53 protein-coding genes and 1 tRNA gene (2 of these 54 running past the window's edge) are annotated in these 57,671 nt (G+C 32.5%); 34 read left to right on the top strand and 20 right to left on the bottom strand.

The genetic code is table 11. The annotated features are described in order from the left end of the window. The 6 genes from J3U20_RS04605 to J3U20_RS04580 form a co-directional block, all read left to right on the top strand. On the top strand, positions 1 to 2,233 hold the 3' portion of the coding sequence (locus J3U20_RS04605; RefSeq protein ID WP_160541827.1) for an efflux RND transporter permease subunit. 860 nt of this gene lie to the left of the window's left edge; only the last 2,233 of its 3,093 coding nucleotides appear in the window; the start codon falls outside the window, past its left edge; it ends in the stop codon at positions 2,231 to 2,233. A 12-nt stretch (positions 2,234 to 2,245) separates the two neighbouring features. Continuing rightward, positions 2,246 to 3,529, top strand: coding sequence for a TolC family protein (locus J3U20_RS04600; RefSeq protein WP_160541826.1), 1,284 nt, complete (start codon positions 2,246 to 2,248; stop codon positions 3,527 to 3,529). A 94-nt stretch (positions 3,530 to 3,623) separates the two neighbouring features. Then, positions 3,624 to 4,604 carry a tRNA dihydrouridine synthase DusB gene (gene dusB / locus J3U20_RS04595; RefSeq protein ID WP_160541825.1) on the top strand — a complete coding sequence of 327 codons (981 nt, stop codon included), beginning with the start codon at positions 3,624 to 3,626 and terminating at the stop codon, positions 4,602 to 4,604. Positions 4,605 to 4,784: 180 nt separating this feature from the next. Then, positions 4,785 to 5,870, top strand: coding sequence for a DNA-processing protein DprA (gene dprA, locus J3U20_RS04590; protein WP_160541824.1), 1,086 nt, complete (start codon positions 4,785 to 4,787; stop codon positions 5,868 to 5,870). A 332-nt stretch (positions 5,871 to 6,202) separates the two neighbouring features. Continuing rightward, positions 6,203 to 6,718 carry a YceI family protein gene (locus J3U20_RS04585; protein ID WP_160541823.1) on the top strand — a complete coding sequence of 172 codons (516 nt, stop codon included), beginning with the start codon at positions 6,203 to 6,205 and terminating at the stop codon, positions 6,716 to 6,718. A gap of 210 nt (positions 6,719 to 6,928) precedes the next feature. Further along, on the top strand, positions 6,929 to 7,927 hold the full coding sequence (locus J3U20_RS04580; RefSeq protein WP_160541822.1) for a homocysteine S-methyltransferase family protein: 999 nt from the start codon (positions 6,929 to 6,931) through the stop codon (positions 7,925 to 7,927). A gap of 130 nt (positions 7,928 to 8,057) precedes the next feature. On the opposite strand, the gene J3U20_RS04575 is transcribed toward J3U20_RS04580, so the two are convergent. Further along, entirely contained in the window at positions 8,058 to 8,474 is a 417-nt protein-coding gene (locus J3U20_RS04575) for an Hsp20/alpha crystallin family protein (RefSeq protein WP_160541821.1), read from the bottom strand. Positions 8,475 to 8,799: 325 nt separating this feature from the next. On the opposite strand from J3U20_RS04575, the gene J3U20_RS04570 reads away from it, so the two are divergent. Next, positions 8,800 to 9,453 carry a DedA family protein gene (locus tag J3U20_RS04570; protein WP_105296649.1) on the top strand — a complete coding sequence of 218 codons (654 nt, stop codon included), beginning with the start codon at positions 8,800 to 8,802 and terminating at the stop codon, positions 9,451 to 9,453. Positions 9,454 to 9,570: 117 nt separating this feature from the next. Further along, positions 9,571 to 10,968 carry a dicarboxylate/amino acid:cation symporter gene (locus tag J3U20_RS04565; protein ID WP_160541820.1) on the top strand — a complete coding sequence of 466 codons (1,398 nt, stop codon included), beginning with the start codon at positions 9,571 to 9,573 and terminating at the stop codon, positions 10,966 to 10,968. A gap of 340 nt (positions 10,969 to 11,308) precedes the next feature. Here J3U20_RS04565 and J3U20_RS04560 read toward each other — a convergent pair whose 3' ends face one another. From J3U20_RS04560 to J3U20_RS04525, 8 genes are all read right to left on the bottom strand, one after another. Continuing rightward, entirely contained in the window at positions 11,309 to 13,183 is a 1,875-nt protein-coding gene (locus J3U20_RS04560; RefSeq protein ID WP_160541819.1) for an acyl-CoA thioesterase, read from the bottom strand. A gap of 111 nt (positions 13,184 to 13,294) precedes the next feature. Then, a complete protein-coding gene (locus J3U20_RS04555) occupies positions 13,295 to 14,395 on the bottom strand; it encodes an ABC transporter permease (protein ID WP_160541818.1) in 1,101 nt (366 codons plus the stop codon). Further along, the gene (locus J3U20_RS04550; RefSeq protein ID WP_160541817.1) at positions 14,392 to 15,498 is read right to left on the bottom strand and encodes an ABC transporter permease; all 1,107 of its coding nucleotides are present in this window, start codon (positions 15,496 to 15,498) and stop codon (positions 14,392 to 14,394) included. Before J3U20_RS04550 ends, J3U20_RS04555 begins: the two co-directional genes overlap by 4 nt. Positions 15,499 to 15,534: 36 nt before the next feature. Then, a complete protein-coding gene (locus J3U20_RS04545; RefSeq protein ID WP_160541816.1) occupies positions 15,535 to 16,266 on the bottom strand; it encodes an ABC transporter ATP-binding protein in 732 nt (243 codons plus the stop codon). Then, the gene (locus J3U20_RS04540) at positions 16,235 to 17,146 is read right to left on the bottom strand and encodes an ABC transporter ATP-binding protein (protein WP_160541815.1); all 912 of its coding nucleotides are present in this window, start codon (positions 17,144 to 17,146) and stop codon (positions 16,235 to 16,237) included. Before J3U20_RS04540 ends, J3U20_RS04545 begins: the two co-directional genes overlap by 32 nt. Before the next feature lie 65 nt (positions 17,147 to 17,211). Continuing rightward, positions 17,212 to 18,108 carry an HlyD family secretion protein gene (locus J3U20_RS04535; protein ID WP_185150283.1) on the bottom strand — a complete coding sequence of 299 codons (897 nt, stop codon included), beginning with the start codon at positions 18,106 to 18,108 and terminating at the stop codon, positions 17,212 to 17,214. A gap of 4 nt (positions 18,109 to 18,112) precedes the next feature. After that, positions 18,113 to 19,378: a TolC family protein gene (locus J3U20_RS04530; protein ID WP_160541814.1), complete on the bottom strand. Its 1,266-nt coding sequence runs from the start codon at positions 19,376 to 19,378 to the stop codon at positions 18,113 to 18,115. 10 nt (positions 19,379 to 19,388) lie between these two features. Beyond that, positions 19,389 to 20,000, bottom strand: a complete 612-nt coding sequence (locus J3U20_RS04525; protein WP_160541813.1) for a TetR/AcrR family transcriptional regulator — start codon at positions 19,998 to 20,000, stop codon at positions 19,389 to 19,391. Positions 20,001 to 20,436: 436 nt separating this feature from the next. Here J3U20_RS04525 and pdhA point away from each other — a divergent pair, with 436 nt between their 5' ends. From pdhA to J3U20_RS04490, 7 genes are all read left to right on the top strand, one after another. Beyond that, positions 20,437 to 21,441, top strand: a complete 1,005-nt coding sequence (pdhA, locus tag J3U20_RS04520; RefSeq protein WP_160541812.1) for a pyruvate dehydrogenase (acetyl-transferring) E1 component subunit alpha — start codon at positions 20,437 to 20,439, stop codon at positions 21,439 to 21,441. A 22-nt stretch (positions 21,442 to 21,463) separates the two neighbouring features. Continuing rightward, entirely contained in the window at positions 21,464 to 23,089 is a 1,626-nt protein-coding gene (locus tag J3U20_RS04515; RefSeq protein ID WP_160541811.1) for a 2-oxo acid dehydrogenase subunit E2, read from the top strand. Between the two features lie 109 nt (positions 23,090 to 23,198). Continuing rightward, positions 23,199 to 23,624: a nucleoside-diphosphate kinase gene (locus tag J3U20_RS04510; protein WP_160541810.1), complete on the top strand. Its 426-nt coding sequence runs from the start codon at positions 23,199 to 23,201 to the stop codon at positions 23,622 to 23,624. Positions 23,625 to 23,733: 109 nt separating this feature from the next. Continuing rightward, on the top strand, positions 23,734 to 24,210 hold the full coding sequence (gene cdd / locus J3U20_RS04505; protein WP_160541809.1) for a cytidine deaminase: 477 nt from the start codon (positions 23,734 to 23,736) through the stop codon (positions 24,208 to 24,210). Positions 24,211 to 24,303: 93 nt separating this feature from the next. Continuing rightward, on the top strand, positions 24,304 to 25,257 hold the full coding sequence (gene metF, locus J3U20_RS04500) for a methylenetetrahydrofolate reductase [NAD(P)H] (protein ID WP_160541808.1): 954 nt from the start codon (positions 24,304 to 24,306) through the stop codon (positions 25,255 to 25,257). Next, positions 25,258 to 25,617, top strand: coding sequence for a dihydroneopterin aldolase (folB, locus tag J3U20_RS04495; RefSeq protein WP_160541807.1), 360 nt, complete (start codon positions 25,258 to 25,260; stop codon positions 25,615 to 25,617). Positions 25,618 to 25,666: 49 nt separating this feature from the next. Then, positions 25,667 to 25,737, top strand: a tRNA-Cys gene (locus J3U20_RS04490). A gap of 35 nt (positions 25,738 to 25,772) precedes the next feature. Here J3U20_RS04490 and J3U20_RS04485 read toward each other — a convergent pair. From J3U20_RS04485 to J3U20_RS04470, 4 genes are all read right to left on the bottom strand, one after another. Further along, a complete protein-coding gene (locus J3U20_RS04485; protein ID WP_160541806.1) occupies positions 25,773 to 27,473 on the bottom strand; it encodes an enoyl-CoA hydratase-related protein in 1,701 nt (566 codons plus the stop codon). 205 nt (positions 27,474 to 27,678) lie between these two features. Next, entirely contained in the window at positions 27,679 to 28,857 is a 1,179-nt protein-coding gene (locus J3U20_RS04480) for an acetyl-CoA C-acyltransferase (RefSeq protein ID WP_160541805.1), read from the bottom strand. A 158-nt stretch (positions 28,858 to 29,015) separates the two neighbouring features. Beyond that, positions 29,016 to 30,080, bottom strand: a complete 1,065-nt coding sequence (locus J3U20_RS04475; protein WP_160541804.1) for a 2Fe-2S iron-sulfur cluster-binding protein — start codon at positions 30,078 to 30,080, stop codon at positions 29,016 to 29,018. Between the two features lie 124 nt (positions 30,081 to 30,204). Next, complete coding sequence (locus tag J3U20_RS04470; RefSeq protein ID WP_160541803.1) at positions 30,205 to 30,615, bottom strand: hypothetical protein; 411 nt, start codon at positions 30,613 to 30,615, stop codon at positions 30,205 to 30,207. Positions 30,616 to 30,804: 189 nt separating this feature from the next. Here J3U20_RS04470 and J3U20_RS04465 point away from each other — a divergent pair, with 189 nt between their 5' ends. Then, the gene (locus tag J3U20_RS04465) at positions 30,805 to 32,019 is read left to right on the top strand and encodes an MFS transporter (protein ID WP_160541802.1); all 1,215 of its coding nucleotides are present in this window, start codon (positions 30,805 to 30,807) and stop codon (positions 32,017 to 32,019) included. A 53-nt stretch (positions 32,020 to 32,072) separates the two neighbouring features. Here J3U20_RS04465 and J3U20_RS04460 read toward each other — a convergent pair whose 3' ends face one another. Continuing rightward, positions 32,073 to 32,519, bottom strand: coding sequence for a type I restriction enzyme HsdR N-terminal domain-containing protein (locus tag J3U20_RS04460; protein WP_160541801.1), 447 nt, complete (start codon positions 32,517 to 32,519; stop codon positions 32,073 to 32,075). A gap of 10 nt (positions 32,520 to 32,529) precedes the next feature. Here J3U20_RS04460 and holA point away from each other — a divergent pair, with 10 nt between their 5' ends. From holA to hisIE, 10 genes are all read left to right on the top strand, one after another. After that, complete coding sequence (gene holA, locus J3U20_RS04455) at positions 32,530 to 33,540, top strand: DNA polymerase III subunit delta (RefSeq protein ID WP_160541800.1); 1,011 nt, start codon at positions 32,530 to 32,532, stop codon at positions 33,538 to 33,540. Between the two features lie 99 nt (positions 33,541 to 33,639). Next, the gene (locus tag J3U20_RS04450) at positions 33,640 to 33,930 is read left to right on the top strand and encodes a putative quinol monooxygenase (RefSeq protein ID WP_160541799.1); all 291 of its coding nucleotides are present in this window, start codon (positions 33,640 to 33,642) and stop codon (positions 33,928 to 33,930) included. Between the two features lie 289 nt (positions 33,931 to 34,219). Then, positions 34,220 to 35,077, top strand: a complete 858-nt coding sequence (gene hisG, locus J3U20_RS04445; protein ID WP_105296672.1) for an ATP phosphoribosyltransferase — start codon at positions 34,220 to 34,222, stop codon at positions 35,075 to 35,077. A 75-nt stretch (positions 35,078 to 35,152) separates the two neighbouring features. Next, the gene (hisD, locus tag J3U20_RS04440) at positions 35,153 to 36,433 is read left to right on the top strand and encodes a histidinol dehydrogenase (RefSeq protein WP_160541798.1); all 1,281 of its coding nucleotides are present in this window, start codon (positions 35,153 to 35,155) and stop codon (positions 36,431 to 36,433) included. Positions 36,434 to 36,505: 72 nt separating this feature from the next. Then, on the top strand, positions 36,506 to 37,543 hold the full coding sequence (gene hisC / locus J3U20_RS04435) for a histidinol-phosphate transaminase (RefSeq protein ID WP_160541797.1): 1,038 nt from the start codon (positions 36,506 to 36,508) through the stop codon (positions 37,541 to 37,543). After that, a complete protein-coding gene (hisB, locus tag J3U20_RS04430; protein WP_160541796.1) occupies positions 37,540 to 38,634 on the top strand; it encodes a bifunctional histidinol-phosphatase/imidazoleglycerol-phosphate dehydratase HisB in 1,095 nt (364 codons plus the stop codon). The genes hisC and hisB overlap by 4 nt, the downstream gene beginning before the upstream one ends. Positions 38,635 to 38,753: 119 nt before the next feature. After that, positions 38,754 to 39,332: an imidazole glycerol phosphate synthase subunit HisH gene (hisH, locus tag J3U20_RS04425; RefSeq protein WP_160541795.1), complete on the top strand. Its 579-nt coding sequence runs from the start codon at positions 38,754 to 38,756 to the stop codon at positions 39,330 to 39,332. Between the two features lie 96 nt (positions 39,333 to 39,428). Further along, entirely contained in the window at positions 39,429 to 40,151 is a 723-nt protein-coding gene (gene hisA, locus J3U20_RS04420) for a 1-(5-phosphoribosyl)-5-[(5-phosphoribosylamino)methylideneamino]imidazole-4-carboxamide isomerase (RefSeq protein ID WP_160541794.1), read from the top strand. Between the two features lie 91 nt (positions 40,152 to 40,242). Continuing rightward, positions 40,243 to 40,995 (top strand): imidazole glycerol phosphate synthase subunit HisF, encoded by a 753-nt coding sequence (gene hisF / locus J3U20_RS04415; RefSeq protein ID WP_160541793.1) that lies wholly within the window; start codon positions 40,243 to 40,245, stop codon positions 40,993 to 40,995. Beyond that, positions 40,992 to 41,579, top strand: a complete 588-nt coding sequence (hisIE, locus tag J3U20_RS04410) for a bifunctional phosphoribosyl-AMP cyclohydrolase/phosphoribosyl-ATP diphosphatase HisIE (RefSeq protein WP_160541792.1) — start codon at positions 40,992 to 40,994, stop codon at positions 41,577 to 41,579. The genes hisF and hisIE overlap by 4 nt, the downstream gene beginning before the upstream one ends. A gap of 56 nt (positions 41,580 to 41,635) precedes the next feature. Here the strand turns inward: hisIE and ligA are convergent, their stop codons facing one another. Further along, a complete protein-coding gene (gene ligA / locus J3U20_RS04405) occupies positions 41,636 to 43,669 on the bottom strand; it encodes an NAD-dependent DNA ligase LigA (RefSeq protein ID WP_160541791.1) in 2,034 nt (677 codons plus the stop codon). Between the two features lie 303 nt (positions 43,670 to 43,972). Between ligA and J3U20_RS04400 the strand changes: the two genes are divergently transcribed. After that, the gene (locus tag J3U20_RS04400) at positions 43,973 to 44,782 is read left to right on the top strand and encodes an enoyl-ACP reductase FabI (protein WP_105296681.1); all 810 of its coding nucleotides are present in this window, start codon (positions 43,973 to 43,975) and stop codon (positions 44,780 to 44,782) included. A 64-nt stretch (positions 44,783 to 44,846) separates the two neighbouring features. Here J3U20_RS04400 and J3U20_RS04395 read toward each other — a convergent pair whose 3' ends face one another. Further along, positions 44,847 to 45,413: a hypothetical protein gene (locus J3U20_RS04395; protein ID WP_160541790.1), complete on the bottom strand. Its 567-nt coding sequence runs from the start codon at positions 45,411 to 45,413 to the stop codon at positions 44,847 to 44,849. Between the two features lie 107 nt (positions 45,414 to 45,520). Between J3U20_RS04395 and J3U20_RS04390 the strand changes: the two genes are divergently transcribed. The 4 genes from J3U20_RS04390 (at position 45,521) to J3U20_RS04375 (ending at position 51,205) form a co-directional block, all read left to right on the top strand. After that, on the top strand, positions 45,521 to 47,428 hold the full coding sequence (locus J3U20_RS04390; protein WP_160541789.1) for an ATP-binding cassette domain-containing protein: 1,908 nt from the start codon (positions 45,521 to 45,523) through the stop codon (positions 47,426 to 47,428). Positions 47,429 to 47,654: 226 nt separating this feature from the next. Next, the gene (locus tag J3U20_RS04385) at positions 47,655 to 48,530 is read left to right on the top strand and encodes a sulfite exporter TauE/SafE family protein (protein WP_160541788.1); all 876 of its coding nucleotides are present in this window, start codon (positions 47,655 to 47,657) and stop codon (positions 48,528 to 48,530) included. A 12-nt stretch (positions 48,531 to 48,542) separates the two neighbouring features. Then, a complete protein-coding gene (locus tag J3U20_RS04380; protein WP_160541787.1) occupies positions 48,543 to 48,941 on the top strand; it encodes a DUF1634 domain-containing protein in 399 nt (132 codons plus the stop codon). A 47-nt stretch (positions 48,942 to 48,988) separates the two neighbouring features. Continuing rightward, positions 48,989 to 51,205 carry an FUSC family protein gene (locus J3U20_RS04375; RefSeq protein ID WP_160541786.1) on the top strand — a complete coding sequence of 739 codons (2,217 nt, stop codon included), beginning with the start codon at positions 48,989 to 48,991 and terminating at the stop codon, positions 51,203 to 51,205. On the opposite strand, the gene J3U20_RS04370 is transcribed toward J3U20_RS04375, so the two are convergent. The 4 genes from J3U20_RS04370 to pepE are packed head-to-tail and all read right to left on the bottom strand — an operon-like array spanning position 51,198 to position 54,158. Next, a complete protein-coding gene (locus tag J3U20_RS04370; RefSeq protein ID WP_160541785.1) occupies positions 51,198 to 51,653 on the bottom strand; it encodes a YqaA family protein in 456 nt (151 codons plus the stop codon). The genes J3U20_RS04375 and J3U20_RS04370 overlap by 8 nt on opposite strands. 10 nt (positions 51,654 to 51,663) lie before the next feature. Beyond that, positions 51,664 to 52,413 carry a lysophospholipid acyltransferase family protein gene (locus tag J3U20_RS04365; RefSeq protein ID WP_255448159.1) on the bottom strand — a complete coding sequence of 250 codons (750 nt, stop codon included), beginning with the start codon at positions 52,411 to 52,413 and terminating at the stop codon, positions 51,664 to 51,666. 2 nt (positions 52,414 to 52,415) lie between these two features. Continuing rightward, complete coding sequence (locus tag J3U20_RS04360) at positions 52,416 to 53,384, bottom strand: type I phosphomannose isomerase catalytic subunit (RefSeq protein ID WP_160541784.1); 969 nt, start codon at positions 53,382 to 53,384, stop codon at positions 52,416 to 52,418. A gap of 60 nt (positions 53,385 to 53,444) precedes the next feature. After that, entirely contained in the window at positions 53,445 to 54,158 is a 714-nt protein-coding gene (gene pepE / locus J3U20_RS04355) for a dipeptidase PepE (RefSeq protein WP_160541783.1), read from the bottom strand. A gap of 295 nt (positions 54,159 to 54,453) precedes the next feature. Here pepE and J3U20_RS04350 point away from each other — a divergent pair, with 295 nt between their 5' ends. The 3 genes from J3U20_RS04350 to aspS all read left to right on the top strand — a co-directional run. Further along, complete coding sequence (locus J3U20_RS04350) at positions 54,454 to 55,083, top strand: SMI1/KNR4 family protein (RefSeq protein ID WP_160541782.1); 630 nt, start codon at positions 54,454 to 54,456, stop codon at positions 55,081 to 55,083. Positions 55,084 to 55,338: 255 nt separating this feature from the next. Continuing rightward, positions 55,339 to 56,232, top strand: a complete 894-nt coding sequence (locus J3U20_RS04345; protein WP_160541781.1) for a CorA family divalent cation transporter — start codon at positions 55,339 to 55,341, stop codon at positions 56,230 to 56,232. 370 nt (positions 56,233 to 56,602) lie between these two features. Next, positions 56,603 to 57,671, top strand: partial view of an aspartate--tRNA ligase gene (gene aspS, locus J3U20_RS04340; protein WP_160541780.1) — the 5' portion only. 683 nt of this gene lie beyond the right edge of the window; the window shows 1,069 of its 1,752 coding nt (coding positions 1-1,069); its start codon is at positions 56,603 to 56,605; the stop codon falls past the right edge of the window.

The raw sequence follows: 57,671 nt of genomic DNA, 5'->3' as shown, positions 1-57,671 counted from the left end.
ACTTTTATTAAAAGGACAAAATCCATCTAAGGTTTTAGAAGGAGTTCATGAAGCGGTAAACGATTTGAATACTCAAATCTTACCGGAAGGCGTAAAAATACATCCGTTTTTAGACAGAACCGAATTGGTGAACACCACCTTGAATACTGTTTCGCACACCCTGTTTGAAGGGATGTCTCTGGTTATTGTTGTACTAATTGTTTTTTTAGGAAGTTGGAGAGGTGCTTTATTGGTTGCCGTAACCATTCCTCTTTCTCTTCTTATTGCTTTCATCTTGATGTACTTCACACATATTCCGGCAAATTTGCTTTCTTTGGGAGCTATAGATTTCGGAATCATTGTAGACGGTGCCATCGTTATGATGGAAACCATATTGCGGAAACGAGAAGAAAAACCTAATGAAGAATTGCAAGAAAAAACCATTGCACAAAGGGCTGCCGAGGTTGCAAAACCTATTTTATTTTCCACCATCATCATTATTACAGCCTATCTGCCTCTTTTTGCCTTCGAAAGAGTTGAAAAAAAATTATTTACTCCGATGGCATTTACAGTCAGCTATGCCTTATTCGGTGCCCTGCTCGTTGCCTTATTACTGATTCCCGGATTGGCCTATTTTATATACAAAAAACCTCAAAAACTCTATCATAATAAATGGCTGGAAAAGCTGACCGATCGCTATTTTATAAACATACAAAGGATTATGAAAGCTCCAAAAAAAATATTTCTTCCTTTAGGAATTTTACTGGGAGTTACTTTTCTACTGGCTTTTTATGTTGGAAAAGATTTTCTGCCTCCTTTGGATGAGGGATCCATATGGCTTCAAGTTCAGCTTCCGCCGGGTATTTCCGTTGAAAAGTCTAAAGAATTAAGCGATACGTTACGCGCACGTACGATGAAATATGATGAAGTAACTTATATTACGGTACAAGCCGGTAGAAATGACGACGGTACCGACCCATGGACGGCATCTCATTTTGAGGTTTCTATTGGATTAAAGCCTTACAAGGAATGGAAAAAAGGAAAAACCAAATACGACCTTATTGCTGAACTTGAAAAAGAATATTCAAAACTTCCCGGTTTTACCGTCGGGTTTTCTCAACCTATGATTGATGGGGTAATGGATAAAATTTCCGGAGCTCATAGTGAGCTGGTAGTAAAAATTTACGGAGATGATTTCGGGGAAACCCGTAGAATTGCCGAGGATGTTATGAAAACTTTAAAAACTGTTAAAGGAGCAGTAGATTTAGCTATCGATCAAGAACCGCCCTTACCTCAACTTCAAATAATTGCAAACAGGGACAAAATTGCCCAATATGGTTTAAATGTAGCGGATGTTGCAGAACTTATTGAAGTAGCCATTGGCGGGAAAGCCATTTCTCAAATTTTTATAGGAAATAAAGTTTACGATATTATCTGTCGTTACGATGAAAACAGCAGAAATACGCCTGATAAAATTTCAAATTTGATGCTTACCTCTGAAACAGGAGCCAAAATACCATTATCACAAGTTTGCGATATCAAGTTAAGTACCGGAGAAAGTACCATTACGAGAGAAATGAATAAAAGGCATTTAACGGTAAAACTTAATTTGCGAGATCGAGACCTAGGTAAATTCTTAGTAGAAGCACAACATAAAATAGAAAAAGAAGTAAAATATAATCACGAAAAATACCATATCAAATGGGGAGGACAATTTGAAAACCAAAACAGGGCTTATGCTCGTTTGGCTTTTATCATTCCTTTGTCTTTGGGAATTATGTTTATCTTATTATATAGTGCCTTCGGAAATTTCAGACAAGCCGGTTTGCTGATGAGCATTGTTCCTTTGGCTTTATTTGGCGGAATGTTAGCATTAAATGTAAGGGGCATGACTTTAAATGTTTCTTCAGCAGTCGGATTTATTGCTTTATCGGGAGTAGCTATACAAAATGGCGTAATTATGATTTCGCATATAAACTTTTTACGAAAACAAGGACAAACACTTCTCCGGGCGGTACTATTGGGTGCAAAAGATCGATTCAGACCGGTACTAATGACCGCAACAGTGGCTATTTTAGGTTTGCTCCCGGCTTCTTTAGCTACGGGTATTGGTTCGGATGTACAACGACCTTTAGCTACCGTAATTGTATATGGACTATTATTTTCAACTGTTATTACCCTGTTTGCCTTACCGGCTCTATATTATATTATTGAAAACAAATGGGGAAAAGATGAACAAACAGAAGAAATTTAAAACCTGAAATTTATGAAATCAATGTATAAGATTCTATCGATATTCATATGTCTCCTGTTTATACCGTTAATAGTACCGGCTCAAGTTGTTGATACTACCTTTGCTAAAAAACAACTGAACTATATTGATTTTATTCAGCAGGTTAAGAATAACAATTTGGAATACGCAGCACAAAAATATACGGTAAATCTCGCTGAAGCCGAGGTTGAAAATGCGAAAATTATTCCTGATATTGAATGGAACATAGAAGGAAACAGCAACCAAAAACATATGGGTAACAATTTGGAAACCGGCTTAGGATGGACTATCGAGCTGGGAGGAAAACGAAAAGCCCGTATCGACTTAGCTAAAAGTCAAGTTGATTTAAATCGTTATTTGTTACAAGATTATTTGCGAAATTTATATGCGGATGCTTCTTTGCAGTTTTTGGAATGTATTCAAAATAAAAACCTGTTGGATGTACAACTCAATTCTTATAAAACGTTATCCAATTTAGCCGCATCCGACAGCATTCGATATAAATTAGGAGATATTACTCTAACAGATTCTAAACAAAGTAAGTTGGAAGCTCAATTCATGCTCAATGAAGTCTTTAAGGCCGAGTCGGAATGGAAAAACTCTTTACTTGCCTTAAATTTAGTCATGGGTAAATCTCAAAAAGATACTTTATATACAGCTAACAGCAATTTTACCGACTTTAACAGAGATTTTGATTTGGCTGATTTGATAACAACCGCACAAAATAATCGTGCCGATTTACAAGCTGCTTTACAAAATAAAGAAGTTTCACAAAAAATGCTTAAGTTAGCGAAAGCCAATCGGGTAATGGATTTAGGAATTAGTGCCGGAATGCAATTTAACGGAAAAGCTACCAATGAAGAAGCGCCTTCTCCGTATCATACGGGGGTAACAGCCGGACTTTCCATACCTCTTCGTTTTTTAAACAACCGAAAAGGGGAAGTGCAAACAGCACATTATACCATTCAACAAGCAGATTTAGAATATAAGCAAGTGGAACTTCAAATTCAAACTGAAGTTACTCAGGCATATCAAAATTATGTAAATACCAAAAAACAAATGCAGCAGTTTTCCAATGGTTTGCTTTCCGAGTCCAAGTCCATTCTTGAAGGTAAAATTTACTCCTATAAAAGAGGTAATACGTCTCTTCTTGAAGTCTTAGACGCACAAAGAACATATAATGATGTTCAGGAAAATTATTATCAAACGTTATATAATTTCTGTTCTGCACTAGTAAGGTTGGAAAGAACTGTAGGTATTTGGGATATAAATTTTTAATTTTCAAACCAATAATCTTTTCATACCCTTGTATTTTTTACAGACCTTAGGTATTTTAAATGGCAGATTATATCTTTGCAAAAATTTTAAATAATTGGTTAAAATAGGAAACATAGAATTACCCGACTTTCCCTTTATTTTGGCACCTATGGAAGATGTGAGCGACCCACCCTTCCGTCGTTTGTGTAAAATGCATGGAGCAGATCTCATGTATTCCGAATTTATTTCCTCGGAGGGTCTTATACGAGATGCCATAAAAAGTAAGAAAAAGCTTGATATATTCGATTACGAACGTCCTATAGGAATACAAATATTTGGCGGAGATGAAGAGGCTATGTCTCTATCTTCCAAAATAGTTGAAACCGTACAACCTGATTTAGTTGACATTAATTTTGGATGCCCGGTTAAAAAAGTAGCCTGCAAAGGAGCAGGTGCTGGAGTGCTGAAAGACATTGATTTAATGGTTCGTTTAACTCGAGCTGTTGTACGAAGTACTCATCTTCCGGTAACCGTAAAAACCCGCTTAGGTTGGGATGAATCTTCCATTACCATTGATGAAATTGCTGAACGTTTGCAAGACGAAGGAATACAAGCACTGACTATCCATGCACGTACACGATCTCAAATGTATAAAGGGCACTCCGATTGGTCTCATATTGCGCGGGTTAAAAACAATCCAAGAATTAAAATTCCTATTTTTGGCAATGGTGATATCAACTCTGCTAAAAAAGCGAAGGAATATAAAGACACCTATGGAGTTGACGGTATTATGATTGGAAGAGCTGCTATTGGAAATCCTTGGATATTCAGCCAAATTAAACATTATCTGAAAAACGGAGAAGAGCTTCCACCGCCCGATTTGCAACAACGTATTGAAGCTGTTAAAAATCATGCTAATTGGTCAGTGGAATGGAAAGGCGAACGCACCGGCCTTTTAGAAATGCGTCAACATTATTCTAATTATTTTAGGGGAATTCCTAATTTTAAAATCTATAAAACTCAATTGCTTTCTGCTTTAACGTTAGAAGAATTGAACCAAATATTTGACAACCTCCTTGCTGATCAAGCAATTTAATTCCTATTTGAATTGATGATTTACCTGATTGAGTAAATTTTTATTATTTCTAAAATCTGTTGATAAGGTTGAATTTTTAAACTGATTTATAAAAATATAGCCGTCACATTTTCCATAAATTCTTATTCATCGATATTTTTTCTTTATCTTTATCCAGACTATTGATAAAGCTATCTACTAATGAATCAGGAAATTGTACATCTTATTGCCTTACGAATGTGTCCTCATATCGGCGATATGACGATTAAGAAATTAATAAGCCATTTCGGAAGCGCACAAAATGTTTGGTCTGCAAATTCTCAAGAATTGCTTTCAGTGTATCATATAGGTCATAAAACCATTCAACATTTAGGTAAACAATCGCTTTTAGATCAAGCTTATAAAGAGTTTGAATATTGCATTACTAATAATATTCAAATAGTGCATTTATGGGATGATTCCTATCCTACTATATTAAAGGAATGTTCGGACGCTCCTGTAATGCTCTATTATAAAGGTGCTATAAATTGGAAGCTACCCGCAGTAAGCATAGTAGGGACTCGTAAAATGACCTCTTATGGCGAAAATTTTACAAAAAAATTAGTAGAATGCTTTCAAAAAAAAAAAATCAATATTGTCAGCGGATTGGCTTTAGGAGTGGATGGATGCGCTCATAAGAAAGCTAATGAACTTGCCATTCCCACTCTGGGAGTACTTGCTCACGGCCTATCTACTCTTTACCCGCCACAACACAAAGGATTAGCTGAAAGAATAATACAAAACGGAGGTATCCTTAGCGAATTTGCACCTAATACTAAACCCGAAAGAGCTAATTTTATACAGCGTAACCGTATCATTGCCGGGTTGTCTTCTGTAACGGTCATTGTAGAATCAGGATATGGAGGCGGTGCCATTTCCACTGTGAAATTTGCTAATTCGTATCATCGTGAGGTATTTGCTTTGCCCGGAAAAGTTACGGATACTTGCAGTCAGGGATGCAACCAGCTTATCAGAAACTTGGAAGCTCAAATACTCACCCGTCCTGAAGATGTGGTATCCTTATTTGGAGAAGCTCCTATAAAAAATTTACAACAAGAATTATGGATTGATCTCACAGATCAAGAATTGAAAATTATTGAATTGTTAAAACGTAAAGGGAAATTGCAAATTGATGCCTTATCTTTAGAATTAAATTTACCTACGTTTCAACTCATGCCGATTTTGTTACAATTAGAACTTAAAAACATCATTGAAACCCTACCCGGAAAATATTTTTCTTTACTTTGATCTCCTACTTATTTTTAAAAAATATCAGTAATAAATAGTGCCCATCCGCGAAAAATTTTAAAAAAAATCAAAAGAGAAAATAAGGTCTAATCACTTATTATCATTGTAAATGTTTTCGGAATCTTAAATTATTTATTTATTACATCCTAAACAACTACTTTGGAAAAATGATAAAAAATTTCTATTAATTTCTTTTCAAGAAATCGATTAAAAAATAATAACCATTATCCTTTATCATTTATTCATATATGGTACAGTATATGTTTTAAAAATATCTGATCTATAAGTATCAATAGTTAAAAGATTATTTATTACTAATAAAAAAAGGTAACATGAAAACAAAATGGTTAACTGATCCCGCTCACTCCGAGATCTTTTTCAAAGTAAAGCACATGGTAATATCAACCGTAACCGGAGAATTTACCAAATTTCAAGGCTCCATAGAATCTGAAAGTGATGATTTTTCAAATGCAAAATTTGATTTTTCCATCGATGTAGATTCTATCAATACAAAAATTGCTGATAGAGATACACATTTAAAATCAGAAGATTTCTTTGACGTTTCTCACTATCCTAAACTGACTTTTACCAGCAATTCCGGTATTAAAGACAATAAAATCACGGGCATCCTCACAATCAGAGACGTAAGTAAAGAAATTACCTTAGATGCAGATTTTGGAGGAATCATTAAAGATCCATGGAATAATCAACGAGCCGGATTTGAATTTACCGGAAAATTAAATCGTAAAGATTTCGGTTTAAACTGGAGTCAAATGACTGAAGCCGGAGGTTTGGTAGTTAGCAATGAAGTTAAATTGCAAATAAATTTAGAGTTTATCGCTCAATAAATAATATAATAGTAAAAAACAGACTGAATTTAAATTCAGTCTATTTTTTTGTTCGTAAACTACTCTCGATTTTCTCATTTCGATCCTTTTTATTTATTCAATTGTATTTATCTGTTTAATTACAAGTGTATACACAAGTAGTTTATAAGAATTCTAATTTTAAGAAACTTATAATGTTTTATGTACTTTTGTATGAAGGTAAATTGTAACATGAAAATAGAAGAACTCATTAAACATAAGATTCTGATCTTGGACGGAGCCATGGGAACCATGATTCAACGTTTTAAATTAAATGAAGAAGATTATAGAGGCGATAGATTTAGAGATTGGAACACAGATTTAAAGGGAAATAATGATTTGTTGTCCATTACACAACCGGATATTATTAAAAATATTCATTTAGAATATTTTGAGGCGGGAGCTGATATTATCGAAACGAATACATTTAATTCGAACCGAATTTCCATGACTGACTATGATATGCAGGATTGGGTACATGAGCTTAATTTTGCTTCTGTTCAAGTGGCTAAACAGGCCCGAGAGGAATATTGGAACAAAAATGGCACAAAACCTCTTTTTATTGCCGGTTCCATGGGCCCGACCTCAAAAACCGCTTCTATTTCTCCTGATGTTAATGACCCTGCTTACCGTGAGGTAGATTTTGATTATTTAGCGGAAATTTATAAAGAACAAGCAGTATCTCTTATTCAAGCCGGAGCAGATATTCTTTTAGTTGAAACTATATTTGATACTTTAAATGCTAAGGCTGCATTTTATGGTATTGAAGAAGCTTTCGATAAAATCGGCAAAAAACTTCCCTTAATGGCTTCAGGAACAATTACTGATGCGGCGGGAAGAACATTATCCGGACAAACGACGGAAGCCTTTTTAGTTTCTTTATCACATTTACCTTTATTGTCCATTGGGTTAAACTGTGCTTTGGGTGCTGAACAACTTTTTCAATACTTGGAAATATTGGCTAATAAAGCACCTTTTTACCTTAGCGCATATCCTAATGCCGGATTACCCAATCCTTTAGGCGGATATGATGAAACGCCGGAAATGATGGCTGAAAAAGTTCAATTATATTTGGAAAATCAACTGGTGAATATTTTGGGTGGATGTTGTGGAACGACTCCTGAACATATTAAGCTTTTTAGTGAATTGGCTTCAAACTATACTCCTCGAACAATAACTTTTACCAAATAATGGGATTTATGAATGTTGTTTTTATAGATTTATTTCCAAGCCATAACCTATAAAAAAGGAGCTAAAGCATAAAAACTTTAACCCCTTTAACTAACTATAAATATTGATAGGTAAATATATAAGTAAAATTTTATTTTACTTCAATTTGTTTAGGTGCAATTTCTGTTTGTTCTTTCTTAGGTAAAACTAATTTTAAAACTCCATCATGATAGGTAGCATGTATTTTGGCTGCATCTATATTACTGTCATCTAAAGTAAAACTACGTTTAAAGCTGGACTGGTAATATTCAGTTCTGTGAGATTTTTTATTATGCGTTTCAGCTTTTTTATCATAACTAATCGTTAGTAATCCTTTTTCTAAATTAACTTTAAAATCTTCTTTTTTCAATCCCGGAGCGTATAAATCCACTTCAAAATTGGCTTTATCTTCAGAAATATTTACAGGTGGAAATTTTACTTCTGCTCTATTCCATGCAGGAGCATTTGAAAAAAATTCATCTAATAAATTTCCAAAACTTTTGTTGTTGCTTTTAATTAAATCTGCCATAACTTTTATTTATTTTTTTAAGATTTTTATGTTTTATGATTTTCAAATTACAGACCAAATACTTAAAAAAAATTGTAATTTATTAAAACAAAACCTTTTAGATAAAAAGCAAATTTTTAAATAATGTCATTTTGTCTTATTTTTGAATTAAATAATATTTTTTAACGACATTTTGTCATTACAAAAAAAAAGAATTATGGTAAAGTGTTTTATTTTTTATTTCATTTAACTTCCCTGATCGTTTTTACTATATTTGCAATCTTAATTTAAAAATTTTACTATTTTTTATTAGTTTTTATTAAAATAACCAGTATCAATATTATTCATGGAAACTTTACACTATTTAGTTGATTTTATTCTTCATATAAATGTTCATTTAGATGAATTAATGCGCAACTACGGAAATTGGGTTTATGCCATTCTTTTTTTAATAATTTTTTGTGAAACCGGATTAGTAATTACCCCTTTCTTACCCGGTGATTCTTTATTATTTTCCGCTGGAGCTCTTGCTGCTTCCAGTGATGAATTTAGCATCTATTTATTAGCCCTATTATTTGTGGTTGGAGCTATTATTGGAGATACGGTCAATTTTGAGATAGGAAAATATTTTGGACATAAACTATTCAGTAATCCCAATTCTAAAATATTTAAGCAAAGCTATCTTCAAAAGACTCATGAATTTTATGAAAAACACGGAGGCAAAACCATTATATTAGCTCGTTTTGTTCCTATTGTTAGAACCTTTGCTCCTTTTGTTGCCGGAATGGGACGTATGAGTTATAAATACTTTATTTCCTATAATATTATAGGAGGCGTTGTATGGGTGTTTATTTTCTTATTCTTGGGATATTTTGTAGGCAACATTGGATGGGTTAAAAATAATTTACCTCTGTTAATGATTTTAATTATTGTAGTATCTATATTACCCGCAATTTTAGAAATTTTACGCAATAAATTTATTGTTAAAAAGGATAAATAAAATGCTAATATTCATGTAAGAGTTTTTATAAAAAATTTTATTTTAATATATTTGTTAAATTATTATCTATAAATGGGTAATAATTTCGTAAAATTTTATAAAAAATCATAAACTTACATGAATATATCTCGTTTTTTTAATATACTCCCTTTTATTTTTATTACTATTACAGGCGCACTGTATCTGGTTAACTTCTTTTTTGGAGTTATTCCGGAAAATCTTTTTTTCGCTTGTCGTTGGTTATTTATTATTTCTATAATCATCTTTGCATTTAAAAAGAAAAATTTAACCATATGGATTTTTGTAGCGTTACTAGTTGGTGCTTGTTTAGGGTATGATTTTCCGGGGGTTAGCGGAAAACTCGATATATTAAGTAAAGTATTTCTTAAGCTGATAAAAACGATTATTGCTCCTTTGATTTTTGCAACTCTAGTTCATGGTATAGCCAGTCATTCAGATATTAAACAAGTAGGTAGAATGGGTTGGAAATCTCTGGTTTATTTTGAGATCGTTACTACCTTTGCGCTTTTTATCGGACTAGCAGCCATTAACCTTACTCAAGCAGGAGTAGGAACGAAAAAAATAAATATAGCCCATGAACAATTACCACAAGTAGCATCCCAATCTTGGGAGGATATTGTACTGCATATTTTTCCTGAAAATATAGCAAAGTCTGTCGCAGAAGGGCAAGTATTACAAATCGTCATATTTAGTATCTTATTTGGAGTAGCCCTTATAATGGTAACCAAAGAAAAGCGAATGTATTTAGTAAATTTTACAGACAGTCTTGCCGATACGATGTTTAAATTTACTAATATCATCATGTATTTTGCTCCTTTCGGTGTCTTGGGCGCTATGGCTTATACTATTGCACATATGGGACTGGATGCCTTAATCCCACTTATTAAGTTGTTATTAACTCTATATGGTGCTCTCATCGTATTTGTTCTCATCGTATTCCTTCCGATAGCTTTACTTATAAAAATGCCTATAAAACGATTCATTAAAGAAATCAAAGATGTGGCATTTTTAGCTTTTTCTACGGCTAGCTCAGAAGCTGCTCTACCTAAAGCCATGATTGCGATGGAAAGACTCGGCGTTCCTCGAAAAGTGATTGCTTTTGTAATGCCGACCGGGTATAGCTTTAATTTAGATGGAACTACTTTATATTTATCCTTAGCCATTATATTTGTAGCACAAGCAACGGGGGTCCATGTATCTTTTACTACCCAATTAATTATGATACTTACCTTAATCGTAACCAGCAAAGGTGTAGCCGGGGTGCCTCGTGCTTCTTTAGTTATCTTGATGGGTACGGCAAGTACTTTTAATCTGCAAGAATGGCCCATTTTAATGATATTAGGAATTGATACGTTAATGGATATGGCTCGTGCTACGGTAAATGTTATTGGAAATTGTTTAGCTACTGCTGTAATTGCCCGATGGGAAGGAGAGTTTGATCCTGAAGGAGCAGAAAAAAAGTTGTTGGAAGAAGAAAATGTTCAGAAAGCCTAAGTAAACAATTTTGCTATAACCTATTATTTTCATTTAAATTTATCAAAAACGTTAAATACATAAATTTAGTTTTTGACATTCAACCAATTAATGTCTCATTATTTATAATATATTAAATATTATTATCCATTTTCAATGAATGTAGGATAAATTTTGTAAATACTGAAAAAGACATTTTCGGCATAAGGATGAGTGAATTTTTTTTAATATTAACTTATCATTTTTTATTACAGTATTTTTAGGTCCTACTGTTTTAAGTAATTAATTTATATTCTTTTGAAGATCGAATTAAAATAAGTCACAACCTTGTAATAGTTTAGAAATTCTTTGATGTATCAAATTACATATAAGGCATAAAAGCTTTTATAACTTCAGGAGGAATATCCAATAATCGGTAATCTTTAGGAGAAACAAATATCAATTGTTGTTTTCCTTTACCCAATAAATTTCCGGCGGAATCGAAAACTTGATGTTCCAAAGTGGCAATCTTTCGATTATATTCCGAAGCTCGTATTTTTACGCTTATCCGTTCGAATTCTCTAGTTTCAGTAATATATTTGTGTTCAAAAGATCGTGTTAATATTAAATAGGTAGTATCCTTTAAATTAAAATCGGGTAATACATAATTAAAAAATAATTCGCGCGTCTTTCCAACCCAAAGAGCATAAACTCCAAAATAAACATTTCCAACTGAGTTGGTATCTGCATAGGTTGCCATAAAGGAATGCACAAACCATTTACCTTCAAAATGACTTCCCGTGCTAACTTCCAAGGTTTTCCCATTAATAGCTGTATGAGTTGCTTTAGATAAATTTTTTAATACAGGAATTTCTGACGCAGCATCTATCACTTCTTCAACTTTCTCTTTCACGACTCGTAGTAAGTCAGTATTTAAAACCAACCAAAACACATAGAGTATTGGAAGTATTGAGCCTATTATCATCAATACGGCCATTTGCATAAAATAACCTCCGGCAAATATTACTAATGAAAGTGCTCCAATCGAAAAAAGTTTCACTTGAGGTAAAGAATGCTGCGAATTGGGTACAAAACAACGCGCTATACCTAATGAGGCATAAGCCACAAAAAAAGTGGCATAAAATACCATAAAATATTCCAATTCAAAATTTGCCAATACAGAGAATATCGTAATTAAACCCGCCAAAATATAGGTAGGGATGGGAGAATCTGCAATTCCTTTAGGTATAATGGATAAAACAGGACTATTACTGGTTTTGGAAACTTCTTTCACAAACCACCGAGTAGAAACATATCCGCTATCTAAAGTTGTTAATACTGCGAATACTATAAATAAATAATAGGACAGCGGAACCCATTCGGGAAGTGTAGATTGAAAGTGGATCATATAATTTACAATTTGCTCATGACCGTATTTTATACCTCCCAATCCAACCGATGTCATATTCGGATTAAACCAATTACTGTTGAATACAAAACTTGCCATTAATCCGTGAAAAATAAGCAGGAAAAAAAATATAACGGATCCGAAAAAATATCCGGTACATATATTGGTTTCTTCTTTTCTCATTTGTATAGCTCGCTGCCATTGTTGTAAATCCAGCCAAGGCCCTACAAAAAAACCAACAAAAATGGCTACCATATAGCCTATGAAAATAGGTTTTTGAGTTTCATTTTTTACCCATGCTTGATAATTGTATATTTCTTTAGGTTGTAAATAAGTTAATAAGGAAACAATTATGACTAATAAAACTGCTCCAATTAATAGATGCCAGTATTTAATAGATTTAATCGAAAATTCTTCACCCAGTAAACAGGAAGCAGAAATAACCAATGAAACCACAAGTAATAAAGAAAAAATTTGTAATATACTTCCCCCATCATCCCAGCCCGGCCAATAAGAAGTAAGCAAAGGAATAAATAAATATTTTACAGTAGCAAAAACGGTTAACGTAATTGCCAATAACTGATATAAATATAAACTGAGGCGAAACGGCTTATACCATTTTTTATAAAAACGTTCTAATGATTCTTGTCCTTTATCCCGATTGGCAATCTTTTGAGTACCATAACCAAATAAAAATAATCCGATTGAGTTTAATAAAGCAAAACCCAATAGACCTGTTAAACCGAATAAATAAGTTATTTGCACGGAAAAAAACAGTCCTAATCCCCACAACCAGGATAGAGCAACCGAATTTCCCCAAAAAAAAGAATTTATGATTTTAGATTTCATTACTTTTAGTTTAAAGTATATGTTGTTTCATTAATTTATTAATGTCAAAAATAATGCTTAAGAAACTTATAAAGAACATGTTCTATGCCTTTAAATAACTCTTTCAGACTCTCAATTTGTTTTTTTGTAGCTTACAATTGCACCTACATTCAACACTACAGCAAAGATAATAATTATATATAATTGATGAGAGATATCAGCCAAGGTACTTCCTTTCATATAAACCAGCCTCATCACTTCAATAAAATAACGTACCGGATTAAACATGGTAACGATTTGCGCCCATCTGGGCATACTGCTTATCGGAGTATAAAGTCCGCCCAATAAGAAAAATATAATTATAATAAAAAACAACACAAACATGGCCTGTTGTTGTGTAGATGAAAAATTTGAAATTATTAACCCAAATCCGGTAAATGCAATAAGGTAGAAAAAACAAAATATATAAATTATTAGAGCATGACCGGCCGGAACTAACCCGTATACCAACCAGGCTATTAGCATACCAACAGTTAGTATAAACATTCCCATAACCCAAAAAGGAATCAATTTTCCTATAATAAAAATATATTTTGGAATAGGTGTAACATTGATTTGCTCAATGGTTCCAGCTTCTTTTTCTTTAACAATATTCAAGGAAGAAAGCGCCCCGCCTATAATACTGAGTAGCATAACCAAAATACCGGGCACCATAAAATTTCGATAATTCATTTCTATATTATACATATAATAGGGCTTAACAATAATTTGTCCCGAACTTTGAGATTGACTAACCAGTTCCCGATTGTAAGCTGCTAAGATTTGTCCTAAATATGAAGATCCCAATCCTGCTTTTTGTCCGTTTATGGCATTTACCGATAGCATAACATCGGTTGATTTTTCTCTTATAAAGGTATTTTCAAAATTATGGGGAATTTCTAAAATCAAGTCTGCTTCATTTTTTTCGACGACCTTTAATGCGTCTGAATAAGACGATGAATAATTGGCCAATTTAAAATATCCGGATGAAATTACCTTTTGTATCAATTCTCTGGAAGCCGAACTGTGATCGTTATCTATTATGCTTAATAAGATATTTTTCTGTTCAAAAGTGGCTGCCCATGGCAATACTAATAATTGAAAAACAGGCATAAAAAATACCAATCTCAAAATAGTTTTATTCCTGAATATCTGAAGAAATTCTTTTTCTAATAAAAATTTTAATGTTCTCATAACCTGTTTTTAAACATTTTGATACTTACCACTAATAAGAAAAGAGTCATACCAATAAGTATCAGACACTCTTGCCAGATAGCAAAAAAACCAAGCCCTTTAATCATTACATCTTTAACGGCAGTAATAAACCAGGTAGCGGGTAAAATGGTTGATATTATTCTAAGCGGTAAGGGCATATTTTCTACGGGAAATATTAACCCTGAAAGCAACAATGTGGGAAGCAATAATCCCATGCCCGAAATTAACATGGCAGCTTGTTGGGTTTCCGTTATGGATGAAATTAAAATCCCCAACGATAAGGTTGATAGAATGAAAATTGTACATAGAAAAAGAAGTAAAAGTAAATTTCCTTCAATTGGCACTTCCAAGATGGTAACAGATATAATTAATATAGAAAAAACGTCAATAATGGAGATCAGGAAATAAGGAACCACTTTCGCTAATACAATGCTTATAGGTTTTAGAGGAGAAACTAATAATATCTCCATAGTTCCTTGTTCTTTTTCTTTTACAATGGAAATAGATGTCATCATTGAACAAATTAACATAAGAACCAATCCCATAATTCCCGGCACAAAATTATATGCACTTTTTAATTGTGGATTATAAAGCATTTTAACCTGACTTTTAATTACATAAGAACCTGAACTCGCTTTATTCATTTGTTGTTTTTGATATTCCGCTATAATTTGTTGCAAGTAGCTAACTATGGTAGATGCTTCATTAGGATCTGATGCATCTACAATAAGTTGAACTTCACTAGTTCCTTGATGATACAAGTCTTTATCAAATCCTTGAGGAATAACCACCGCCAATTTAGCTTTTCCTAGGCGAAAACGTTGTTCAACCTGTTCTAATTTATCCAGGTAGCCTGTAAGGTCAAAATATTTACTGGCATTTATTTGTTCTATAAGTTGTATGGATTGGATGGTTTTAGAATTATCTAATACAATGAAAGAGGTATTTTTAATTTCTGTCGTAATAGCAAATCCAAATATCATAAGAAGTGCTATAGGCATAATTAAAAGCATAAGCATAGTTCTAAAATCACGGGTGATGTGAAAGATTTCTTTCTTTATAAAACTAAAAAATTGATTCATGCCCTATTCTTATTTTTTCCTTTATTTAGTTAAAATCTATTCTCTTTTTGCTCCTCTTGCCAATATTTGAAAAACTTCATCCATAGTTTCCGCATGATATTTATGACGAAGTCCCGCAGGCGTATCCAATGCTTCAATTTTACCATCGACCATAATTGAAACCCGATTACAATATTCTGCTTCATCCATATAGTGAGTTGTAACAAAAATGGTTATCCCGTTATTGGAAGCCTGATAAATCATTTCCCAAAAAGTACGTCTTGCTATGGGGTCTACTCCTCCGGTGGGTTCATCTAAAAAAACAATTTCAGGAGAATGAAAGGTCGACACTGCAAAAGAAACTTTTTGCTTAATTCCCAAGGGTAATGATTTAACCAAAACATCCCTTTCTGTTTCTAAGGAAAGTTCCTCTAAGCATTGTTCTGTTTTTACTTTAATATCCTTAGTGCTCATTCCATAAATACCACCAAATAATCGCATATTTTCTTTAATGGTTAAATCTTCATATAACGAAAATTTTTGGCTCATATATCCGATATTTTTTTTAATCTTATCCGACTCATTGTAAATATCGTATCCTGCAACAATTCCTTCCCCTGAGGTGGGAGATAACAATCCACAAAGCATTCGTATGGCTGTTGTTTTTCCTGCACCATTTGCTCCCAAAAAACCAAAAATTTCACCTTTGGATACTTCAAAGCTTATATGATTGACTGCAATAAAATCGCCAAATTTTTTAGTTAACTCTTTCGTTACTATGGTTTTCATTTTTATTCATTAAATAAATAAAACAATCTTCGATTCCCGGTTCAATTTCTTTTACTTCAGCTCCCTCTATCGTAACCTTTTCATTTTTAAATGTCACGTGCAAATATTCTCCGAATATATAACAGCTGTTTATTTCTTTTCGTTTGCGTAATTGCTGAAGAAGTTTATAATTATTATCAGATCGCACCGAATATAATTTATACGGATATTCTTGCGTAATCTGCTTAGGAGTATTGACAGAAAGTATTTTTCCTTCTTGAATTAGCGCAATCTTATCACATAAACTTGCTTCATCCATATAAGGTGTAGAAACCATTATAGTAATTCCCTGTTGTTTAAGTCGGGTTAACATATCCCAAAATTCTTTCCTGGATACGGGATCTACTCCTGTGGTCGGCTCATCTAAAAATAAAACCGAAGGCTTATGTATTAAGGCACAACATAGGGCTAGTTTTTGTTTCATTCCTCCCGAAAGTTTACCTGCTCTTCTCTTCTTGAAGGGTTCGATTTGAACATATATATCTTTAATTAAATCGTAATTTTTTTCAACCGTTGTATTGAATACCCGAGCAAAAAAATTAAGATTCTCTTCAATACTTAAATCTTGATAAAGCGAAAATTTACCGGGCATATACCCGACTCTTTCCCGTATTTGTAAAAAGTTTTTATTTACATCAAACCCATCTACAAATGCCTCTCCTTTATCCGCCACCAACAAAGTGGTTAATATTCTAAATAGAGTGGTCTTTCCTGCTCCATCGGGACCTATTAAACCAAATAATTCTCCTTTATTAATTTCAATAGATATATCTTGTAAAGCTTCAACCGGAACTTTGCCCGTATAGGTTTTTGAAATATTTTGTATGGAAATAACACTCATTATCTTTATTATATCTTCACTAAAATTTAGTCTTGTTTACTGTTAGAAAATGAATTTAGAACTTATCAGAAATCCACATCACCATACATACCTATTTTAATAAGCCCATCAGTATTTGTTACTGCGATTTTTACCGCATACACTAAATTTTGACGCTCATCTTGGGTCTGAATAGTTTTTGGAGTGAACTCGGCTTTATCGGATATCCATGTAATAGTGCCCGGATAGGATTTTTGTTTATCCTCAGAAATATTTATAAATACTTTTACTTTCTGTCCTATTTTAATTTTTTCTAATTGTTCTGAAACTATATATGCTCGTAAAAATAAATTTTTAGTATCTGCAATTTTATAGAGTGCTTTACCTTGAGTAACAACTTCTTTTTCTTCAACAAATTTGTTTAAAACAGTACCCTGAATTGGATTAATAATTTTACATTTTTTTAATTGATCTTCTATTTGGGATACTTGAACTGTATTGGTGTTACTTTCTTCATTGAGACTGTTAACCGATGTTGAAAGTGAATTTACTTGCGCATTTAAAGATTTTTTAAGAACTTCAATTTGTGAATTCGCATCATCCAGTTGTTTTTGAGTAGCTGCATTATCTGCCAATAATCTTTGAATTCTTCTTTTTTCAAATTCAGCTTTCGCAATCTGTTCTTTTATGGAAGAAACTTGGACGGATATGTCCGGTCTTTTTACCTGTATGGCTTTATTGGTAGCTATTAATTGTCTTTTCTTTAAATACAGCTGAATGCTGTCAACATATCCAACGTATTGTCCTTTGGCCAATTGATCTCCTTCCGTTAATTGAAAAGATTCCAATTTACCGTTAGCTTCCGATGAAACAATTACTTCAGTTGCTTCAAACGTTCCCGACGCATCATGCTCAAACTTATTTCGATTACAAGATAACAGGAACATAAACGTTCCCAGGGTAAATATTATTAACTGTCTCATAGTTCTAATTTCCTTGTGTATATTTATAATTATAGATACTTTGTAAATATTGCATTTCATGTATAGACTGCGTTACTCGTGCCTGATTTTCTGCATTAATATCTCCGATTAAATCATTCATATTGTAAATTCCATTTTTATACTTACTCTCTCCGGCCTTTTTAACACTATTCCTTAACCGAATAATTTCATCATCTTTTACCATCAATTGTTCATATTTATTTATTTCATTCTGAATTTGGGTTAGCTGAACATGTGTGTTAAATAAAAAGGTTTCTTTTTGAGATTGAAGTGAATTCCTATCATTTTTTAGTAATCGATATTCGTTTTTCTTTGTGTATAAGTTTCCAAAATTCCAACTCAAACGCACCCCGCCAATAGCATACGTTTTAAAATCTGAGTTCAACATATTTAAACCGGGTTTTCCATATCCTCCTTGAGCAAAAAGTGAAAATTTAGGCATATTTTTAGCTTTTATTGCACTTTCTTTAGCTTCATATACTAAATTTTGCTTATCATACATCCTTAATTCGGGACGAGAAATCACTTGATCAAAATTGATACTTTTGTCCGGAAGTTTCAGTTCAACCCTTTGACTTATTTCTTCATGTATAAATAAAGAAAGCATTTTTATATAAGCCATTCGTAAAGTGGTAAGCTCAATTCTTTTTTGATCGGTATTTAATAATTCCACTTTAACCAAATCTAAATCAGATACCATGGCAACACCATTTTTTAGCATAGCACTAACCAGGTTATAATTGGTTTGTAAATCGGAAGTTAAAACATCCAATTGATTCAATTGCTTGTCAATCGTTAGAATTCCAAAATACAATTGATTAATTTTTTCCCTTACAGTATATAAGTTTACTTCAAGCTTTTGCTTTTCAAAATCTGAATTGGCTTGGGTAATTTTTTTTTGAGATCGTGTTGCTCCTCCATCCCATAGCAATTGTGTAACATCTAAAGTTATTTTGTATTGATCTTTGTCCATTTCAGGAATATTGTAACCCGGAATCTTTATGGGTATTTTAGTTACTTGAGTTTGATAAGAAGCCTGTCCACCGAGAGAAATTTGCGGCAAGTAATTTTTTGCCAAATTATCCAAAGTATAGTCTTCGGCTAGAGAAATTAAATCATATTGTTTAATTAACGGATAATTTTCTCTTGCTTTTTCCTGACATTCTTCCAGGTTTATTACCGATAACTGTGAAAACAACAGACAAGGAAGTAAACATAATTGTAAAAAAATATACGTTTTAGTTTTCATAATCTCATTATTATACTAGCTTTAACATTGACTTTAACCAGATTGGAACTAAAGTTTTTCGTTGTTCGATGAAATCTGTAAAACTTTTTTCATCCATTTTAGTTACATATTTTATAAAGGGTTGTCCTATTATCGGAAAAATAGACATGGAAACTAGATTTATAAAAAAATGTATAGCTGTAAAATTCAACTTTTCTTTATTTATTTGCTCATTGATCTGTTTGAACATATAAGTCTCTTGGATAAAACCTTCGGGAATTTTAACCCTATCAAAAAGATGTTGAGGATTAGCCTGTAATTCACTGAATAAAAAAAGAGGCAAATTTGAATTTTTGGACATTCCTTCTATGTATCTTAAAACTCCTGCATCTATTTTCTCGGTCAAGGTTGTTTGCTTATTATTCATTATATGTTCCAGATAAAAAAACATTTCTTCTATGCTCTCCTGCATCACTATTTCAAATAAATTTTCTTTACTTCTGTAATAATAATTTAGCAGAGCCAAATTGATACCCGCCTCTTTTGCTATATCTCGGGTACGAGTTAAACCAAAACCTTTTTTTTGAAAAACGCGCTTTGCAGCCTCCTTAATTTTTTGCTCTGTTGACACATCTCTGACCATATCCTGATTTTCATTTCCAATTTTATAACTTACTCATTGCAATCGTATTGCATTTTTTATACCACTAAATATATTTTAATGCAAATATATTTAAATTTTTGATTTAATCAAATGATTAAATTTTATTTAATGAATAGTTTTTTCATAACTATAACTTCTATAATAATTCTTTTAAATGATCAGATATATATCGAAATGAAATTTAATGCATTGAAAAATTAGACAAATAATATTTCTACCAAATAAAAATAAAACAAACAATAATATGAGTAAATTATTATACTCGATTATTAAATCAGCATTAAATAAAAATAAATAATTACTTATATAAATAATTTAATATAAATAATCATGATATAAGTATTTAAACTTATAAAATCTAAATTTTGTTAGTTCATAGTATTTGATGTAAATTTGCGTGTCAAATTGTACAAGGATGAAAGAATTTAGTAAAGAAGTATACCTCAAGTGGTTTGAGGATATGACTATGTGGAGAAGATTTGAGGACAAAGCTCGTTCTCTATATTTAAAAGATAAAATCAGAGGTTTTTTGCATTTATATAATGGCCAAGAGGCAATTGCAGCAGGTTTTACTCATGCAATGGATATAACCAAAGACAAGATTATAACCTCTTATCGTTGTCATGCTCATGCATTAGCCATGGGGCTGGATCCTAAAGTAGCCATGTCTGAATTATGCGGTAAAGCCACCGGTTCGTCTCAAGGATTGGGTGGATCTATGCACCTTTTCAGCCGTGAGCACAATGTATACGGTGGACATGGTATTGTAGGTGGTCATATCCCGTTAGGTGCCGGTATAGCCTTCGCAGATAAATATTTTGAACGCGACGCGGTTACTATTTGCTACATGGGTGACGGTGCAGTAAGACAAGGTACTCTACATGAAACTTTCAACATGGCTATGAACTGGAAATTACCGGTAGTATTTGTTTGTGAAAACAATCAATATGCTATGGGTACATCGGTTGAAAGAACTACTAATAATTTGGATATTTACCAATTAGGACTAGGGTATGAAATGCCATGCGCTCCGGTGGATGCAATGAATCCTGAGACAGTTGCAGAAGCAGCTTACGAGGCTATTGAAAGAGCAAGAAGAGGAGATGGTCCTACGTTCCTTGAGGCTAGAACGTATCGTTTCCGAGGACATTCCATGTCTGATGCTGAGCCTTACAGAACGAAAGAAGAAGTGGAAGAACACAAAAAAGAAGACCCGATTCTATTCGTAAAACACAAAATTTTGTCTAATAATTGGGCAAGCATCGAAGAATTAGATGAAATAGATAAAAGAATAAAGGATGAAATGAATGAAGTTGGTAAGTTTGCAGAAGATGCTCCTTACGCTGATGATGACGTATTATATAAATATATATACTCAGAGCCAAATTATCCTTTTTTAGATAAATTAGAAAACCAATAAAAACACGAATCAAAACCAAATTATGGCTGAAGTTATAAAAATGCCTCGTCTGAGTGATACCATGACTGAGGGAAAAGTATCTAAATGGAACCTAAAAGTAGGAGATCCTGTAAAAGAAGGCGATATCTTAGCAGAAATTGAAACAGATAAAGCTGTTCAGGATTTTGATTATGATGGTGATGATGGTATCCTTTTATATCAAGGAGTTAAAGAAGGTGATGCTGCACCGGTGGATTCTCTGTTAGCTATTATCGGAAAAGCAGGGGAAGACATCAGCGCATTAATTGGAGGTGCTAACAGCAATTCTTCATCTTCTGAACCAACAACTAATAACGACTCTAGCAATACGAATACAACTTCTACCCCTTCTGCTTCTGTAGAAATCCCTAAAGATGTGGAAATTATCAAAGTTCCCAGACTTAGTGATACCATGACTGAAGGTAAAGTTTCTAAATGGAATGTTAAGGTTGGTGATACCATTAAAGAAGGCGATGTTATTGCTGAAATAGAAACAGATAAAGCGGTTCAAGATTTTGAATACGATGGTAACGGCGGAGTTTTATTATACCAAGGAGTAAAAGAAGGAGATTCTGCTCCGATTGAATCTTTATTGGCTATCGTAGGACCTGCAGGTACGGATGTTAGCGGAATTATTGCCGGAGGCACTGCTGCTTCTACTGCAACTTCTAAACCTGCTGCTTCTGAGCCGACAGCTGTCGCATCCAATGACTCTAAACCTTCTTCTGAAGCTAATACAGTTTCATCCGGCAACGGTAAAATATTCGCTTCTCCTTTAGCAAAGAAAATTGCTAAAGAAAAAGGAATTAGCCTAGATCAAATTAAAGGAAGTGGAGACAATGGAAGAATTATTAGAAAAGATGTTGAAAATTTTGTTCCAACAGCTTCAACTACTTCAGCTTCTTCTTCTTCAGCTAAATCTGCGCCGGTTGCTCCGCAAATAACTCCGGGTGTAGACACTGAAACTCCAAACTCTTCCATGAGAAATGCTATTGCTAAAAGTCTTAGCCACAGTTTATTTACCGCTCCTCATTACAATTTGGTATTTGAAATCAATATGGATAATGCTATGGAAGCTAGAAAAGCTATCAATAGCCTTCCTGATACCAAAGTATCTTTTAACGATATTGTAATTAAAGCCGTTGCAATTGCTTTAAGAAAACATCCGCAAATTAACAGTACTTGGTCCGATACTAAAATTATCCACCGTGGAAACATTAATGTAGGAGTTGCCGTAGCAGTTGAAGATGGATTAGTAGTTCCGGTAATTAAAAACACCGATTACTTATCTTTAACTCAAATTTCATCAGCAGTAAAAGACTTAGCCGGAAGAGCTAGAGATAAAAAATTAAAAGCTAATGAAATGGACGGATCTACTTTCACTATTTCTAACTTAGGAATGTTTGGAGTGGAATCTTTCAATTCTATTATTAATCAACCGAATTCATGTATTTTATCCGTGGGAGCTATCATACAAAAACCGGTAGTGAAAAACGGACAAATTGTGGTTGGTAACACAATGCAAATATCATTGGCATGTGATCACCGTGTAGTAGATGGTGCTACCGGAGCTCAGTTTTTACAAACTCTTAAAATGTATCTTGAAAATCCGGTATCATTATTGGCTTAAGAGATTAAAATATTTAATTAAAAAACACTCAATTCTTTACAGAATTGAGTGTTTTTTTTTAACTTTATTTTATTATTACTTAGCTTAACTTTTTTAAATATATATTTTTATGTCCAATTTTACTCTTACTATGATAAAACCCGATGCTGTTTCTAAAGGTCTAACGGGAACTATTTTAAAAGATATTACTGAAGCCGGTTTTAGTATCATTGCTTTAAAACTAACCTCCCTCACCTTAACAGATGCCGAAAGATTCTATTCAGTACATCAGGGCAAACCTTTTTTTGAGGACTTAGTGAATTTTATGACCTCCGGACCTATAATTGCAGCTGTTTTAAAAAAGGAAAATGCTGTGGAAAATTTTAGAAAGTTAATCGGTGCTACCAATCCCGATCAGGCAGAAGAAGGTACTATCCGAAAAAAATATGCTGAAAGCACACAACGAAATGCTATTCATGGATCAGACAGCGACGAAAATGCAGCGATTGAAGCTCATTTTCATTTTGCAGAAAGAGAAATCTTTTCTTTCTTATAAAAATCTGTTTTATAGGTTTTTTGTTTTAGCAAATACTTTATACATGGTAATTATTTTACCCATTTTTATAATTTATTAGTAACTTAGGTGCATATAATAAGTATTAAATATGATTAAAGTCTTAGATCTAAAATATGAAGAGTATTCCCAATGGGAAGATCTTTCCGACCAAGACTTAATAGTAATTAATAAGGCTAAAGAAGCCCGTAATTCTGCTTATGCCAATTATTCTAATTTTAAAGTTGGAGCCGCCTTATTATTAGATAATGGTAAAATCTTAACAGGTAACAATCAAGAGAATGCCGCTTATCCCAGTGGTTTATGTGCTGAAAGGACCGCTATTTTTTATACTATAGCAAACTATCCGTCTGCTAAAATAATAAAAATGGCTGTAGTTGCCGGAAAAGATGATAATAGTTCCATTCCTGTCTCTCCTTGCGGAGCCTGTAGACAAGTACTTATTGAATACGAATTCAGACAAAAAATGCCTATTGAATTTCTTTTTACCGGTTTGAAAGGAAAAGTAATTAAATTTAACCAATGTGCTGATTTACTACCCTTTTCTTTTAATGAAAGTGCTTTATAAATATAATGAATAAACTATAAATGATAATAATAACAACTAAAAATATTTTTCATCTCCCAATAAAATGGCCTGTTTTGAACAAAAATAATTAATATGAAAGTTACAGAACATATTTCCAATGCAAAGGGAAAAACTTTATTTTCCTTCGAAATACTACCGCCTAAAAAAGGAGAAGATTTACAAAATATATTTTCCAATATAGATCCTTTAATGGAATTTAATCCTCCTTTCATTGATGTAACCTATCATAGAGAAGAATACGAATATAGAGAGTTACCTAATGGATTGATACAAAAAATTGTTACAAGAAAACGTCCCGGTACAGTGGGTATATGTGCTGCAATTCAACAAAAGTATAAAGTTGACGCAGTGCCTCATTTAATATGTGGTGGGTTTAATAAAGAAGAAACTGAAAATATTCTTATCGATTTTAATTTTTTAGGTATTGATAATATTTTAGTTTTACGAGGAGATCCCATTAAAAGTGAGGGTATTTTTAAACCACACTCTCAAGGACATTCATATGCTAATGAACTGGTGTCTCAAGTTCAAAACATGAATTCAGGTAAATATCTTCATGAAGAATACGCTCATGGAGCTACTGATTTTTGTATTGGCATAGCCGGATATCCTGAAAAACATTTTGAAAGCCCTAATTTAGATACGGATTTAAATTATTTAAAGCAAAAAATTGATGCCGGAGCTGATTACATTGTTACCCAACTGTTTTATGATAATACTAAATATTTTGAGTTTGTAAAGAAGTGTAGGAATATCGGAATTACTGTACCGATCATACCCGGCATAAAGCCTGTATCTATAAAAAAACATCTCACTATTCTTCCAAACATTTTTCACATAGATATGCCTCAAGAATTAGTTATGGCCGTAGAAAAATGTAAGGTTAACAAAGCAGTGTATGAGGTGGGAATAGAATGGACGGTTAGTCAATGCAAGGAATTAATGAAGCAAGGAGTTCCCGTACTTCATTTTTATTCTATGGGAAGATCTGAAAATATAAGAAAAATTGCTAAACAACTTTTTTAAATGCAAAAAATAAAATTAAAAAATATAAAAATTTACGCCTATCATGGATGCTTAGAAGAAGAAGCTAAAATTGGTTCTTTTTATATAGTTAATGTGACAATACGGTTAAACTTAGAAAAATCAGGAAGATCTGATGAGCTTAATGATACTGTTAATTACGGAATTGTTGCACAAATAGTTAAAGATCAGATGGCTGTTCGCTCCAATCTTTTAGAACATGTTGCCTATCGAATTATAAGAGAAATAAAATTTCAATGTAAAAAGGTAAAAGCTGTAAAAGTCTCTGTTGCAAAGGTAAACCCGCCTGTACATGTAAATTTAGATCAGGTAAAAGTAACTTTTAAAAAGAAATTTTATTAGATTTTAATTTTAATTCAAAAAAAATTGTAGATTTGCAATCCAACAAAACGGCTTCGTGGCCGAGTGGCTAGGCAGAGGTCTGCAAAACCTTGTACAGCGGTTCGAATCCGCTCGAAGCCTCAATAAAAACCATCTCAAATGAGATGGTTTTTTTATTATTCCTTATTTTGTTTAACTCTTGCCCAATTGGCGATCAATCGATCCGGAGTCTTACAAGCTCTTTTTTTAAGTACAAAACAATTTCTTTTTACAGAAAAAGAATTTCGGTCGTAAAGCATATCTTCTTTCATCTCTTCTAATTCTTTCTTTCTACACTCAGCTGCTTTTTCCGGATTAAAAGGTTTTTTCGAGGCTTTTTTATTTAATTCTTCTGCTTTTTTAGCTTGTACCCATAACCATTCATTGAAATTGTTTATTTCTCTGGGACCTATAGAATCAATTAATCCGATCTCCAATGCCCGGGTTACACTTACGGGTAAACATTCTTCGGTTAGCTTTCTAGCCTGTTGCTCTCCCACCCGTTTAGGCAAAGTATATGTCCAATATTCTGAACCATATAATCCCATCGTGGCATAATGAGGATTAAGTATTATTCCATCTCTGGCAACTACAAAATCAGCTGTTAAAGCTAACATTACTCCTCCCGCTCCGGCACTTCCTGTCACACCGGCAATTACCCATTGTTTCGTATCTAAAAGTTCTAAACATACATCGTCTATAGCATGTATATTTTTCCAGGCCTCTTCTGCAGGATTTTCTGCTGCTTCTATCGTATTAAGGTGTACACCATTGGAAAAAGCATTGTATCCTCCTTTAATTATCAACACATTCGTTTCCTGTTCTTTAGCAAATTGAATAGCTTTTATCATCCTTTCGCATTGTTGGGTACTCATTGCACCATTATAAAAATTAAAGGTTAACTCTCCTATTTTTCCTTTTTGGGAATAATGTATTGTACTGTACTCCTCATTAGATAAAACCGTATCGTACAATGAAAGTGTTAAATCTTTTAGACTTTCTGCTTTTTCTTTTAAAACTTGTACAGCCGGTAGTTTAAAGGGCAATTGGTCTTTAGCTGCTCTTTTTAACGAACCAATCCATAGGCTTTTTTCTCCTGTTCCAATTAAAACTGCATCTTCACGGCGGGCTAAAAGTTTTCCCGCTTCACCTTCACGATGATCCAAATATGCATCATATATATAAAATTTTTCACCTTCTATTTCTGCTAATACACCGGGTATTCCTTCTGCTGAATTTACTATATTTAAAATGTCTTTTGCCGAACTAGTCCATTCAAAATGACGATCCGATTGTTTCATATTAGGTTCTAGCCTTCCCTTTACGTTTTCGTTATTATAATCTAACGGGATGGGTTTTTCTTTATTTATAAATTTATCAATAACCTCAAAAATACATTTTATAGCGGCATCACTTACAAAATTGTTATAAAGCTCTGATTTTCTTATTAAAGCAGGTTTTTTAAATTCATGACTTGCCCAAATAGGTCCGGCGTCCATTTCTTCTACGGCTTGTAATGCAGTTACTCCCCATGTGTCAAGATTTTTTAAAATTGCCCAGTCTAAAGAAGAGGCTCCTCTATCTCCTCTAATACCCGGATGGATAATTATGATAGGTCTTGTCTCATTTTTCCAAAGAACTTCAGGCACTCTATCTTTCAAAAAAGGACAAATAACAAGGTCCGGATGGGCAGTTTCAATTGAACCTATAACCTCTTGTTCTGTGGTAAAAAGTAAAAAACTAACCTGATATCCTGCTTCTTTCAATGAAAGCCAGACTCTTTGAGTCAAGCCATTAAAAGCTGACGAAAGCAAGATAATATTTAATGTATTCTTCATAATTTCTAATATTATTTAATTCAAAATATAATTTTTGTTCACCTAACAAATATATATAAATCAACCAAATATTATTAGAATATTAATATAATTTAAATTTATATTATATTAAATAATTTACAGACTCTTCAAACTTATTAATTGAATTGATAATAAAAAAGGCAGATTTTTCAAATCTGCCTTTTTTATTATATTTTATAAAAGTTTATATATTTTCAAGTATAATTGCACTAGCTCCTCCTCCTCCATTACAGATTGCTGCCGCTCCATACTTTGCATTATTTTGTTTTAACACATGGATTAAAGTAACTATAATTCTCGAACCGCTATTACCTAAAGGATGCCCTAAAGAAACAGCGCCACCATTTACATTTACTTTTGAACTATCTATGTTTAGTATTTTAGCATTCGCTAATCCAACTACGGAAAATGCTTCATTGAACTCAAAAAAATCAATATCATCTAAAGATAAATTTGCTTTTTTTAGGGCTTTGGGAAGAGCTAAGGAAGGTGCTATGGTGAATTTTTCAGGCTCACAAGCAGCATCTGCATAGGAAATAATTTTTACTAACGGTTGTAAACCTAATTCTTTAGCTTTCTCAGCTGTCATTAGTATTAGTGCTGATGCTCCATCATTTAAAGTGGATGCATTGGCTGCAGTTACAGTTCCTTCTTTCTGGAAAACAGGGGATAATTGTTTCAGCTTATCAAAATTTACATTTTTAAATTCTTCATCTTCTGAAATGATTATGGGATCTTTTTTTCTCTGAGGAACAGTCACAGGCACAACTTCATCATTGAATTTACCGGATTTCCATGCTAATTCCGAACGTGTATACGATTGTATGGCAAAAGCATCTTGCTCCTCTCTGGAAATGTTATACTCTTCTGCACAAGCATCTGCACATATACCCATATGATTGCGATCATATACATTTATCAACCCGTCTTTTAGTAAACCATCAACTAACTTTTGATCTCCCAACTTGTTTCCAATTCTTCCTTTTGTTAGATAATAAGGTACTTGCGACATGGATTCCATTCCTCCTGCCACTACTATTTCATTATCTCCTGCTTGAATGGATTGTGCGCCAATCATTACCGCTTTCATTCCTGAAGCACATACTTTGTTTATGGTAGTACAAGGGACGTTATTCGGTATTCCGGCTCCCAATGAAGCTTGTTTAGCCGGTGCCTGTCCTACATTGGCCTGTAAAACATTACCCATAAAAACCTCATTGATTAAAGTTTTTTCCAATTTAATTTTATTCAGTGCCCCTTCAATGGCTGCTGATCCTAATTGCACCGCTGAAAGGCTTGATAGACTGCCTAAAAAACTTCCTATGGGTGTTCTCGCAGCAGAAACAATAACTAGTTCTTTCATTTTTTAATGGTAGTATATTTTTAATCTTTAATTTTTTACTGTTGACTTGTGGTAAATATACTTATTTTTACTTTATCATATAGTATTTTGCTTCTATTCTTATTATTAAAGAAAGATGAAAATTAATATAGTACACACAAGAATGTTTTAAAAAATCTTTATGCTTCATCTAAATTAATGGTCAATGTTTTTGTTTTAGGATGAGCCATACAGGTTAGTATTTTACCTTTTTTTAGATCATTTTCTGTTAAGACTAAGTTTTCATCTAAATATACTTCCCCTTCTGTTTTAGTACAAATACATGCTCCACAAACTCCTCCTTTACAAGAATAAGGAGCCTCTACTCCACTATCCAGTAAAGCAGTAAGTAAGGAAGAACCGTTATTTATCCAATTCATCGTTTTTGTGATTTTCCGAAATGTATAGGTAACTTTTACTTCTTTTACTGTAGAACGTTTGACTTTATCATCAAAAAAAACTTTTTCAACCGGCTCATACAATTCGTAATGTATATTTTTTTTAGGGATACCTTGCTCATAAATAGCATTAGCCAGGGTAACGATCATATCTTTTGGACCGCAAATTAGCGCTTCGTCCAATTCATCCCAATCCATAATTTGATTGATGATTAGTTTTATTTTGTGAGCATCCAATTTTCCCTCAAAAAATTTATCTTGCATTTCTTGTCGGGTATAAAAAAAATAAGGGAAAAAATTAGTAGGATTTTGTTTTTGTAATTTAGTCAATTCATCCTTAAAAATTGCTTCATTTTCATTCGTATTACCATAAAAAAGATAGAATTGAACGTTAGGCTCATGATATAAGGTATCTTTGATAATGCTTACAATCGGAGCTATACCACTACCGGAGGCAAATGCTGCCAAAGTTCTTTTTTCATTGGGTCGCGAGGGAATTCCGAAAGTTCCCATGGGAGCAGAAATAGATACAAGATCTCCTTCCTTCACATGGTTTTGCACAAATTCAGATACAAACGCATTTTTAGCCTTTTTTACAGCAAAAGACAGATATCCTTCATACGGTGCAGTGCATATCGAATATTCTCTTTCGAAGATTTCTCCATTGATCTCAAATTGAAAGCGAATAAACTGTCCCGCTTTCCAATGGAATATAGATTTTAATTCTTCAGGAATTGACAAGTCTAATCGAACACTTCCTGAAGTAAGCGGTATCACTTTTTGTACACGTAAGGAATAAAATCGCATTATTTTATTATTTCTTTTAGGTCTGCAAAAATACCGGATTTAAATTAAAAAAATCTTAAATCGTTTTGAAGGTTTATCCGAAAAATAATGTGATTATTTGAAAAAACAGATTTAAACACAACTTTTACGGTTTGGTTTCCGCATGGTTTTGTGAAGAAATTATACTGTCAACAATATATTTAGTATATCCTCTCCAAGGTAATGCTCCGAAATATTCCTTATAGTGCAAGATAACATCCTTTCCGGTAAGCTTCATTAATTGATGTGCCAATTCTTCATTATCCACAGAAAATTCAAATTCATTGGATTGCATACCTCCGGTGGTTCTTGATTTGAATCCGGTTTGAATTAATTTTCCTTCATAAGTTTTAAAAATAATCCCTTTATGCATGATATAATTTAATTGCCCGGACTTTACACTGCTGTCTCCGTAAGGCACATAATAATACACATAAAATATTGCAACCCCTAAAACGCTGATAATTAAGAATAGGATTATCATTGATTTTTTCCATGAACCTGATTTATTTTCCATATCGAACTTATGTATTTTTCTGAATTAATTGTATTCATTTTCTTTTTTGTCCCATTAAGTGAATTACCATAGTTCGATACTTATAATCATCGTAAAAATTAGTTTATCAACTTTTTATAATCCAAATTTATTCCAATTCGTACAATTAGTAATATATTTGCAGTTATTTTTTTCACCATACCTGTAACTATGGAAAAATCATCTCAACCAACCGGTACTGCATTTACCTTGTTGTCATTATTAGCACTATCTCATATGTTTAATGACACATTGCAATCGGTTATACCTGCCATATATCCGCTTTTAAAAAATTCGTTGGCTCTAACGTTTACTCAAATAGGTTTGATAACCCTTGTTTATCAAATGTCCTCCTCCTTATTCCAACCCATAATCGGAATTTTTACCGACAAGCACCCTCAACCCTATTCTTTACCCGTTGGAATGACTTTCAGCATGATGGGCGTTATATCGCTGGCCCTTGCCACTAATTTCACTCATGTGCTATTAGCTGTTTTTTTTACGGGATTAGGATCGTCCATATTTCATCCGGAAGCCTCTCGTCTTGCCTATCTGGCTTCGGGAGGTAAGCACGGTCTGGCTCAATCCATCTTTCAAGTGGGCGGAAATTTCGGAAGTTCCATAGGTCCTTTAATTGCGTTATGGATCATAACCCCTTATGGCCAAAAAAATGTGGGATGGTTAGCCATCATCGCTTTATTGGGTATTGGAATAATGCTTGTAATCAGCAAATGGTACAAAAAAAATTTAGTTCTTTTAAAAACCAAAAAAGAATCCGAAAAAAATATCGGAGATCAAAATTCCATAAATAATACTTCATTGCCTCGACCTAAGGTAGTTTTAGCTATAGGTATTTTATTACTTCTGGTTTTTTCAAAATATGTTTATATGGCAAGTCTTACCAGTTATTATACTTTTTATCTTATTAATAAATTTGGTGTTAGTATTGATGAAGCGCAAATCTATCTTTTCGCTTTTTTATTTGCTATTGCAGCAGGTACAATTATTGGTGGCCCTGTTGGCGATCGAATAGGTCGAAAATATGTAATTTGGATTTCCATTCTCGGAACTGCTCCTTTTGCTCTCTTAATGCCTTATGCGAATCTTACTTGGACATGCATTTTAAGTATTTTCATAGGATTGATTTTGTCATCAGCCTTTTCAGCCATTCTCATCTATGCTCAAGAATTAGTACCCGGAAAGGTGGGACTTATAAGTGGACTTTTTTTTGGTTTGGCTTTTGGAATAGCCGGAATAGCTTCTGCTATTCTAGGTAAAATTGCCGATAAGACGGGTATTCAATACGTATACTATCTTTGCTCCTTTTTGCCTTTATTGGGATTGGTAGCATCTTTTCTACCCGAAACTAAGAAAAGAAATAAATAAGCTCCTAATTTTTTAATTTAATTATTTTTTTTGTTTTAAAGTTGTTAAAATTATTAGGACCAATCAAAATCATCAACAACTTTATACTGATTATTAACAGGGTCGTAAGTAAAATACAAGTGTTTAAATCCATTGGTTAATAAAATATATTTGGATTTAATTTGCGTATTATATCGAGCGGCCTGTTCAAAGGTAGTTTGAGTAATAGGTATTTCAGGAGCTTTGCATTCAACCAATAATCTGGGTTCTGATTTTTTATACAGTAAGATATCCATACGTTTAGTTTGTTGATTGAGATTTATTTTTTTTTCGATTATAAACGCTGATTGAGGAATTTTTTTTTCGGTTTTTAAATAAAAAATAATATGTTGCCTTACCCATTCTTCAGGTGTTAGAATTAACCATTTTTTTCTAACTTCGTCAAAAATATACCAAAGAGATTTTTCCTCCTTTACATGAAAATTATATTTTTTTGGGAAATTTAAAATCGGAAGTTCCATTATTCTAATTATGAAAGAATATAATAATTTAGTCAAAGATATTAAAAATAAAAAGTTTCTGCCTGTATATTTTTTACAGGGTGATGAGCCTTTTTACATCGATAAACTTACCGAATTACTGGAAGAAAATGTCCTAAAGGAAGAAGAAAAGGCTTTTAACCAAAATATTATTTACGGTACAGAATCTGATTTGGATCAAATTATATCTTTGGCAAAGCAATTTCCAATGGGAGCCGATAAACAGCTTATAATAATTAAAGAAGCAAAGGGGCTGCCTTTTGACAAATCCGAAGCCTTTGATAATTATATAAAAAATCCTCAGCCTTCAACTGTATTGGTCATCAATTATAAATACAAATCTTTAGATAAAAGAAAGTCGGCAACTAAATTACTCAGTAAACAAGGATATATTTTTACAAGCGAAAAGCTATATGACAACCAAGTACCCACTTGGATCGGTTCATTGTGTCAATCTAACGGTTTGGAAATTGACGAAAAATCCAGGATTTTACTTGCCGAATTTTTAGGCACTGAACTCTCCCGTATTGATAACGAAATTCAAAAACTTAAATTAATTGTAGGTAATTCCAAAAAGATAACTCCTGAAATCATTGAACGAAATATTGGAATTAGCAAAGAGTACAACAATTTCGAATTAAGAAAGGCCATCGTTGAGAAAAATACGAAACAGGCTTATAAAATAATAGACTATTTTGAAAAAAACCCAAAAGCAAATCCTATTGTTTTGACTTTTGGAACCTTAATAAGTTTATTTTCTAATATTCTTATCGTACACACTTTACCGATAAAAACTCCTCAAAATATAGCTAAAGAACTTCGTATTAATCCTTTCTTTGCTAATGAGTATTTAACCGCCATTAAAAATTATTCTTTAAAAAAAACTACTGCATGTATTGCTTATTTGCGAGATGCAGACATGAAATCCAAGGGAGTGGATGTTTCATCTCATGCAACTTCTAAAGATATCTTAATGGAAATGTTATATAAAATACTTCATTAATCAAAACATATTCATTACATACTATTAAAATTTATTTAAACAACATATATATGGTTTTAATTATATTAATTACTTTTGATGTATTAAATTATTTATACCATGTCAGAATTAAAAATAATTGCAACCATACAAGTAAAACCTGACTATCTTGATGATGTTAAAAAAATAGTGTATTCCTTAGCAGATGGCTCCCGCAAAGAAGAAGGTAATATATCTTATGATTTACACGAAAGCATAAAAGATCCTTTAAAACTTTCTATAATTGAAGTATGGAAATCCCAAGAAGCTATTAATATTCATAATAATACCAAGCTATTTAAAGATTTTATAAAATTCATTGATGGCAAATATGATGAGTTAGATATTGATGTCATTAAACAAATTTACTAGACATATAAGATTATATTATTAATTTATATAGTAACCCCTTCATTTATATAGATAATATAATTGTAATTTATTATTAGTGCTTTATTATATTTTTTATAAATTTGTACCAATCAATATAAACAAAAATGATTCAAACACATATACATCATCATTATTTACACACTTACAATCAGGTGAGGTAAGTAATTTTGTTATGCAAAATGTCAAAATAAATAATAGCCGCCTGAGTTTTCGGGCGGTTTTTTTTTAGGATCACTTCAATAGTAAAAAAATTTAAAAACTATGGCTAATGAGTAAACTGAAAATTGCTATCCAAAAAAACGGACGGCTAAGTCAAAAATCACTGGAATTATTGAGTGAATGCGGAATAAAAATTCCAAATGGTAATCAAAAATTGAAAACTGTATCAACCAATTTTCCTATTGAAATCTTATTTCTTAGAGATGATGATATTCCACAATATGTAGAACAAAATGTTGCCGATATTGGAATCTTAGGTGAAAACGAGGTTTGGGAAAAAGACCGAAATGTAGAAATCATAAAGAAATTAGGTTTCGGTAATTGCCGAATGTGTTTGGCTATACCTAAAGAAGAAACATATACCGGAATTGCTTATTTTAACAATAAAAGAATTGCAACTAGTTATCCTAAAATTTTAAAGAAATTTTGCAAAAAAAACAATGTAAAGGTTGAAATTGAAGAAATCGGTGGAAGCGTTGAAATAGCCCCGGGAATAGGTTTGGCTAATTGCATTTTCGATATTGTCAGCACCGGAAGTACACTTCTCATGAACGGACTAAAAGAAGTGGAAACCGTTACTAAAAGCGAAGCAGCCCTTATAAAATCAAAAAAACTCTCTCAAGACAAACAAGAAATTCTAGATAAATTATTATTCAGAATTCAATCGGTACTATATTCTCGAGAAAATAAATACATCTTGTTAAATGCTCCTAATGAAAACTTGAAAGATATTATTTCTTTATTACCCGGAGTTAAAAGTCCTACTATTTTACCCCTGGCAAAAGAAGGATGGAGCAGCATACATTCTGTAATTAAAGAAGATAAGTTTTGGGACATCATTGAACAATTAAAAGAATTTGGAGCGCAAGGAATTTTAGTCATTCCTATTCAAAAAATGATTCTTTAAATTTTTATAATAAAAAGAATAACCCATTCAGTTTACTTAACAATCAACCATTTTATCTATTAATAGAGCTCAAAAATGAACATTATAAAATATCCTCCTGTAAATGATTGGCACCATTTAGTCAAAAGACCTGAAAATGAAAAAGTTTCATTGTATGAAACCGTAAAAAATGTATTTACCGATGTAAAAAATGAAGGCGACGCAGCCTTAAAAAAATATACTCTTCAATTTGACCAAGTGTATTTAACTAGCTTTACTGTTTCCGAACAAGAACTTTTTGAGGCGGAATCATTAGTTTCCGATGAATTGAAACATGCCATCTTACAAGCTAAATCCAACATTGAAAAATTTCATTTTTCTCAAAAAGAAAAGAAGAAAATTATTGAAATACAACCCGGTATCGAATGTTGGAGGGAATCCAGAGCTATAGAAAAAGTTGGATTATATATTCCCGGAGGGTCTGCACCGCTTTTTTCGACCGTTTTAATGTTGGGAGTACCCGCTATCATTGCAGAATGTAAAGAAATTATATTATGCACCCCTCCTAATAAAGAAGGCAAAATACATCCTGCTATTTTATATGCAGCAAAAACAATAGGTATCAAAAATATATACAAGGTAGGAGGTATTCAAGCCATCGCAGCGATGACTGTAGGTACAGAATCCATTTCACCTGTCTATAAAATTTTCGGTCCGGGAAACCAATATGTAACCGCGGCTAAACAATACGCCCAAGAATTTAAAGTCAGCATAGATCTACCTGCAGGGCCCAGTGAGGTATTAGTAGTGGCCGATTCGTCCGCTAATCCTGCGTATGTTGCTTCCGATTTGCTCTCACAAGCAGAGCATGGACCTGACAGTCAAGTTGTTTTCCTAACCACGGATTCAGAAATTTTAAATCAGACCCTAGCCGAGATCAATACTCAACTTGAAAGTCTTCCTCGAAAAGAAATTGCTAAAAAAGCTTTACAAAATAGTCTAGGTGTTTTATTGAATTCCTTAGAAGAATGTTTTCAATTGAGTAATCTTTATGCTCCGGAACATCTGATCTTGGCTATTGATCATGCTAAAAACTATACACACTCTATTGAAAATGCGGGATCAGTATTTTTAGGCAATTACAGCTGTGAAAGTGCCGGAGATTATGCAAGCGGAACGAACCACACATTGCCTACTAATGGCTATGCACGAAATTACAGCGGGGTTTCTCTGGATAGTTTTTACAAAAAAATCACTTTTCAAGAACTAACCAAAGAGGGATTGCAAAAGATCGGAAATACTATAAAATTAATGGCTGAAGCTGAAGAGCTGCAAGCCCATAAAAATGCGGTAAGCATACGTCTACGATCCAATTAAACTAATTTATATATTTTATTTAAAAATAATTAGGGTAGAATGAACGCTTTTAATTCAATAAAAATAATAACCATGAAAAATATAAATGAACTGGCCCGTCCCAATGTGCTTGCCATGCATCCGTATTCTTCCGCAAGAGATGAATCCGGAGGAATAGAAGGTATTTTTTTAGACGCCAACGAAAACCCTTTTGGAAACAATAACCGTTATCCGGATCCCTACCAAAAAGATTTAAAACAAAAATTAAGTGAAATTAAAAATATTGCCACGGAAAAAATTTTTATTGGGAACGGAAGTGATGAAATAATAGATCATATTTATCGGGTATTTTGCAATCCCGGTAAAGACAAAGCCATGTTTTTCAGTCCAACTTTCGGAATGTACCAGGTAGCAGCAGAGTTGAACGATGTTACGATTGTTGATATTCCTCTAACATCCGATTTTCAAATCAATATCGAAGAAGCTCAAAAATATTTCAACGATGAAAATCTAAAAGTAATTGTTATTTGTACTCCCAACAATCCGACAGGCAATGCGATTAATCCAAAAGATATTGATTTTATACTAAAAAACTTTAATGGAATTGTTGCAATCGATGAAGCATATATAGAATTTACCGAGCAACCTTCCTATCTAGAAAAAATGGATCAGTACCCACATCTTGTACTGTTCCAAACGCTCAGTAAGGCTTGGGGTATTGCGGGAGTACGTATTGGTATGGCCTATGCTCAACCTGAAATTATTCATTTACTTAACAAAGTAAAGCATCCATATAACATCAGCGAATTGAATCAAAAGGCAGCTTTGGAAGCGCTGAATCAAAGCAGTGAATTTGAAAAAAGAAAAAAAATTATTCTTGAAGAAAAAGAAAAATTGCGTTCTGCTTTGGAAAAGCTATCGCTAGTAACGAAAATTTACCCTTCCGATACGAACTTCTTGCTCGTTGAATTCTCCGATTCCAATCAAGTTTTCCACCAATTAATGCAAGAAAGTATTATTGTACGAGATCAATCTTCCAAAATTAAAAACAGCCTTCGTATTACGGTTGGATCTCCGGAAGAAAATTTAAAATTAATTAATTCATTATCTAGGCTAAACGATACCTTATGAAAAAAGTATTATTTATAGACCGTGACGGCACTTTAGTTAAAGAGCCTCCAATAGATTACCAATTGGACAGCTTGGAAAAATTGGAATTTTATCCTCTGGTTTTCCAAAGCCTTTCCAAAATATCCCGTGAAATGGATTACGAATTGGTTATGGTAACCAATCAAGATGGATTGGGTACCGAATCCTTTCCTGAAGAAACTTTTTGGCCTTCACAAAATAAAATCATCAAAGCTTTTGAAAATGAAGGAATAACGTTTTCTGAAATTCTGATTGACAGAAGTTTTGAACATGAAAATCTCCCTACACGAAAACCCGGAACGGGAATGTTAACTCATTATATAAAAGGAAAGTATGATCTCTCCCATTCGTATGTAATTGGCGATCGATTAACCGATGTACAATTAGCAAAAAATTTAGGCTGTCGCTCTATATATATGGGAACGGAAGAAAATTCCGGTGCAGAATTACAAACGCAAAGCTGGGAAGAAATTTATCACTATTTAAAAAAGCAACCCCGAAAAGCTAAAGTGATTCGCAATACTAAAGAAACCAAAATTTCCGTGGAAATAAATTTGGACGGTTCGGGAAAAAGTTCCATATCCACAGGCTTAGGCTTTTTTGATCATATGTTGGAACAAATAGCTAAACATGGTTCTATGGATTTATATATTAAAGTAGATGGAGATTTGAATGTAGATGAACATCACACAATAGAAGATACGGGAATTGTTTTAGGTGAAGCTATTTTACAAGCACTTGGAAGTAAAAAAGGAATTGAAAGATATGGATTTCTGTTGCCGATGGATGATTGTTTGGCTCAAGTAGGCATCGATTTCGGGGGGCGTCCGTGGATCGTTTGGGAGGCAGAATTTAAAAGAGAAAAGATCGGAAAAATGCCTACCGAAATGTTTTATCATTTTTTTAAATCTTTTAGCGATAATTCGAAATCTAACTTAAATATAAAAGCGGAAGGAAGTAATGAACATCATAAAATAGAAGCTATTTTTAAGGCCTTTGCAAAATCTATCAAAATGGCTGTTAAACAAACCGATGATAATTTTGCCATTCCAAGCACAAAAGGCAGTTTATAAAATACATAAACTTATTTTTTACTTTTTACCGCTTATTTCTAAAGTTTTAAATAATTAAGTAATTCAAATATTTAAGAAAAATACATACTTTCAAAAATTATAAAAAAGGCTTGTGAAAAATGATAGCAATTATAAAATACAATGCAGGTAATATTAAATCAGTACAAAACGCACTAACACGCTTGGGGGTTGAATCTGTTGTGACCGATGATCCCAACACGATAATACATGCCGATAAAGTAATTTTTCCGGGAGTAGGCGAAGCCGGAAGTGCTATGTCATATTTACAAGAAAGAGGTATGGATATTTTAATAAAATCGATTACACGTCCTTTTTTGGGGATTTGTTTAGGACAGCAGTTAATGTGTTCTCATTCGGAAGAAGGCAACACCCATTGTCTGAATATTTTCGATGTTAACGTTCGAAAATTTCCTTCTACCGATATTGTGCCTCATATGGGTTGGAATACAATCTATGATTTGAAGGGAGAAATTTTTAAAAAAAATACTGACCATGATGATGTATACTTTTTGCATAGTTACTATGCGGATTTATGTGCAGATACTTCTGCTACCTGTACTTATATTTTACCGTTTAGTGCCGCTTTACAAAAAGACAATTTTTTTGCTACTCAATTTCATCCCGAAAAATCGGCAGATGTGGGAGATCAAATATTAAAAAGTTTTATTGAGCTGTAAGTTTCTGTTCAGATAAAAAGTTATCATTCAATCAATGGTATGTTACGAGAAAACCCTCGTAACTTTAATAAAAAATAATATAGCTGAAATAAAAAAATGAGAATTATACCCGCCATAGATATTATTAACGGAAAATGTGTACGTTTAACTAAAGGAGATTATTCTACGGAAAAAATTTATCGGGAAGATCCTTTGGATGCCGCTAAAGAATATGAGGATATCGGAATTCAATATTTGCATGTGGTTGATTTAGACGGCGCAAAATCCAACCGAATCATCAATTATAAAACACTCTATAAAATAGCTTCCCAAACAAATTTAAAAATTGATTTTGGAGGGGGCTTAAAAAGCGATGATGATTTGAAAATTGCATTTGAAAATGGAGCTTCACAAATTACGGGCGGAAGTATTGCCGTAAAAAATCCTGAATTATTTCTTTCTTGGCTTTCAACTTTTGGAAATGATAAAATTATTTTAGGGGCAGATTGTAATCATCGAATGATAGCCACCCAAGGTTGGACAGAATCTTCCTCTTTAGATGTAGTTGATTTTATTAAAGAATATGAGAAAAAAGGCATTCGTTATGTAATTTGCACAGATATTTCCAAAGACGGAACTTTAGAAGGCCCATCAAATGAATTGTATGAAGAAATCCTTCAATCGACTTCCATACATTTAATAGCCAGTGGGGGGGTGTCTTCGCTGGAAGATTTGCTTAAACTAAAGGAACTAGGTTGTGTAGGCGCTATTATCGGAAAGGCTATTTATGAAGGAAAAATCAAATTGAAGGAACTTAAGCAATTTTTAAATAACGGGTAAAGTAATTTTATTGAAACTTTGTATGGTTACTAAACAATCGCTTTAGACTTTTCATGCAAATTTTAATTTTTTAAAAAAAATATAAAAAGAAGTGCTAAAAAAACGTATAATTCCTTGTTTGGATATAAAAAACGGCAGAACTGTTAAAGGAGTAAATTTTGTGAGCCTCACCGATGCCGGAGATCCGGTAGAATTGGCTAAAGCTTATGTACAACAAGGGGCAGATGAATTAGTTTTCCTGGATATAACCGCAACTATTGAAAACCGTTCCACCTTGCTTCACTTAGTAGAAAAAATTGCTAATGAAATTAACATTCCATTTACAGTAGGAGGAGGAATAAATTCTGTGGAAGATGTATTTTCTTTAACTCAAGCCGGTGCAGATAAAGTAAGCATAAATTCTTCAGCTGTAAGAAGACCGGAATTGATTTCAGAAATTGCTTCCCGTTTCGGAAGTCAATGCGTGGTAGTTGCTGTGGATACCAAAAAAGAAAATACAGGTTGGAAAGTGTATACTCACGGGGGAAGAACCCCGACTACGATTTTAACATTAGATTGGGCAAAAAAGGCGGAACAACTGGGAGCTGGTGAAATTTTACTTACTTCCATGAATAGTGACGGCACAAAAAACGGATTTTCTCTTGATATTACGCATGATGTTGCATCTAGCGTAAATATTCCCGTTATTGCTTCAGGAGGAGCCGGTACTAAAGAGCATTTTTCGGATGTATTTTTAAACACTAAAGCATCGGCGGCTCTGGCTGCCAGTGTATTTCATTTTAATGAGATTCCCATTCCCGAATTAAAAAGATTTTTAAAAACTAAAAATATTCCTATACGATGAAATTAGATTTTGATAAAAGTAACGGATTGATTCCTGTAATTATTCAGGATGAACTTACCCTGCAAGTACTCATGCTGGGTTATATGAATGAAGAAGCCTTTGAAAAAACAAAAAGGGAAGGAAAAGTGACTTTTTTCAGCCGCTCCAAAAATCGATTATGGACGAAAGGAGAAACCTCCCATAATTATTTATGGGTAAAAAAAATTGATATAGATTGTGATCACGATACTCTTTTAATTAAAGTTTCTCCTGAAGGACCTACCTGTCATACGGGAAGTTATTCTTGTTTTGAGGAACAAAATGTAAAAGGATTTGTATATAAATTACAAAATATAATCAGTCAACGAATTGACGAAAAAGTAAACGGGTCGTATACCTATCAACTTTATCAAAAAGGAATTAACAAAGTAGCACAAAAGGTAGGTGAAGAGGCTGTTGAAGTTGTTATTGAAGCAAAGGATACGGATGATGTTTTGTTTAAGAATGAAGCAGCAGATCTGCTATACCATTACCTTATCCTTTTGAAAGCAAAGGGTTTTCAACTGGAAGATATTGAAAAAGTATTATTTGATCGAAACCATTAAATATAAGAACTGCAATTAAAAATTGCAGTTCATACTCTAATTTTTTCTATTTGTTTTTAACGCGTTGATTCATTTTCTTTCGGGTTTATGCCTTCTTTTTCAAATAAGTCTAAAAATTGATATTCATCTAATATATGTACTGTTCCCAATTGTTCAGCCTTTTTAAGTTTCGATCCGGCTTTTTCTCCTACTACCAAATAATCTAAATTTTTACTCACAGATGAAATATTTCTTCCTCCATTTTTTTCTACCAATTCTTCGGCATGTTCTCGTGTGAAAGCGGTTAATTTCCCTGTAAATAAAAAGGTTTTTCCTTCTAAAATATGAGAGATTTCTTCCTGAGAATCTTCTGTTTCGAAATGTAAACCTGCTTTTTTTAATCTGTCAATGAGAGCCAAATGTTCGGGTTTAGCAAAATATTCTTGAATGCTTATGGCTATTTTATTTCCTACATCAGCCGTATTTTCCAGATCTTCTAACGTCGCATTTTGTAACCCCTCTATTGATTTAAATCTTTTAGCCAGTTTCTTAGCCATGGTTTCTCCTATATGACGAATTCCCAACGCATATAAAACCTTCTCAAAAGGGATTTGTTTTGAATTTTCGATACCGTCAATTATATTTTGAGCCGATTTATCAGCCATTCTATCCAGTCCGATTAATTGTTCTTTTTTTAAGGTATAGAAATCCGATATATCTTTGACCAATCCATTTTCATAAAGCATTGAAACCGTCTCTGCTCCTACGCTGTCTATGTTCATGGCCCTTCTGGAAACAAAATGTTCCATTCTTCCCATCACTTGTGGCGGACAAGCCTTTTCATTGGGGCAAAAATGAGCAGCTTCTCCCGATTCCCGAACTAAAGGAGTACCACAAGCCGGACAATTTTTAATAAATTCCAGCTTAATCGTGCCCGGTTCTCTTTTATCGTAATTCACATCCACAATCTTGGGGATAATTTCTCCTCCTTTTTCTACAAAAACGATATCATTGATTCGTAAATCCATATTAGCGATAAAATCTTGATTGTGAAGAGAGGCTCTTTTTACTGTGGTTCCTGCAACTAACACCGGTTTCAAATTGGCTACCGGAGTTATTGCTCCCGTTCTTCCTACTTGATAGTCAACACTTAATAATTGTGTTTCTACTTTTTCGGCCTTGAATTTATAAGCAATGGCCCATCGAGGAGATTTAGCCGTATAACCTAGTTCTTCTTGTTCTGAAATGGAATTTACTTTTATTACGACTCCGTCTATCTCAAAGGGAAGATGATATCTTTCCGTATTCCAATGTTCAATAAAAGCCGTTACCTCTTCTAGATTGGTACACAATCGGGCATAATTCCCTACTTTAAATCCCATGTCTTTAGCATGTTGCAAAGAATTCCATTGGGTACTGTATCCTCTTTCATCAGTAAGTACATAATACAAATAGCAATCGAGGCCCCTTTTGGCTACCGCCTCGCTATCCTGAAGCTTTAAACTTCCACTAGCCGTATTTCTTGGATTGGCATAGGGTTCTAATCCTTCTTTTTTTCTTTCTTCATTGAGTTTATCCAAAGATTTTTTGGGCATGATAATCTCTCCTCTTATATAAAAACGTTGCGGATATTTACCTCTGAGATGAAGCGGAACAGATCGAATAGTTCTCACATTATGGGTAACATCATCCCCTTGAAAGCCGTCACCTCGGGTAACTGCTTGAACTAGCTGTCCGTTTTCATATAATATACTGATGGATAATCCGTCGTATTTTAATTCACATACATATTCTACTTTTTCATCTATAGATTTGGCTACTCTTGTTGCCCAATCTTTGATATCGTCAAATGAGTAACTATTATCGAGTGAATACATCCTTCTTTCATGTCTTACGGTAGGAAAAATCTTAGTTATTTGTCCTCCTACTCTATGGGTAGGTGAACCGGGACTGTCTAATTCCGGATTTTCTTTTTCTAATTGCTTCAGCTCATTCATCATCTGATCAAACTCATAATCCGAAACATCTGATTGATCTAATACATAGTATTTGTAATTTAAATCCGTTAGTTCCTTCCTTAAAAATTCAATTCTGTCTTTAGTATTACTCATATTTAGAATATTTATTCAAATTTATAAACAATGGTTGATATGTTAAATACCAATGGATACTATTTAGTATACTAAGTATTTTTTATCTATATTTTTATAAAAATCGATGCATTTTAGATTAAATTATACCAAAATACACAAATCATGCTCAATTTTCATTTATAAGGGATTATGCAAAATACATTGTATAATTTCTTTAGTTTTTATGAAATGATTTATTAATCGGGTTAGATACTAAACTTTTCGGTTACATATAAAAATATTTACATAAATTTGTTCTGTTAACATTTTTAAATAAATACTATGTCTCACGGATTATTAAAGGGGAAAAAGGGAATTATTTTCGGGGCGCTAGATTCTAACTCCATTGCATGGAAAGTTGCAGAACAAGCTCATGCAGAAGGAGCTGAATTTATCCTTACTAATTCCCCAGTCGCTCTTAGAAAAGGGGAACTTAACGCATTGGCTGAAAAAACCGGCTCTGATACGGTTCCTGCTGATGCCACTTCAATGGAAGATTTGAATAAACTTTTCGATCATGCTCTTGAAAAATTCGGAAAGCTTGATTTTATTTTACATTCTATAGGAATGTCTATTAATGTCAGAAAAAATAAAGATTATACTGATATAAATTACGAATGGTTAACTAAAGGCTGGGATATTTCTGCCGTTTCTTTCCATAAAGTTATGAAAACTGCTTGGGATAAAGACGCTATGAATGAATGGGGTAGTATTTTAGCTCTTTCTTATATTGCCGCTCAAAGAACTTTTCCCGGCTATAATGATATGGCTGATAATAAAGCTTATTTGGAAAGTATTGCAAGAAGTTTCGGTTACGAATGGGGAATCCGTAACAAAGTTAGAGTTAATACAATTTCTCAATCGCCTACTCCTACTACTGCCGGAAACGGTGTAAAAGGTTTTGGTGGATTTATTGAATTTGCTGAAGAAATTTCTCCGCTTGGTAATGCTACCGCTGAGGAATGTGCAAATTATTGTATTACGTTATTTTCCGACCTAACCAGAAAAGTAACTCTTCAAAATCTTTTCCATGATGGAGGTTTTTCCAATGTTGGAGTTAGTGAAAGAGTTATGAAACGTTTTGAAAAATAATTAGTTAATAAAATTCTATAAAAAAAGAGGCTTATTTTAAAGCCTCTTTTTTATAGAAATACTTTTATTTCAGTTTCGGTTGTAATTTAATTACTTGGTCATCATTAATATGATAGTATTTAATTACAGCGTTATAATCTTTGTAATCAATAGGCATTTTACTACTAAATGCATTACCGGAAGAGCTTCCCGGGATAATAACAATTCTAAAAACTTGTTTATTAATTAATCCAGGAGTTAAAGTCAAATCATAACTTCCACCGGCATAAATATTAAAATCTTCAATACTAAAATCATAATCATAAGAAAATTCGCTTTCAGTAATCCCATCATTATTCAAATCAACATAAAAAGTTCGAGGTATAAGTTGCCATACATCTTTACCGGAAGCATTTTCAGCAGAAAGCCTATATATTAATAAATGATCTCCGTTTATTATGGCCGGTCTAAGCTCTCCGTTGATCACCCAACCCAATTGACTGTCAAATCTAAAAGAACTTTCAATTTCAAATACTCTTGAAATTGTATCCGTGTTAACTACAACACTTCCTTTGTCATCATCATCACTGCAACTAGTTAAAAATACAGTAAAGCATAATGTTAGTACTACTATTGATACTATTTTTTTCATAAAATTATATTAAAAAACTAATTTACATATTTTTCTTATAACAAAGACAAAAATGAAGTAATTAAGTTTAAAATCGTATCTTTGCATGTTCAAAATTTAACAAGAAAATGATATTAGTCCAGAATCTAGGTTTACATTTTGCAGGATCTTATCTATTTGAAAATGTAAATTTTAGAATTAATAAAAATGATCGTATTGGATTAGCGGGTAAAAATGGTGCGGGTAAATCAACTTTATTAAAAATTTTGTCCGGTGAGCAACCTTCAACTGAAGGAAATGTTGAAAAAGAAGGAGAAGTTCGCATTGGATTCTTAAAACAAGATTTAGATTTTGAGAAAGGAAGAACCGTATGGGATGAGGCAAAACTGGCTTTCAAAGAATTAAATATAATCAATGAAAAAATTGATACAATCAATCATGCTCTTGCTACAAGGACCGACTATGAATCTGAGGAATATCACAAGCTTATTCATGATTTAACCGATCTAACCGATCGATTTTCTCATTTAGGCGGCTACAATATTGATGGAGAAATTGAAAAAATTTTAAAAGGGTTAGGTTTTAAAGAATCCGATTTTAATAGGCTTACTGATGATTTTTCGGGAGGATGGAGAATGAGAATTGAGTTAGCTAAACTCTTATTGGAAGAAAATGATGTGCTGCTTCTTGACGAGCCTACCAACCATTTAGATATTGAATCCATCATTTGGTTGGAAAGTTTTTTAATTACTTATAGCGGAGCGGTGGTGCTGGTATCACACGATAAACAATTTTTAACCAATGTTACCAATCGAACCATTGAAATTTCCAATAAATCCATTCAAGACTATAAGGCTAATTATACCAAATACCTTATTTTAAGACAAGAAAGAAAGGAAAAACTTCTTCAGCAACAAAAAAATCAAGAACAAGAGATTAAGCGTACAGAACAATTAATCAATAAGTTCCGTGCTAAAGCTACTAAAGCCTCTTTTGCTCAATCTCTTATGAAGAAATTAGATAAGGTAGAACGCATTGAGGTGGAAGATGAAGACATAACTCGTTTTAATATTCGTTTCGAACCGAGTATTACTCCCGGAAAAATAATTTTTAAAGCAGAAAATTTAGGTAAATCTTTCGATACTCATACTATTTTCGAAAATGCCAATTTTTACATCGAACGTGGAGAGAAAATAGCTTTCATCGGTCAAAACGGTCAGGGAAAAACTACTATGGCTAGAATTATGGATGGCTTATTATCTTATCAGGGTAAACTTGAAATAGGCCACAACGTTCAAATTGGATATTTTGCTCAAAACCAATCCGAAGAGCTAAATGCTTCTAAAACTATCTTAGAAGAAGCTGAAGATTCTGCTACAGAAGAATCTCGTCCTAAAGTTCGAGACTTGTTAGGGTCATTTCTTTTTCAAGGAGATGATGTACATAAAAAAGTGTCTGTACTTTCCGGAGGGGAAAGAAATCGATTGGCTTTATGTAAATTACTTCTTCGACCTTTCAATACGTTGATAATGGACGAGCCTACAAATCACTTGGATATACAATCTAAAGCGATATTAAAACACGCCTTAAAGAATTTTACGGGGACACTGATTTTAGTATCTCATGATCGTGAATTCTTAGATGACTTAGCTGACAAGATTTTTGAATTCAGAAATGGAGAAGTAAAAGAATTTTTAGGTAATATCAATGAATATTTAGAGTATCGTAAAAAAGAAAATATGAGAGAAGTTGATATCGAAAAATCAACTACCCGTAAAGTGACTTCAGAAAATACACCTACTAAAGCTTCTCAGGAAAAGCAATTTAAATCGAAAGAACAAAAATCGTTAGAAAATAAATTGTCTAAACTTGAAAATGACATTGAAAAAACAGAACAAAAAATTTCTGCTTTTGAAGATTTATTTAGTAAAGAAAACCCAAAAGAGGAAGATATTAAGGAGTATTCTGAGTTAAAGGAAAAGCTTACCCGAATTACTCATGAATGGGAGAACATGTTTTCTCAATTAAACGGATAGGTATGGTATGATTTCCTTTTAAAGGATAGTTACCTATTATAAATGAAAGTAATTATATTTTGCAATTAACCCTTTGTTCATCAGTATAATAAAACTCTATGTAAAGGGTTGTTTTTTTACCTTAATTTTTCAATTATTGGACTATAGAATTAAATTTAAATTAATAGTAACAGATTAAAGTAGGAATCTTTAAATTTGTTACTTAATTTCTTAATTTTAATTCATTTTGACTATAATAACTTTTACAATTATTCTATTTTTTGGAGCAATTGCAGCGGGTACTCTGGGTTCTCTTACCGGACTTGGCGGCGGAGTAGTCATAATTCCTCTATTAACTTTGGGTTTTGGTGTTGATATTAAATATGCTGTTGGTACCGCATTGGTTACTTCGATAGCTACTTCTTCGGGGGCCGCAGCTGCTTATATTAAAGAAGGAATGACTAATGTGCGTATTGGAATGTTTCTTGAGATTGCTACCACCCTGGGAGCAGTTTTAGGTGCCTTACTTGCTGTTTTTCTACCTACTTCCGCAATTTATATAATTTTAGGTTTTACTCTTATCTTTTCATCTGTCATGACTTTAAGAAAGAAAAATGCATCTATAGATTATACTGCTCCGGGGAGTAATTTAGCTACAACATTGAAATTAAACGGAACATATCCTACTCCTGACGGAATTAAAAAATATAATGTTCGAAATATTGGTGCGGGTTTTTCTCTAATGACGATAGCCGGTGTGCTTTCCGGTATCTTAGGTATTGGATCGGGAGCGCTTAAAGTATTAGCTATGGACACGGCTATGAAAATACCTTTTAAAGTATCGACTACTACTTCTAATTTTATGGTAGGGGTTACTGCAGCCGCCAGTGCAGTTATTTACTTTCAAAGAGGTCAAATTGATCCTTTTCTTGCCATGCCTATAGTGGTAGGGGTTTTGTTTGGAGCTTTTCTAGGTTCAAAAATATTGATGGCTATAAACGTTCAGCTGTTACGTAAAATTTTCAGTTTGGTTATTGCTATTCTTGCAATTCAAATGATCTATAGAGGATTGGAACCTTCATTGATTAAATGGTTTCCACATATCAATTTTCCTAAACTTTAAGCTGAGTGGGTTATGAGTAATTTATTTTCGAGAAAATTTTGGGAAGAACGTGATGTAGAGCTTTATATTGGTAAGTTGCTTCGTTACGGAGTTATTCTTTCTTCTATTATTACTATTACCGGCGGAGTAATTTATATATCTCAACATCCGGATCAACAACTCAATTTTAAAACATTTGTAGGGGCCCCAAATTATTTGAGGGAATTATCTACTTTATTACCCGCTGTTTTAAAATTGGACGGATTAGCAATCATACAGCTGGGAGTTGCCGTTTTGATCGCCACTCCTATTCTACGGGTTGCTTTTTCAATAGTGGCTTTTGCTATTGAAAAAGATCGAATGTATATTGTTATAACCTGTATTGTTTTAGCTATTATCTTATCAAATATGATTTTTGGTCTGGAAGGATAAAAACTAACCGAAAATTCTAATTTACTAATCACTGCTTACTTATTTTCATGCAGCAAAAAATTAAACATATAGTCTCCGAAAGTACCTTTTTTATTTTTGGTTTTTATTTTAGTCGTGGCTTACGTATTGCTCTTGCTATTGTAATCCCCCTACTCGCCGGATGGTTTTTTAAGAGACCCGATATTGGTATAGTTGCTTCTTCCGGAGCTCTTGTAGCCGGACTGGGAGATAATCCCGGATCTATTCGTGTTAAATTTTATACTCAATCTATTGCCGCTTTATTTTACTTTTTAGTGGTTTTTGTGTGTCAGTTGTTGATATCGCATGAAATTATTTTCGGTATTTGGATTACTTTGTGCGGCTTTTTCTTTTCCATGTTTTTTATTTACGGCTCCCGTGCGGTTAGTGTAAGCACCTCTTCTTTATTATGTGTGGTCTATGCATGTAGTTTTGAAGCTAACCATATCATAACTAATACGTTGGGAATGATGATGGGTATTGTATGGTATGGATTTATTTCATTGGTTTTATGGAGAATTCAACCGTATAGGGTGATTGAACAAAAAATTAGTGAAAATATTAAACTTTTAAATGAGTATACAGAGCTAATACATGAGTACTTTTTGTTAAAAATTAAAAATCCTGCTAATAGTCAAAAACAAACAGAGATTTTAAATAAGCTTTTTGAAAAACAAACAAAAATACACAGTACTCACGAGGATATCCGAGAAAATCTTTTTAAACTGCGGATTAATGCAAAAAGTTTTTCTGCAAAAGGTAGAAAAATGACATTAATTTTCAGTGCATTAATCGATCTGTATGAACAACTTTTATCATTAAATTGTCAAGATGACAAGTTGATTCAATCTCTGGTTAAAAGTGGGCTAAAAAGGGATTTTGAATATCATTTATCCAATATGGAAAAAATCCTCTATGAATTAAGTTGGTCTATAAACTTCCATAAAAAGGTCACTGTAACTATTGATACCGCTCCACTGGATCGTTTTAAAGAAAAAATACTTTCGATTGAAGAAAAGGAAAAAAATAATGAGAAATCCGTTATTGATATCAATGCTTTAAAACATGTTCGTTTTATTTTTAAATCATTTTATAAACAAACCGGTTTTATTAAATCACTTATCAACGGAGAGTTTAGATCGGAGAGAAAACAATATGAGGATTTGGATTTGGAAAAGTTCACCAGACAATATAATTATAGCTTTTCTACATTTAAAGCTAATTTAAATCTTAAATCCAACATTTTTAAACATGCTTTACGAGTAAGTGTCGCCATATCGGTTTCTTATATAATTTGTACTTTACTTAAAATTGAGTATTTTGCTTGGGTATATTTAACCATCATTTTAATTTTAAAACCTTTTTATGGAAATACGAAAAACTCTTCTATTCAAAGGTTGCAAGGTACTCTAATCGGGGGAGTATTAACGTTGGGTCTCCTTCTTGTTACGCATAACATTTATGTGATTTCTATAATAACTTTTATTTGTATTGTGGGCGCTTATAGTTTTATACCTATCAGTTATAGAACGGGGGTTGCTTTTGTTACCATATTTGTTATACTCCTGATTTTTCTGGAACACAGTGGAAGCGATGGTTGGACAAATATTTATCATCGTTTGGGAGGTACAACGATTGCCGTTGTAATCAGTTTTATTTTAAGTTTTTCTTTTCTTCCTACTTGGGAATATAAAAATCTTCCTGTATTGATTGAAAAGTTATTGAAATATAATTTAGATTATTTTACAAAAATAACTTATAATTTATTGAATGTTGAAAAGCTTTCTGATACCGATATAAAACTGTCCAGAAAGGATGTTTTGTTGGGAACTTCCAATTTATCAAGTACTTTTCAAAGAATAGTATCAGAACCTAAAATTTCAAAAAATTACAAATCCGATATATATAATATTCAAACTTTTATAAACCTTCTTTCTACAAGAATATCATCCCTTAGATCCTATATTAATGAAAACAGTAAAGCATCAGATATAGATAAACAGTTGATCTCATCTATTGAAAATACTTTAAATAAATGTTTATTAAATATCAAAGGGTCTTCCTTTGATTGTGATACGGAATGTCAAGAAAAAGAGGAAGAATTAAATATTTTGGCAGATGATCAATCATTAATTTCTTACCAGCTTCGGGAAATTAATCTTTTATCACAGCAAATTTATTCCTATATAAATAAGCTTAATAATTTTCAGGAGTGGAAAGATTCTAAAAGGGATTTTACTATTTAATGAAATTCGCAAAACCTTTGTAAGCATACATAATTAAAAGGTAACGAAATAGTTTTCCGGCTAACATAGACAGGGATACGATATAGACATTGGATCTCATATATCCTAAGGCTACAGGTATGATATCTCCAATAATGGGTAAAAAAGAAAAAAAGGAAATATATGCTCCTTTTTTATTTAATCTTTGAGTGGCTTTATCAATTTTTGTTTTATTTATTTTTAAATATTTTTCAATCCATTCAATTTTACCCAGCCTTCCCAGGTAGTAACCGGTCATTCCTCCTAACCAGTTTCCAATGGTAGCTATCAGAATACTTATCCATGGATTCCCGCCCATAATGAGTATTCCTGTAAGAACAGCTTCAGAGCTAAAGGGTAAAATGGTTGCTGCGAGATAAGAAGCAATAAATAATCCTATATATCCATAGTCTACTAATCCGTCTAACATATAAAATTACTTATTTTACATTTATAAAATCTATCTTATCATCTTTTATCCTTTCATAAATTAAGTGATAGGCTTTTTCTTTGAGTGATTCTTTCGTTTCTCCATTCGGATACAATATTTTTACACGCTCTACTTTAACTTTACCCGGATATCCTAAATTAAATACAAATGGAAACATATTTTTTAGATTATGAAATGCATATACAACAATAGGACTATTACAATAAATTGAAGCTATAAATGCTCCATCTTTAAATTTTTCCAATTTTATTTTTCTCTTGGGAACCCCTCCTTCCGGAAAGATAACCACATTTTTATTTTGTTGGGTTAATTCTTTTTTTACGGCAGAAAAAACTGCTTGTTTGCTTTGTCTACTGGATCTATCTACCAGGATGGATACTTTTTTATAAATTCTTCCGAATACGGGATATTTTTCCAACTCTTTTTTTCCTACAAATATAATTGGATGATGAGGGTGAAGTACATACATTAAGACCACGTCTATTAAGGAAGTGTGATTGGCAATAAATATGTAATTTTCTTTAGGATCTAAATTTACTTCCGAGAGTAATGAATAGGTAAATCCTGATCCATAGAAAAGCACCCATCCCCACATTCGCATAAAGAAGTAGGTTAGCTTATTATTTTTCTGATAAGTCATCAGATAAATTACCACACCAATGGTAAGTGTGCAAAGGGCAGCTAAAATATAAAACCAGATTCTCCAAAGTATGGTAGCTACAGTCCTAAGATATTTCATATTTAATCTATATGAACTTCTAAGAGTTTTGTTGTTTGTACAAGGGGTTTTACTTCAACATTCTCAACTTCCGCAGGAAGCAACACCGTATTCCCTTTTTTAAGGGTTACGGGTAAGGTCTTATTCAATAGGGTGCATTCTCCTTCTAAGCAAATCAGTATACGAAATGAATTGGACAAGTTATTTAAAATTTTATTTTCTGTAACTTCCATTGATGAAACCGTAAAATATGGAGATGCTAATAGTGTTGTCTCTTTTGCATCTTTATCATAATATGAAAATGGATCTTCAACAAAAGTATAATCCATTACCTCTTTAGCTTGATCGAGGTGTAATTCTCTTTTTTTTCCGTCCTTATCAATACGATCATAATCGTAGATTCTATACGTCACATCTGAATTTTGTTGGATTTCAACTACTGAAATTCCTTTTCCCATAGCATGAACTCTACCGGACGGTATATATATAACACTTCCGTTGTCAGGGTGTATTTTTCTGAGGATTGTATCTAAAGTATTTTTTTCAATATTTTCCGTGAAAATAGTCTTATTTGTTCCTTTTTCAAATCCTAATATAATCTCTGAATTGGGCTCTGACTCCAATACATACCACATTTCCGTTTTCCCGAAAGAATGATGGTGAGCTGCTGCATACTCATCATTTGGATGAACTTGAACAGATAAGGGTTGAGCTGCATCTAAGAATTTAATGAGTAAGGGAAATTTATCTCCATATTTCTGATATACTTTTTTCCCTACTAAACGGTCTTTATACTCTTTGATTAAATCGTCTAAATTTTTACCCTTTAGGCTTCCGTTGCTAACTATACTAACATATCCCGGAACAGTTGAAATTTCCCAGCTTTCTCCCAGTTTTTCTTCCTTACTTTCTTTACCGAATTGTTTTAGTTTATTTCCTCCCCATATTCTGTAATGGTAGGAAGGTTGAAATACCAATGGATATAGTGACATATTTATGTTAATTTATATGCAAAAATACAATTTTAAAATTTTATTTATCTTATTTTTAATTTAACTTAACGTAAATAGAAAATCAAAATCTTCTTGAGAGCCCAGTTCTTTAATGGGTTGATTGTATTTAAAAATTCTTGCCGTTTTTTCTCCTATCAACTTTAACTTTTCATTTTCATAATGCAACATAGTACCTTCTCTTAATCCTACTACATATAAATTATGATTTAAGGTTATAAACTCTCTAATTCTTTGTTCACGGGTTTCTCCACCAAAATCGTCAGGATGTGTATCTATATAATGGGGATTAATTTGAAAAGGGATCAAATTTAAGGTTTGGAAATTTTCCGGTTCAACTATTGGCATATCATTAGTTGTTCTCAAGCTGGGACATGCAATATTGGATCCTGCACTCCAACCTATATAGGGTATTCCCTCTTTAACTCTTTCTTGGATAAGCGAAAGTAATTTTTCTTGTTGTAATTTTTTTACCAAATTCCAGGTATTTCCCCCTCCTACGACAATTGCTTCTGCCCTTTCTATCGCTTCTTTTGGATCTGAAAAATGATGTATACTTTTCACTTCTATACCTATTTCTTTCCAGGCTTCATTAACTTTATTTTCGTATTCCTCATACGAGAAAGTTACTGCTGCAAAAGGTATAAATATAATAGTTATTTTTTCAGTACCCAGGAATGATTGTACTTGTTTTTTTGAAAATTCAAGATATTTTTCTCCAACATTAGTGGAATTACTGAGTAATAAAAGCTTCATTTTTTTACTATTACCAATCATTATTAAAATAAATAATTTTTCTTTATTTATTACTTAAAATAAATCATTATGAGAACGTTAATAGCTATAACTAATGTTATAATTCAAGTAATAAATTGTTACATTTTAAAGTCAAATATAACTAGAAATTAACTCAAATTCCATTTTATGAATTGAATAAATAAATTTGAAGTAGAATATGGTTATTTCAACTCGTTAAATTTTTATTACTGTTGGTTACAAATATCATTTTATCAATTTAATTTTATATATAATTTTGAAAAAAATTATTTAAATGTATACTATTAATTCTTTGGCAGAGCGATTATTGGGTAGAAAATTAACTAAAAGTGACGGAGTTAAGTCTTCGGAACTCGATAAAGTTGAAAGTAAATTGGGTTTCACACTGCCTGATATTATTCGTGATCTTTATTTGATGACCGGAAAAAATGGAATGTTGATGGAATCATTCAATCGTTTTGCTTTACCTACGCAACTTCAAAGAGATGATAATAAAATAGTTTTTTTAGAAGAAAATCAAAATATATGCTATTGGGGATTTGAAATTGATCCGGAAAATACTAATCCAAAAGTATATCAACTGTTAAATGAAAATGAATGGTATGAGGAACAAATTCCGCTGATTGAATTTTTAAAAGTCATGTTGTATTATCAATGCGCTCAAGGTGGATATGAATATTTAGGAATTTCCAACATTTCAGAAGAAGATTTTGAAATTTTCATCCATACGGAATGGGAAGATGTGGTAAGGTATAACGGTTTACAAATTTATTGGAAACCGGATTGTTTACTTTGGTATGTTTACAATAAAGAAAATATAAGAATCGAGGATATTTATTTTTCTGCAAGATCTGAAGAAGCATTCCTTACGCATGCACAAAAATATGAATTGGAAATTATTTAATATACAATTTGCTACGCAAGTGGTTTACTAGACCTATGATTTATTAAAACAAATCTATTGTCCACAAATGCGTAATAAATTTCATATAAATCTGTTTTTCAAATTACCAAAAATTAAGATAAATGTAAATAATGTATTTTAGTTTTATCTATTTAGTAATTTATTTTATAAAATTCTTTTAAAATTGCAATGATTTAATTTATTTTTTGAATATTCTTATTTCTAAAAGTAGTACTTTTACAAAAAAGGTATTTAATGGCAGTAAAAATAATTAATCAGTCCAATTATGAATGGATAGACCTACTCAATCCTACGAAAGAAGAAATGCAAAAAATTGCGGAAAAATGCAATCTTAATTTCTATAATCTTGCAGATAGTTTAGAGCCTAATCATTTACCAAAATTTGAAACTGAAAATGGCATTAACTTCCTAATATTAAGAGTAGTACATAAAGGCGATAAAAAAGACACCAATATTGAAAGTCTTTCCAACAAAATTGCCGTTTTTTTTAATGATTCTTTACTCATTACTATACACCGTATTGAAATGCCCTTTATCGATGATATTGCCAACAAATGTCAAAGTATGGGACAAACTTTCTCGACAAATATGGTGATTATAAAAATTTTAAAAAGTGTATTACAAACTTATAATGATTCCATATTACACATTATTAATAGATTGGAATCTTATGAAAATAAACTTTTTTTAAAAGATCCCTCTTCCAAAGTTTTGCAAAGCATTTATTCTTTAAAAAGAAAAACCAATCTTTGTACTAAACTTTTAATTCTTTCGGATGAGGTGATTAATTCTATTAAACCCTCTAAGCAAGAAAAGGCTGCCCATCAAGATGCTAAGGATTTATATCTAAAGTTAACAACTCTTTATGAACAAGTCATAGACGACCTCAATAATTTACTCAATTTATATATTTCCCTATCTTCCCAAAAGAGCAATGAGATAATGAAAACTCTTACTATTTTCTCAATATTCTTTATGCCCTTGACATTTATTGCGGGTATTTACGGGATGAATTTTCATTATATGCCTGAACTGGAATTTAAATTGGGGTATCCGATCATATTATTGATTATGTTTATTATTACCCTGATTATCTATTATTGGTTGAAGAAAAAAAAATGGCTTTAAAACTTTTTCAAAAAATTTCAATTAATTTGATTTAAGTATAACGATCTCAAAACAATTTCCAATTTGTGAAATTTTACTTTTAACTCTTTTTTTATAATCATTTAAGGTTTTTAAATATTTTTTTATCTATAAGATAAAATAATACAAGAGGATTTTAATGCTGGCGAGTCAAATAACTATGAAAAGTTATTCTTTTAATTTTCTATAGGTTGAATCAAAACTAATTATTTTTCCTAGTAAATAATTGAAAAGACTACTGAATCAAAAAATAATTGTTGATAAATCAAGTACCTTTTAAATTTTACATTAACGTAAAATTTCTAATTCCTATTCAACAGATTATAATTATTTTTGTATAAAAATTGTCAACATGTATAGAACCAACACCTGCGGAGAACTTAATGAATCAAATATAGGACAAAAAGTAATTCTTGCCGGATGGATCCAAACTATTCGTGATAAAGGATTCCTTACCTGGATAGATTTACGCGATCGATATGGAATCACTCAACTTGTTTTTGATGAACAACGAACCGATAAGGATTTAATTGATAAAGCAAAAAAATTAGGTCGTGAATTTGTTATTCAAGCCTCAGGAACAGTAATTGAAAGATCCAGTAAAAATCCTAATTTGCCTACAGGTGCTATTGAAATTTTAGTTGAAGAATTATCCATACTTAATCCATCGTTGGTTCCACCATTTACAATTGAAGATGAGACGGACGGAGGCGAAGAATTACGTATGAAATACAGATATTTGGATATAAGACGTAATCCTGTGAAAGAAAAATTAATTTTCAGAAGTAAGGTTGCTCAACTGGTAAGAAATTATTTATCTCAAGAAGGTTTTATTGAAGTGGAAACCCCTGTCTTAATAAAATCTACACCTGAAGGAGCAAGAGACTTCGTGGTTCCGTCTCGTATGAATCCCGGACAATTTTATGCCTTGCCTCAATCGCCTCAAACTTTTAAACAATTACTTATGGTTGGAGGCCTAGATAAATATTTTCAATTAGTTAAGTGTTTTCGTGATGAAGATTTACGTGCTGACCGCCAACCCGAATTTACTCAAATTGATTGCGAAATGTCTTTTGTTGAACAAGAAGATATTCTCAGAACATTTGAAGGTTTGACCAAACATCTTTTAAAAGAGCTGAAAAATCTTTCTTTTGATAAATTCCCTCGAATGACTTATGCGGAAGCAATGAAGAAATACGGTAATGATAAGCCGGACATTCGATTCGGAATGGAATTTATTGAATTCAATGAAGAATTACAGAACAGCGGTTTTAAAGTATTTGATGAAGCGGAATTAGTGGTTGGTATTAATGTTGAAAAATGTGCTGTTTATACTAGAAAACAGCTGGACGAATTGACCGATTGGGTAAAAAGGCCTCAAATAGGTGCTTCGGGATTGGTATATATACGTTACAATGAAG

The sequence above is a fragment of the Apibacter sp. B3919 genome (assembly GCF_026537405.1).
GTDB lineage: Bacteria > Bacteroidota > Bacteroidia > Flavobacteriales > Weeksellaceae > Apibacter.
Note: the sequence above shows the minus strand (reverse complement) of the source record. Positions and strands in the feature narration are given on the sequence as shown.

Excerpts from the sequence above, each read along its gene's own strand:
- J3U20_RS04545 (WP_160541816.1), bottom strand. The coding sequence starts at position 16,266 with ATGAAAACCATAGTAACGAAAGAGTTAACTAAAAAATTTGGCGATTTT.
- J3U20_RS04485 (WP_160541806.1), bottom strand. The coding sequence starts at position 27,473 with ATGAAGAATACATTAAATATTATCTTGCTTTCGTCAGCTTTTAATGGC.
- J3U20_RS04580 (WP_160541822.1), top strand. The coding sequence starts at position 6,929 with ATGAAAATAGAAGAACTCATTAAACATAAGATTCTGATCTTGGACGGA.
- J3U20_RS04365 (WP_255448159.1), bottom strand. The coding sequence starts at position 52,413 with ATGAAATATCTTAGGACTGTAGCTACCATACTTTGGAGAATCTGGTTT.
- ligA (WP_160541791.1), bottom strand. The coding sequence starts at position 43,669 with ATGAGTAATACTAAAGACAGAATTGAATTTTTAAGGAAGGAACTAACG.
- J3U20_RS04350 (WP_160541782.1), top strand. The coding sequence starts at position 54,454 with ATGTATACTATTAATTCTTTGGCAGAGCGATTATTGGGTAGAAAATTA.
- J3U20_RS04370 (WP_160541785.1), bottom strand. The coding sequence starts at position 51,653 with ATGTTAGACGGATTAGTAGACTATGGATATATAGGATTATTTATTGCT.
- J3U20_RS04380 (WP_160541787.1), top strand. The coding sequence starts at position 48,543 with ATGAGTAATTTATTTTCGAGAAAATTTTGGGAAGAACGTGATGTAGAG.
- pepE (WP_160541783.1), bottom strand. The coding sequence starts at position 54,158 with ATGAAGCTTTTATTACTCAGTAATTCCACTAATGTTGGAGAAAAATAT.
- J3U20_RS04465 (WP_160541802.1), top strand. The coding sequence starts at position 30,805 with ATGGAAAAATCATCTCAACCAACCGGTACTGCATTTACCTTGTTGTCA.
- J3U20_RS04530 (WP_160541814.1), bottom strand. The coding sequence starts at position 19,378 with ATGAAAACTAAAACGTATATTTTTTTACAATTATGTTTACTTCCTTGT.
- hisC (WP_160541797.1), top strand. The coding sequence starts at position 36,506 with ATGAAAAATATAAATGAACTGGCCCGTCCCAATGTGCTTGCCATGCAT.
- pdhA (WP_160541812.1), top strand. The coding sequence starts at position 20,437 with ATGAAAGAATTTAGTAAAGAAGTATACCTCAAGTGGTTTGAGGATATG.
- hisA (WP_160541794.1), top strand. The coding sequence starts at position 39,429 with ATGAGAATTATACCCGCCATAGATATTATTAACGGAAAATGTGTACGT.
- J3U20_RS04560 (WP_160541819.1), bottom strand. The coding sequence starts at position 13,183 with ATGAAATCTAAAATCATAAATTCTTTTTTTTGGGGAAATTCGGTTGCT.
- dprA (WP_160541824.1), top strand. The coding sequence starts at position 4,785 with ATGAATCAGGAAATTGTACATCTTATTGCCTTACGAATGTGTCCTCAT.
- folB (WP_160541807.1), top strand. The coding sequence starts at position 25,258 with ATGCAAAAAATAAAATTAAAAAATATAAAAATTTACGCCTATCATGGA.
- hisH (WP_160541795.1), top strand. The coding sequence starts at position 38,754 with ATGATAGCAATTATAAAATACAATGCAGGTAATATTAAATCAGTACAA.
- cdd (WP_160541809.1), top strand. The coding sequence starts at position 23,734 with ATGATTAAAGTCTTAGATCTAAAATATGAAGAGTATTCCCAATGGGAA.
- holA (WP_160541800.1), top strand. The coding sequence starts at position 32,530 with ATGAAAGAATATAATAATTTAGTCAAAGATATTAAAAATAAAAAGTTT.
- J3U20_RS04525 (WP_160541813.1), bottom strand. The coding sequence starts at position 20,000 with ATGGTCAGAGATGTGTCAACAGAGCAAAAAATTAAGGAGGCTGCAAAG.
- metF (WP_160541808.1), top strand. The coding sequence starts at position 24,304 with ATGAAAGTTACAGAACATATTTCCAATGCAAAGGGAAAAACTTTATTT.
- J3U20_RS04450 (WP_160541799.1), top strand. The coding sequence starts at position 33,640 with ATGTCAGAATTAAAAATAATTGCAACCATACAAGTAAAACCTGACTAT.
- J3U20_RS04540 (WP_160541815.1), bottom strand. The coding sequence starts at position 17,146 with ATGAGTGTTATTTCCATACAAAATATTTCAAAAACCTATACGGGCAAA.
- hisD (WP_160541798.1), top strand. The coding sequence starts at position 35,153 with ATGAACATTATAAAATATCCTCCTGTAAATGATTGGCACCATTTAGTC.
- J3U20_RS04575 (WP_160541821.1), bottom strand. The coding sequence starts at position 8,474 with ATGGCAGATTTAATTAAAAGCAACAACAAAAGTTTTGGAAATTTATTA.
- J3U20_RS04395 (WP_160541790.1), bottom strand. The coding sequence starts at position 45,413 with ATGAAAAAAATAGTATCAATAGTAGTACTAACATTATGCTTTACTGTA.
- J3U20_RS04360 (WP_160541784.1), bottom strand. The coding sequence starts at position 53,384 with ATGTCACTATATCCATTGGTATTTCAACCTTCCTACCATTACAGAATA.
- J3U20_RS04535 (WP_185150283.1), bottom strand. The coding sequence starts at position 18,108 with ATGAGACAGTTAATAATATTTACCCTGGGAACGTTTATGTTCCTGTTA.
- J3U20_RS04600 (WP_160541826.1), top strand. The coding sequence starts at position 2,246 with ATGAAATCAATGTATAAGATTCTATCGATATTCATATGTCTCCTGTTT.
- J3U20_RS04585 (WP_160541823.1), top strand. The coding sequence starts at position 6,203 with ATGAAAACAAAATGGTTAACTGATCCCGCTCACTCCGAGATCTTTTTC.
- J3U20_RS04555 (WP_160541818.1), bottom strand. The coding sequence starts at position 14,395 with ATGAGAACATTAAAATTTTTATTAGAAAAAGAATTTCTTCAGATATTC.
- J3U20_RS04515 (WP_160541811.1), top strand. The coding sequence starts at position 21,464 with ATGGCTGAAGTTATAAAAATGCCTCGTCTGAGTGATACCATGACTGAG.
- J3U20_RS04570 (WP_105296649.1), top strand. The coding sequence starts at position 8,800 with ATGGAAACTTTACACTATTTAGTTGATTTTATTCTTCATATAAATGTT.
- J3U20_RS04475 (WP_160541804.1), bottom strand. The coding sequence starts at position 30,080 with ATGCGATTTTATTCCTTACGTGTACAAAAAGTGATACCGCTTACTTCA.
- J3U20_RS04345 (WP_160541781.1), top strand. The coding sequence starts at position 55,339 with ATGGCAGTAAAAATAATTAATCAGTCCAATTATGAATGGATAGACCTA.
- hisG (WP_105296672.1), top strand. The coding sequence starts at position 34,220 with ATGAGTAAACTGAAAATTGCTATCCAAAAAAACGGACGGCTAAGTCAA.
- J3U20_RS04550 (WP_160541817.1), bottom strand. The coding sequence starts at position 15,498 with ATGAATCAATTTTTTAGTTTTATAAAGAAAGAAATCTTTCACATCACC.
- J3U20_RS04375 (WP_160541786.1), top strand. The coding sequence starts at position 48,989 with ATGCAGCAAAAAATTAAACATATAGTCTCCGAAAGTACCTTTTTTATT.
- J3U20_RS04565 (WP_160541820.1), top strand. The coding sequence starts at position 9,571 with ATGAATATATCTCGTTTTTTTAATATACTCCCTTTTATTTTTATTACT.
- hisB (WP_160541796.1), top strand. The coding sequence starts at position 37,540 with ATGAAAAAAGTATTATTTATAGACCGTGACGGCACTTTAGTTAAAGAG.
- hisIE (WP_160541792.1), top strand. The coding sequence starts at position 40,992 with ATGAAATTAGATTTTGATAAAAGTAACGGATTGATTCCTGTAATTATT.
- J3U20_RS04470 (WP_160541803.1), bottom strand. The coding sequence starts at position 30,615 with ATGGAAAATAAATCAGGTTCATGGAAAAAATCAATGATAATCCTATTC.
- J3U20_RS04480 (WP_160541805.1), bottom strand. The coding sequence starts at position 28,857 with ATGAAAGAACTAGTTATTGTTTCTGCTGCGAGAACACCCATAGGAAGT.
- J3U20_RS04390 (WP_160541789.1), top strand. The coding sequence starts at position 45,521 with ATGATATTAGTCCAGAATCTAGGTTTACATTTTGCAGGATCTTATCTA.
- J3U20_RS04460 (WP_160541801.1), bottom strand. The coding sequence starts at position 32,519 with ATGGAACTTCCGATTTTAAATTTCCCAAAAAAATATAATTTTCATGTA.
- J3U20_RS04510 (WP_160541810.1), top strand. The coding sequence starts at position 23,199 with ATGTCCAATTTTACTCTTACTATGATAAAACCCGATGCTGTTTCTAAA.
- J3U20_RS04400 (WP_105296681.1), top strand. The coding sequence starts at position 43,973 with ATGTCTCACGGATTATTAAAGGGGAAAAAGGGAATTATTTTCGGGGCG.